The organism is Romboutsia sp. MSSM.1001216sp_RTP31141st1_G3_RTP31141_220114, from assembly GCF_039031195.1.
In the GTDB taxonomy this organism is placed as follows: Bacteria; Bacillota; Clostridia; order Peptostreptococcales; family Peptostreptococcaceae; genus Romboutsia_C; species Romboutsia_C hominis.
This window is the reverse complement of the sequence record NZ_JBCIUO010000012.1, coordinates 1-56,365: the sequence shown is the minus strand read 5'-3', so window position 1 is coordinate 56,365 and position 56,365 is coordinate 1. Positions and strand designations below refer to the sequence as shown.

Annotated in this window: 50 protein-coding genes and 1 rRNA gene; 6 read left to right on the top strand and 45 right to left on the bottom strand. The window is 29.0% G+C overall.

Annotation, left to right across the window (positions count from 1 at the left end; all coding sequences use genetic code 11):
- The 21 genes from ABCP60_RS13095 to yabG all read right to left on the bottom strand — a co-directional run.
- Nucleotides 1–155, bottom strand: a 16S ribosomal RNA gene (locus tag ABCP60_RS13095); the annotation flags it as partial.
- 220 nt (nucleotides 156–375) lie between these two features.
- Nucleotides 376–561 (bottom strand): hypothetical protein, encoded by a 186-nt coding sequence (locus tag ABCP60_RS13090; protein ID WP_092921510.1) that lies wholly within the window; start codon nucleotides 559–561, stop codon nucleotides 376–378.
- A gap of 356 nt (nucleotides 562–917) precedes the next feature.
- A complete protein-coding gene (gene lysS / locus ABCP60_RS13085; protein ID WP_343101858.1) occupies nucleotides 918–2,447 on the bottom strand; it encodes a lysine--tRNA ligase in 1,530 nt (509 codons plus the stop codon).
- 17 nt (nucleotides 2,448–2,464) lie between these two features.
- Entirely contained in the window at nucleotides 2,465–2,944 is a 480-nt protein-coding gene (greA, locus tag ABCP60_RS13080) for a transcription elongation factor GreA (protein ID WP_092921514.1), read from the bottom strand.
- A gap of 102 nt (nucleotides 2,945–3,046) precedes the next feature.
- The gene (gene dusB / locus ABCP60_RS13075; RefSeq protein WP_092921722.1) at nucleotides 3,047–4,021 is read right to left on the bottom strand and encodes a tRNA dihydrouridine synthase DusB; all 975 of its coding nucleotides are present in this window, start codon (nucleotides 4,019–4,021) and stop codon (nucleotides 3,047–3,049) included.
- Nucleotides 4,022–4,163: 142 nt separating this feature from the next.
- Nucleotides 4,164–4,934, bottom strand: coding sequence for a type III pantothenate kinase (locus ABCP60_RS13070; protein WP_092921516.1), 771 nt, complete (start codon nucleotides 4,932–4,934; stop codon nucleotides 4,164–4,166).
- An 18-nt stretch (nucleotides 4,935–4,952) separates the two neighbouring features.
- Nucleotides 4,953–5,552 (bottom strand): ECF transporter S component, encoded by a 600-nt coding sequence (locus ABCP60_RS13065; RefSeq protein WP_242977260.1) that lies wholly within the window; start codon nucleotides 5,550–5,552, stop codon nucleotides 4,953–4,955.
- Between the two features lie 156 nt (nucleotides 5,553–5,708).
- A complete protein-coding gene (locus tag ABCP60_RS13060) occupies nucleotides 5,709–6,668 on the bottom strand; it encodes a P1 family peptidase (RefSeq protein ID WP_195238348.1) in 960 nt (319 codons plus the stop codon).
- Complete coding sequence (locus ABCP60_RS13055) at nucleotides 6,661–7,638, bottom strand: biotin--[acetyl-CoA-carboxylase] ligase (RefSeq protein WP_195238350.1); 978 nt, start codon at nucleotides 7,636–7,638, stop codon at nucleotides 6,661–6,663. The genes ABCP60_RS13060 and ABCP60_RS13055 overlap by 8 nt, the downstream gene beginning before the upstream one ends.
- 336 nt (nucleotides 7,639–7,974) lie before the next feature.
- Nucleotides 7,975–9,921, bottom strand: coding sequence for an ATP-dependent zinc metalloprotease FtsH (gene ftsH, locus ABCP60_RS13050; protein ID WP_195238352.1), 1,947 nt, complete (start codon nucleotides 9,919–9,921; stop codon nucleotides 7,975–7,977).
- Nucleotides 9,922–9,952: 31 nt separating this feature from the next.
- Nucleotides 9,953–11,338 (bottom strand): tRNA lysidine(34) synthetase TilS, encoded by a 1,386-nt coding sequence (gene tilS / locus ABCP60_RS13045; RefSeq protein ID WP_195238355.1) that lies wholly within the window; start codon nucleotides 11,336–11,338, stop codon nucleotides 9,953–9,955.
- Nucleotides 11,339–11,518: 180 nt separating this feature from the next.
- Complete coding sequence (locus ABCP60_RS13040) at nucleotides 11,519–11,935, bottom strand: DUF1934 domain-containing protein (RefSeq protein ID WP_092921526.1); 417 nt, start codon at nucleotides 11,933–11,935, stop codon at nucleotides 11,519–11,521.
- A 61-nt stretch (nucleotides 11,936–11,996) separates the two neighbouring features.
- Nucleotides 11,997–12,806 carry a glutamate racemase gene (gene murI / locus ABCP60_RS13035; protein WP_195238427.1) on the bottom strand — a complete coding sequence of 270 codons (810 nt, stop codon included), beginning with the start codon at nucleotides 12,804–12,806 and terminating at the stop codon, nucleotides 11,997–11,999.
- Nucleotides 12,807–12,820: 14 nt separating this feature from the next.
- Nucleotides 12,821–13,888, bottom strand: a complete 1,068-nt coding sequence (locus ABCP60_RS13030) for a D-alanine--D-alanine ligase family protein (RefSeq protein WP_092921530.1) — start codon at nucleotides 13,886–13,888, stop codon at nucleotides 12,821–12,823.
- 140 nt (nucleotides 13,889–14,028) lie between these two features.
- Entirely contained in the window at nucleotides 14,029–14,544 is a 516-nt protein-coding gene (locus tag ABCP60_RS13025; protein WP_166506122.1) for a cell wall hydrolase, read from the bottom strand.
- A 15-nt stretch (nucleotides 14,545–14,559) separates the two neighbouring features.
- The gene (gene spoIIR / locus ABCP60_RS13020; protein WP_092921532.1) at nucleotides 14,560–15,216 is read right to left on the bottom strand and encodes a stage II sporulation protein R; all 657 of its coding nucleotides are present in this window, start codon (nucleotides 15,214–15,216) and stop codon (nucleotides 14,560–14,562) included.
- A gap of 179 nt (nucleotides 15,217–15,395) precedes the next feature.
- Nucleotides 15,396–16,076, bottom strand: coding sequence for a GntR family transcriptional regulator (locus ABCP60_RS13015; protein ID WP_092921534.1), 681 nt, complete (start codon nucleotides 16,074–16,076; stop codon nucleotides 15,396–15,398).
- Nucleotides 16,069–16,950, bottom strand: a complete 882-nt coding sequence (gene ispE / locus ABCP60_RS13010) for a 4-(cytidine 5'-diphospho)-2-C-methyl-D-erythritol kinase (protein ID WP_092921536.1) — start codon at nucleotides 16,948–16,950, stop codon at nucleotides 16,069–16,071. Before ispE ends, ABCP60_RS13015 begins: the two co-directional genes overlap by 8 nt.
- A 111-nt stretch (nucleotides 16,951–17,061) precedes the next feature.
- Nucleotides 17,062–18,612 carry an SPOCS domain-containing protein gene (locus tag ABCP60_RS13005; protein ID WP_092921538.1) on the bottom strand — a complete coding sequence of 517 codons (1,551 nt, stop codon included), beginning with the start codon at nucleotides 18,610–18,612 and terminating at the stop codon, nucleotides 17,062–17,064.
- Nucleotides 18,613–18,704: 92 nt separating this feature from the next.
- On the bottom strand, nucleotides 18,705–18,971 hold the full coding sequence (locus ABCP60_RS13000; protein WP_092921540.1) for a Veg family protein: 267 nt from the start codon (nucleotides 18,969–18,971) through the stop codon (nucleotides 18,705–18,707).
- 147 nt (nucleotides 18,972–19,118) lie between these two features.
- Nucleotides 19,119–19,979, bottom strand: coding sequence for a sporulation peptidase YabG (gene yabG, locus ABCP60_RS12995; RefSeq protein ID WP_166506123.1), 861 nt, complete (start codon nucleotides 19,977–19,979; stop codon nucleotides 19,119–19,121).
- 168 nt (nucleotides 19,980–20,147) lie between these two features.
- Here yabG and ABCP60_RS12990 point away from each other — a divergent pair, with 168 nt between their 5' ends.
- The gene (locus tag ABCP60_RS12990; protein WP_092921544.1) at nucleotides 20,148–21,242 is read left to right on the top strand and encodes a PfkB family carbohydrate kinase; all 1,095 of its coding nucleotides are present in this window, start codon (nucleotides 20,148–20,150) and stop codon (nucleotides 21,240–21,242) included.
- Complete coding sequence (locus ABCP60_RS12985; RefSeq protein ID WP_092921546.1) at nucleotides 21,236–22,156, top strand: pseudouridine-5'-phosphate glycosidase; 921 nt, start codon at nucleotides 21,236–21,238, stop codon at nucleotides 22,154–22,156. The genes ABCP60_RS12990 and ABCP60_RS12985 overlap by 7 nt, the downstream gene beginning before the upstream one ends.
- A gap of 172 nt (nucleotides 22,157–22,328) precedes the next feature.
- Here the strand turns inward: ABCP60_RS12985 and ABCP60_RS12980 are convergent, their stop codons facing one another.
- From ABCP60_RS12980 to ABCP60_RS12965, 4 genes are all read right to left on the bottom strand, one after another.
- Nucleotides 22,329–22,745, bottom strand: coding sequence for a YxeA family protein (locus ABCP60_RS12980; RefSeq protein ID WP_092921548.1), 417 nt, complete (start codon nucleotides 22,743–22,745; stop codon nucleotides 22,329–22,331).
- A gap of 242 nt (nucleotides 22,746–22,987) precedes the next feature.
- The gene (locus ABCP60_RS12975; protein WP_343101857.1) at nucleotides 22,988–23,149 is read right to left on the bottom strand and encodes a hypothetical protein; all 162 of its coding nucleotides are present in this window, start codon (nucleotides 23,147–23,149) and stop codon (nucleotides 22,988–22,990) included.
- Between the two features lie 9 nt (nucleotides 23,150–23,158).
- Nucleotides 23,159–23,656, bottom strand: coding sequence for an SEC-C metal-binding domain-containing protein (locus ABCP60_RS12970; protein WP_092921552.1), 498 nt, complete (start codon nucleotides 23,654–23,656; stop codon nucleotides 23,159–23,161).
- Between the two features lie 36 nt (nucleotides 23,657–23,692).
- Complete coding sequence (locus ABCP60_RS12965) at nucleotides 23,693–24,409, bottom strand: UPF0489 family protein (protein ID WP_343101856.1); 717 nt, start codon at nucleotides 24,407–24,409, stop codon at nucleotides 23,693–23,695.
- Nucleotides 24,410–24,646: 237 nt separating this feature from the next.
- Between ABCP60_RS12965 and ABCP60_RS12960 the strand changes: the two genes are divergently transcribed.
- Nucleotides 24,647–24,823: a hypothetical protein gene (locus ABCP60_RS12960; RefSeq protein ID WP_176698619.1), complete on the top strand. Its 177-nt coding sequence runs from the start codon at nucleotides 24,647–24,649 to the stop codon at nucleotides 24,821–24,823.
- 103 nt (nucleotides 24,824–24,926) lie between these two features.
- Here the strand turns inward: ABCP60_RS12960 and ABCP60_RS12955 are convergent, their stop codons facing one another.
- Together ABCP60_RS12955 and ABCP60_RS12950 are read right to left on the bottom strand one after the other, a co-directional pair.
- Nucleotides 24,927–25,598: an RluA family pseudouridine synthase gene (locus ABCP60_RS12955; RefSeq protein WP_092921556.1), complete on the bottom strand. Its 672-nt coding sequence runs from the start codon at nucleotides 25,596–25,598 to the stop codon at nucleotides 24,927–24,929.
- Complete coding sequence (locus tag ABCP60_RS12950; RefSeq protein ID WP_092921558.1) at nucleotides 25,598–26,470, bottom strand: class I SAM-dependent methyltransferase; 873 nt, start codon at nucleotides 26,468–26,470, stop codon at nucleotides 25,598–25,600. The genes ABCP60_RS12955 and ABCP60_RS12950 overlap by 1 nt, the downstream gene beginning before the upstream one ends.
- A gap of 184 nt (nucleotides 26,471–26,654) precedes the next feature.
- Between ABCP60_RS12950 and ABCP60_RS12945 the strand changes: the two genes are divergently transcribed.
- Complete coding sequence (locus tag ABCP60_RS12945) at nucleotides 26,655–27,380, top strand: DUF3298 domain-containing protein (RefSeq protein ID WP_343101855.1); 726 nt, start codon at nucleotides 26,655–26,657, stop codon at nucleotides 27,378–27,380.
- A gap of 53 nt (nucleotides 27,381–27,433) precedes the next feature.
- Here ABCP60_RS12945 and ABCP60_RS12940 read toward each other — a convergent pair whose 3' ends face one another.
- The 8 genes from ABCP60_RS12940 to ABCP60_RS12905 form a co-directional block, all read right to left on the bottom strand.
- Entirely contained in the window at nucleotides 27,434–28,837 is a 1,404-nt protein-coding gene (locus ABCP60_RS12940; RefSeq protein WP_092921562.1) for a glutamate decarboxylase, read from the bottom strand.
- Between the two features lie 331 nt (nucleotides 28,838–29,168).
- On the bottom strand, nucleotides 29,169–30,230 hold the full coding sequence (locus ABCP60_RS12935; protein WP_092921564.1) for a DUF2776 family protein: 1,062 nt from the start codon (nucleotides 30,228–30,230) through the stop codon (nucleotides 29,169–29,171).
- Nucleotides 30,231–30,435: 205 nt separating this feature from the next.
- Complete coding sequence (locus ABCP60_RS12930) at nucleotides 30,436–31,830, bottom strand: glutamate decarboxylase (protein WP_092921566.1); 1,395 nt, start codon at nucleotides 31,828–31,830, stop codon at nucleotides 30,436–30,438.
- 104 nt (nucleotides 31,831–31,934) lie between these two features.
- Nucleotides 31,935–33,356 carry a glutamate:gamma-aminobutyrate antiporter gene (gene gadC / locus ABCP60_RS12925; RefSeq protein WP_092921567.1) on the bottom strand — a complete coding sequence of 474 codons (1,422 nt, stop codon included), beginning with the start codon at nucleotides 33,354–33,356 and terminating at the stop codon, nucleotides 31,935–31,937.
- Nucleotides 33,357–33,585: 229 nt separating this feature from the next.
- Nucleotides 33,586–36,792 (bottom strand): carbamoyl-phosphate synthase large subunit, encoded by a 3,207-nt coding sequence (gene carB / locus ABCP60_RS12920; RefSeq protein WP_343101854.1) that lies wholly within the window; start codon nucleotides 36,790–36,792, stop codon nucleotides 33,586–33,588.
- Between the two features lie 34 nt (nucleotides 36,793–36,826).
- Nucleotides 36,827–37,873, bottom strand: a complete 1,047-nt coding sequence (gene carA / locus ABCP60_RS12915) for a glutamine-hydrolyzing carbamoyl-phosphate synthase small subunit (protein WP_166506131.1) — start codon at nucleotides 37,871–37,873, stop codon at nucleotides 36,827–36,829.
- A gap of 10 nt (nucleotides 37,874–37,883) precedes the next feature.
- On the bottom strand, nucleotides 37,884–38,600 hold the full coding sequence (pyrF, locus tag ABCP60_RS12910) for an orotidine-5'-phosphate decarboxylase (protein WP_343101853.1): 717 nt from the start codon (nucleotides 38,598–38,600) through the stop codon (nucleotides 37,884–37,886).
- A 468-nt stretch (nucleotides 38,601–39,068) separates the two neighbouring features.
- Nucleotides 39,069–39,911 carry a nitroreductase family protein gene (locus tag ABCP60_RS12905; protein ID WP_166506133.1) on the bottom strand — a complete coding sequence of 281 codons (843 nt, stop codon included), beginning with the start codon at nucleotides 39,909–39,911 and terminating at the stop codon, nucleotides 39,069–39,071.
- Nucleotides 39,912–40,340: 429 nt separating this feature from the next.
- Between ABCP60_RS12905 and ABCP60_RS12900 the strand changes: the two genes are divergently transcribed.
- Entirely contained in the window at nucleotides 40,341–41,570 is a 1,230-nt protein-coding gene (locus ABCP60_RS12900) for an aminopeptidase (RefSeq protein WP_343101852.1), read from the top strand.
- A 263-nt stretch (nucleotides 41,571–41,833) separates the two neighbouring features.
- Here the strand turns inward: ABCP60_RS12900 and ABCP60_RS12895 are convergent, their stop codons facing one another.
- The 7 genes from ABCP60_RS12895 to ABCP60_RS12865 all read right to left on the bottom strand — a co-directional run bounded on the left by ABCP60_RS12895 (nucleotide 41,834) and on the right by ABCP60_RS12865 (nucleotide 49,202).
- Nucleotides 41,834–42,793 carry a carbohydrate kinase family protein gene (locus ABCP60_RS12895; protein ID WP_092921581.1) on the bottom strand — a complete coding sequence of 320 codons (960 nt, stop codon included), beginning with the start codon at nucleotides 42,791–42,793 and terminating at the stop codon, nucleotides 41,834–41,836.
- Between the two features lie 154 nt (nucleotides 42,794–42,947).
- Entirely contained in the window at nucleotides 42,948–45,338 is a 2,391-nt protein-coding gene (locus tag ABCP60_RS12890) for a homocysteine S-methyltransferase family protein (RefSeq protein ID WP_343101851.1), read from the bottom strand.
- Nucleotides 45,310–46,035: a vitamin B12 dependent-methionine synthase activation domain-containing protein gene (locus tag ABCP60_RS12885; RefSeq protein WP_166506136.1), complete on the bottom strand. Its 726-nt coding sequence runs from the start codon at nucleotides 46,033–46,035 to the stop codon at nucleotides 45,310–45,312. The genes ABCP60_RS12890 and ABCP60_RS12885 overlap by 29 nt, the downstream gene beginning before the upstream one ends.
- Nucleotides 46,036–46,038: 3 nt before the next feature.
- Complete coding sequence (locus tag ABCP60_RS12880; RefSeq protein WP_092921587.1) at nucleotides 46,039–46,494, bottom strand: S-ribosylhomocysteine lyase; 456 nt, start codon at nucleotides 46,492–46,494, stop codon at nucleotides 46,039–46,041.
- 126 nt (nucleotides 46,495–46,620) lie between these two features.
- On the bottom strand, nucleotides 46,621–47,736 hold the full coding sequence (locus ABCP60_RS12875; RefSeq protein WP_343101850.1) for an ATP-binding protein: 1,116 nt from the start codon (nucleotides 47,734–47,736) through the stop codon (nucleotides 46,621–46,623).
- The gene (locus ABCP60_RS12870) at nucleotides 47,726–48,415 is read right to left on the bottom strand and encodes a response regulator transcription factor (RefSeq protein ID WP_343101849.1); all 690 of its coding nucleotides are present in this window, start codon (nucleotides 48,413–48,415) and stop codon (nucleotides 47,726–47,728) included. The genes ABCP60_RS12875 and ABCP60_RS12870 overlap by 11 nt, the downstream gene beginning before the upstream one ends.
- Nucleotides 48,416–48,518: 103 nt before the next feature.
- Nucleotides 48,519–49,202: a M15 family metallopeptidase gene (locus ABCP60_RS12865; protein WP_092921593.1), complete on the bottom strand. Its 684-nt coding sequence runs from the start codon at nucleotides 49,200–49,202 to the stop codon at nucleotides 48,519–48,521.
- A 152-nt stretch (nucleotides 49,203–49,354) separates the two neighbouring features.
- Here ABCP60_RS12865 and ABCP60_RS12860 point away from each other — a divergent pair, with 152 nt between their 5' ends.
- A complete protein-coding gene (locus ABCP60_RS12860; protein ID WP_330405538.1) occupies nucleotides 49,355–50,080 on the top strand; it encodes an ATP-binding protein in 726 nt (241 codons plus the stop codon).
- A gap of 408 nt (nucleotides 50,081–50,488) precedes the next feature.
- On the opposite strand, the gene ABCP60_RS12855 is transcribed toward ABCP60_RS12860, so the two are convergent.
- The 3 genes from ABCP60_RS12855 to mprF form a co-directional block, all read right to left on the bottom strand.
- Nucleotides 50,489–51,349: a C39 family peptidase gene (locus ABCP60_RS12855; RefSeq protein WP_195928799.1), complete on the bottom strand. Its 861-nt coding sequence runs from the start codon at nucleotides 51,347–51,349 to the stop codon at nucleotides 50,489–50,491.
- Nucleotides 51,350–52,853: 1,504 nt separating this feature from the next.
- The gene (locus ABCP60_RS12850; RefSeq protein ID WP_343101848.1) at nucleotides 52,854–53,471 is read right to left on the bottom strand and encodes a DUF488 domain-containing protein; all 618 of its coding nucleotides are present in this window, start codon (nucleotides 53,469–53,471) and stop codon (nucleotides 52,854–52,856) included.
- 207 nt (nucleotides 53,472–53,678) lie between these two features.
- The gene (gene mprF, locus ABCP60_RS12845; RefSeq protein ID WP_271933275.1) at nucleotides 53,679–56,210 is read right to left on the bottom strand and encodes a bifunctional lysylphosphatidylglycerol flippase/synthetase MprF; all 2,532 of its coding nucleotides are present in this window, start codon (nucleotides 56,208–56,210) and stop codon (nucleotides 53,679–53,681) included.
- Nucleotides 56,211–56,365: the final 155 nt, after the last annotated feature.

Sequence of the window (56,365 nt, the reverse complement as noted above, 5' to 3'; positions counted from 1 at the left end):
AGCATACCTTTCGGTATGTTATCCGTGTGTACAGGGCAGGTTACCCACGCGTTACTCACCCGTCCGCCGCTCTTTACCGAAGTAAATCGCTCGACTTGCATGTGTTAGGCACGCCGCCAGCGTTCATCCTGAGCCAGGATCAAACTCTCAAATAAAAGTTGTTACCTGCTCAGACTATCATTATCTGAATATCTGGCTTGGTTTGTTTTCGATTCTTTTAAGAATCAGTTATATAAATTAACCTACTGTTTAATTTTCAAAGTTCTTATTTACACTTTATTTTGTGTTTTTCGTTTTGCCTTTTTCTTAAGGACAAGTAATACTATACCACCTTATTTTTATAACGTCAACACTTTTTCAAAACTTTTTTTAATTTTATTTTGCTATCTTAGTTTCATATATATTTACTTGTTCTCTAGCTTTAGTAATTTCAACACTTCTAGCTTTTTTATTTTTACTTAAATCTAAAATTTTTATTACATCTTTGCAAAAATAAATCATAATTTCTCCAACTAATAAACTAACACATATTAAACATATCCAATTCATAACCCCAAACATACTATTTCCCCCTAAACTTAATTTTATGTATTTTTCTATATTTTTATTAAGCTTTCCTTTATAAAAATTAATCTATATATCTTCATTTTTTATTTTTTTAATATCCTTTCTCCTATTGGGATACTATATTCTTCACTATTTTGTATATTTTTTTAATGATTCTTGCTAAAAATTATATTTTATTATTTAATCTTTTATCAATTTTTTGCATAGTAAATAAGATTTTTAACGCTTAAAATACATTACTTCTAATTGTAAGCGCTATATTATATTTAAACCTTAATTATCATTAAATCAAAATAAAAACCCTATAAAATAGCTTTTAAAAGCTATTTTATAGGGTTTTTATTCATAATCTATTCTTCGTCTGCTTTGTTGCTTGTAGAGTTATCTATTGGTTTCATTGTTGGGAATAAAATTACGTCTCTTATAGATGGAGAATTTGTTAATAACATCATAACTCTATCTATACCTATTCCTAATCCACCAGTTGGAGGAAGACCTACTTCTAGAGCATTTACGAAATCTTCATCCATATCACAAGCTTCGTCATCTCCTAATTCTTTCTTTCTTAATTGGTCCATAAATCTTTCTTTTTGATCTATTGGATCATTTAACTCAGAGAATGCGTTAGCTAATTCCCACTTATTTGCAAATGCTTCGAATCTATCTGTTTTTCTTGGATCTTCTACATTTCTCTTAGCAAGTGGAGATACTTCAACTGGATGGTGAGTTATAAATGTAGGTTGGATTAACCTATCTTCTCCAAATTCTTCGAACATTGCATTTATAACTTCTCCTCTTCTCATTCCAGGAGTTATTTCTATTCCTTTTTCTTTAGCAACTGCTAAAGCTTCTTCATCTGTGTCTATTTTTGAGAAATCTACACCAGTATATTCTTTAACACAGTCTTCCATAGTCATTCTTCTCCATGGAGGAGTGAAGTCTATTTCAGTTCCTTGATAATTTACCTTCATACTTCCTGTAGCAGCTTCAGCCATATAAGCTATAACATTTTCAGTTATATCCATCATATCTGTGTAATCTGCATAAGCTTGGTATAATTCTATAGCAGTATACTCTGGGTTATGCTTTATAGACATACCTTCATTTCTAAACATTCTACCCATTTCGTATACTTTATCAAATCCACCAACTATAAGTCTCTTTAAGTATAACTCATTGGCAATTCTCATGTACATAGGTATATCTAGTGTATTATGATGAGTTATGAAAGGTCTAGCATTAGCCCCACCAGCTATAGTATTTAATATTGGTGTTTCAACTTCTAAGAATCCTCTTTCATCTAAGAAAGATCTTAAAGCTTTTAATGCTTTAGTTCTAGTTAAGAAAGCATCTTTAACTTCTGGGTTAACTATTAAGTCAACATATCTTTGTCTATATCTTAAATCTTGGTCTTTTAATCCATGATATTTTTCTGGTAATATTTGAAGTGATTTAGATAATAAAACAACTTCATTTGCTTTTACAGAGATTTCTTCTTTTTTAGTCTTGAATACTTCACCTTCAAGCCCTATTATATCTCCTATATCATATGTAGAGAATATAGCATACTCTTCTTCACCTATTCTATCAAGTCTAACGTAGCATTGTATTCTTCCGTCTTGATCTTGTATATCGATGAATCCTGCTTTACCTTGAAGTCTCTTACTCATTATACGTCCAGCTATTCTAACTACTTTTCCTTCAAATTCTTCAAAGTTATTTTTTATTTCCATAGAGTTAGTAGTTCTGTCATATCTACTTTGGTGGAAAGGATCTCTTCCCATTTCTTGTAGCTTAGCTAACTTATCTCTTCTTATTTGAAGAACTTCACTAAGTTCTTCTTGAGTTTGATCATTATTCATTTGTTGATCATTATTCATTTGTTTTACCTCCCATATTATCTTTTTATTTCTAATATTTCAAACTTAGCAACTCCGTCTGGTACTTGTACTTCTACAACATCTCCTATAGTTCTTCCTAAAAGAGCTTTTCCTACAGGAGATTCATTTGATATTCTTCCTTCATATGGGTCTGCTTCTGCTGAACCTACTATTGTATATTCAACTTCTTCATCAAATTCAACATCGTTTACTTTAACTATTGAACCTATAGTAACAACATTAACATCTATTTGACTTTCATCTATGATAACAGCTCTTCTTATCATACTTTCTAACTTCATTATTCTCTCTTCAACTTGAGCTTGCTCATTCTTAGCTTCATCATACTCAGAGTTTTCAGATATATCTCCAAAAGATATAGCTACCTTTATTCTATCAGCAACTTCTCTTCTTCTTACAGTTTTTAAAAACTCTACTTCTTCCTCTAACTTATCGAATCCTTCTTGAGTTAACAGTATTTCTTTCTTATCTTCCATGACCCCTACAACTCCTTCACTATGTATTTGGGCATAAGCCCAATTTTTAAATTTTGCTCAAAATATACATTTTTAATTTATGCGCTATATTATAAGTTACTCTTATTTCAATGTCAAGCAGTCTTCCATATACTCACGTAGCTTAGATACTACTTCTTCATGGCTTTCTATCTTATTTATTTCATCTCTAACTCTAGCAGAGTTTTTAAGTCCTTTTAGGTACCAACCTATATGCTTTCTCATTTCTCTTACAGCAACATATTCTCCATGCTCTTTTACCGCTAAATCTAAATGTTTAATAGAAGTGTTTATCTTTTCTTCTAATGTTGGTTCTGGTAATATCTCACCAGTTTGCATGTAATGATTTATTCTCTTGAATATCCATGGGTTACCTTGAGCCCCTCTACCTATCATTATAGCATCACAATTTGTTTTGTCTAATATATTTCTAGCATCTTCTACTGTAAATACATCTCCATTTCCTATGACAGGTATACTTATATTTTTCTTTATTTCACCTATTATATCCCAATCTGCTTTTCCAGAATAATATTGTTCTCTAGTTCTACCATGTATAGCTAAAGCACTTATACCACAAGCTTCTGCTATTTTAGCTATCTCCACTGCATTTATGCTATTATCATCCCAGCCTTTTCTTATTTTTAAAGTTACTGGCTTATCTGAATTTTTAACTACGGCCTTTAAAACTTCTTCAGCGAGCTTAGGATTTTTCATAAGAGCTGATCCATCACCATTTTTAACAACTTTAGGTGCTGGACATCCCATATTTATATCTAATACTTCATTTGGGTATTCATTCATTATTTGAGCAGCCCTTCCCATAAACTCTGGGTCTGAGCCAAATATTTGAACTGCTACTGGATGCTCTGCATCTTCTATTTTAAGCATTTTTTTAGTATTCTCATCATCATAACATAATGCCTTAGCATTTATCATTTCCGTATAAAGCATTCCACAGTTTTGTTCTTTACATATAAGCCTAAATGGTAAGTCTGTTACACCAGCCATTGGCGATAAAAAGACTTTATTTTCAAGCTCTAAATTTCCTATTTTTATCATTTGTCTCCTCCTATATGATGTATTTTTATTATTTATATATATCCATAAATTAATTCATTATCACAAAATTCATAATTTAGATACATATTTTGAAATTGATTTATTCAAAAAAAGAATTGGGCAAATAACCCAATTCCCTCTATTCTTTGTTCTTCTCGTATATTAATCTTAATCCTTCTAAAGTTAAGTATTTATCTACATAGTCTATAGAATCTGTTTCTGATGCTATAAGAGTTGATAATCCTCCTGTAGCAACAACTTTTATGTTTTCATAATCAAGTTCTTTTTTCATCATTTCTATTATCTTATCAACTAATCCCACATATCCATAAACTATTCCAGCTTGCATAGCTGATACAGTATTTTTGCATACTGTAGTTCCTGGTTTTATAAGTTCAACTCTAGGAAGTTTTGATGCTCTTTGGAATAAAGCTTCACTTGATATCTTTATCCCTGGAGCTATAGTACCTCCTAAGTATTCACCTTTATCAGATATAGCACAGAATGTTGTAGCTGTTCCAAAATCAACTATTATAAGTGGATATTTGTACTTTTCTATACCAGCAACAGCATTTACAATTCTATCTGCCCCTACTTGCTTAGGATTGTCGTATTTTATATTCAATCCTGTTTTTATCCCAGGACCAACTATCTTAGGATTTATGTTACAGTATTTTATACAAAAATTTTCAAGAGAATGCATTACATTTGGTACAACTGAAGATATTATTATATCCTCTATTTCATTTATATCTATATTATCAAATTTAAATAAGTTACTTATTAACATTCCATATTCATCAGACGTCTTTTCTTTGTCTGTGTTTATTCTCCAGTCTTTTATTAACTGTTTTTCTTTATATATACCTAAAACCATATTGGTATTTCCAACATCAAATACTAAAAGCATTTATTATTAACCTTCTTTCTACCTTTTGATGACTTTTTTTAGGGCCATTATAACAGGTGATACTACTAAAGCTCCAATTATCGCTTCAGGTATACCATTTGTTGCTGCAAGAGTAAATATAAATGTTCCTGCAGTAGAAGCACTTGCCCCACTTACTTCAGCAAACCTAGCTCCATATAAGATATAAATCATGCCTAAAACACCTGCTGTGTTTATTATAGAACCTAATCCTCCGGCTAATAATCCTGATATAGATGCTTTTTTAGTTAACTTCATGGCGAATTCATATATATAATACGCTAGTATTCCTATCAACACTCTTGGAAGTATAGACACTAGTGGATTAATAAATGCGAAAGATGTTATCGTAGGTTGAGTCAATGCCTTTATAAGGCTAGTCAGACCAAATATAAACCCTACTGTAGCTCCAACTATAGGACCTTCTATAATTGAACCTATGATAACAGGTACATGCATTATAGTTGCATTAGTGGGTCCTATAGGTATATACCCTATCCCTGGTATCATTGACATCATAATAGATACTGCGGAAAGCACACCTATTATAGCCATCTTTCTTACGTTCACATTTTTTGTAGCTTTTGTTTGCACGTTCATAAAATACACCTCCGTTCCAGCTCATAAAGATGCCGGACTTCTTAAATTATTTAGTTTTTTTAATTCCCTTGATATCAAGTCAGGCTCCTATATCTCAAGGATGCCAGCTGTAACAAGAATAATTGTATCAATAGGAAATAACATTGTCAACAATTCTTAGTTTCCTATTATTTCTTTATATGAAGGTATATTCTTTATAGAATTTGCATTTTTTATTGCATTTATTACACTTTTTTCTACAACCTCTGTAGCTATAGAACTAACTAAAGTTATATCTGACTCTATTTCCCCTGTAGCCATTGTGAAAATTGTATCTCCATCATGAGGTGTATGTATAGGGAATATAGATTTTGCATAACCATTATGTGCCACTTGAGATACTTTCTTGCACCCTGCTTTATCCAGCTTAGCATTAGTAACAACTACCCCTATAGTAGTGTTATCTATGCTAAATCCACCTTTTGAGAATCCTTCTTTCAAAATATCATAAGTGCTAAGATTTTTCTTTTTACTATCATCTAAAACCCCAGCTATTAATTTCCCATCTTCATACACATCTCCAAAAGCATTTACAGCAACTAATGCAGATACAACTAATCCATTTTCTAATTCTATAGAATAGCTTCCTATTCCACCTTTCATACAGTATTCTGGTCCTCTTATCTTTCCTACTGTAGCTCCACATCCTGCACCATAATTACCTTGTCTTAACTCTTTATCTGTGGCAACTTCACAAGCCTTATACCCCATATCTATATTTGGTCTACATTTTGGATCCCCTACTATTAAATCAAATAATACAGCTCCAACTACTATAGGTACTTTAGCTACTCCAACATCAAACCCTATATTATGTTCTTCCAAATATTTGCTTACTCCACATGTAGATTCTAATCCAAATGCAGAGCCACCAGACAGAACAACTGCATGTACTTTTTGTATCATATTTATAGGATCTAATAAATCAGTTTCTCTTGTACCCGGCGCTGAACCTCTAACATCTACTCCACATGTAGCACCTTCTTCACATATAACAACAGTACATCCTGTTAACCCTTCAGTATCTTGAACTTGACCTACTTTTATACCTTTTACATCTAAAATATTGTTATACATATCCTTTAATCCCCCTTATAGAAATCTCTCCTGATATAATCTCTTTAATAGAACCATCATTTCTCTTTATAATTAAATTTCCCTCTTCATTTATATCTAAACATCTAACTAATTCTTTTTCTTCGCCTCTTATGGTGTATATTTCCTTTCCAATTATAGCTGAATGTCTTCTACAAATATCTAAAACTTTTTCTTTTGAATTATTATTTATATACTCTAGATACAGACTTTCAAATTCTAATAATATATTCCTTACTATATCGACTCTAGATACAATATAATTTTCCTTATATAGAGATGTAGCTACATCACATATTTCCTGGGAAAACTCCATAGTTTTTACATTTATTCCAATACCTAAGACAATATGATTAATTCTTTCTATTTCTGCGGATAGTTCAGTTAATATTCCACATATTTTTTTTTCATTTAATATAATGTCGTTTGGCCATTTGATTTTAGCATTTACACCTAGCTTATTTAAAGCTTCCACTATACTTGCTCCTGCTATTAATGTTATGAATGGTGCCTTATATGGAACTATATTTGGTTTAAGTATTATACTCATCCATATTCCTTCATATGAATTAGAATGCCAATTCCTACCTAGCCTACCTCTACCTTTTGTTTGCTCTTCGCTTATAATAACTGCACCTTCAGACTCTTCATTACCTATCTTCTTAGCATAATCATTTGTAGAATCAATTGTGTCGAAATGAATAATTTTCTTACCTAAAATTTTAGTATGTAGATTATGGTATATATTATCATAAGTAAGTAAATCATCAGGCTTTTCTATCAATCTATATCCTTTCTTGTTTACCGATTCAATATTATACCCCTCTTCTCTAAGAGACTTTATATGTTTCCAAACAGCTGCTCTAGATATTCCTAATTTTTTAGATAATTCTTCCCCTGAAATAAATTTACTTTTATTATCTAATATTTCTTGTATTATCTTTTTTCTCATCCTTCACCTCTATCTATATAACATTTATACAACCATATTACTTTTTAATTTATAACTAATTATACATTATCTATTAATATTTTCACATTTCAAATAACTTATAATTTTAATTTATTTTTAATCAACACTACATTAATTAGTATTCTAATAAAATAACTATTTATTTAACACTCTAAAGCTTTATCTATTCAATAAGAATAAAAATATCACCATTCATTATAAAAAGATTTATAACCTATTACATTAGCTTTAATTTTATATTTTATTAATATACTAAATGCATTATAGATTTATAGTATAAAAAAGAACCTTGATTAATCAAGGTTCTTTCTTATACTACTTGTTATCTATATCATTTTGAGTAGTGTCTTCATTTGTAGTATTTTCTAGGTTATTATGTTTTACTTCAAACTCTTCTGTTGTTATAGCAGTTGTATCAACTTTAGATTCATTATTTTCTAAAGGCAATTCTTTATCAAAAGCTTTTATAAATTGCTCTGCATCTAAAGTTTCATGTACTAATAATGCTTGAGCTATATACTCTAAACTATCCATATTATCTTGTAGTAATTTTTTAGTTCTAGCATAAGCTTCATCAACTATTCTGCTTACTTCCTTATCTATTTCATAAGCTATTTCTTCTGAGTAATTCTTTTTAGAATTGAAGCTATTTCCTAGGAATACCTCATCCTCTTGATCACCAAATGCCATAGGTCCAAGCTTTGAACTCATTCCATATTTAGTAACCATACTTCTAGCTGTAGATGCTACTCTTTCTAAGTCATTTGATGCTCCTGTAGATATATCATCTAAAACTAATTCTTCAGCAACTCTACCACCTAGTAAGACAACTATATTTTCTTTCATTTCATTCTTTGTTGCGTAGAATTTATCTTCAACAGGAAGTTGCATAGTAAATCCTCCTGCTCTTCCTCTTGGTACTATTGTAACTTGATGAACTGGACTTACATGTTCAAGTACGTGCGCACAAACGGCATGACCTGCTTCATGATATGCTGTAAGTCTTCTTTCAGGTTCACTTATTACTCTAGATTTCTTAGCAACACCTGCTATAACTTTTGTTATAGCTTCTTCTATTGTTTCCATTTGGATTTTCTTTTCTCTTTTTCTAGCTGTTAATATAGCAGCCTCATTCATTAAGTTCTCTATATCTGCTGGAGTAAATCCAGGTGTTCTCTTAGCTAAAACTTCAATATTAACATCATCTGCTAATGGCTTATTCTTAGAATGAACCTTAAATATAGCTTCTCTACCTTTAACATCTGGTGCTCCTACAACTACCTGTCTATCAAATCTTCCTGGTCTAAGTAATGCTGGATCAAGTATATCTGGTCTATTAGTTGCAGCCATTATTATGATTCCTTGATTAACACCAAAACCATCCATTTCAACTAGAAGTTGGTTAAGTGTTTGTTCTCTCTCATCATGACCTCCACCAAGACCTGCTCCTCTTTTTCTACCAACAGCATCTATTTCGTCTATAAATATTATAGCTGGTGCATTCTTTTTAGCTTGTTCAAATAGGTCTCTAACTCTAGATGCCCCTACCCCAACAAACATTTCAACGAAGTCAGAACCACTTATACTAAAGAATGGAACTCCTGCTTCTCCTGCAACTGCTCTTGATAAGTAAGTCTTACCTGTACCCGGAGGACCTACCATAAGTATACCTTTTGGTATTCTTGCTCCTAAATCAATATACTTTTTAGGGTTTTTCAAGAAGTCTACAACTTCTTGTAAATCTTCTTTTTCTTCATTTAAACCTGCTACATCTTTAAATGTAACTCTAGTTTTTTCGTCATCTTTATGAACTTTGGCTTTTGACTTACCGAAGTTCATAACCTTTCCGCCTCCGCCTTGAGACTGATTCATGAAGACAAACCATATTATTACCATGAAGAATATTAATAATAATGTCGGTAACATTTCTACAAACCAAGGAGTTGATGGTCTTGGCTCTCCACCAAACACTAATTTACCTTCCATAGCTTGACTTAAGATTTCATCAGCTAATTTATCTCCCATTACTTCTTTTGGAACATATGACCTAAACTTTACGTTAGAGTTTTTTATAGTTCCTTCTACTGCAGTCCCATCAACAAAATGTATTCTTGATACATTTCCTTTTTCTAATTCTCTATATACCTTAGAGAACTGCATATTTTCTATCTTTTCAGTAGGTTTTCCTGAAAACTGTACTATTCCTACTATGATTATAAATATTAGTAGGTAGAAACCTATTCCCTTGAAAAATTTATTCAAAAGAAGTCCTCCTTTCCTATATCGTTTTATTCTATATTTTCTTAAAGGTAATCTTTAAGACTTCCTTTGTACTATTGTCTATTTTGTAATTTTCACTATTTTTATAATCACCTACACATAAGATACCTTGCTCATCTACTATTATAGGTACATTGCATCTTTCTTCTCTAGGTATTTTTAAATCTATAAATAAGTCTTTTATTTTTTTGCTTCCTGCTGAAAGCTTTATCTTATCGCCTTCTTTTCTACTTCTTACTACTATACCCCCTTTTACTTTATCAAAATCAAAACCTTTAGATTTCTTATCTAGTTTCATACTCTTATATCTATCTATATTCATTGTTTGAGTTTCTAAAACTAAATTAAGTTCTTTTACTTTAATAAAACCGTTACTAGGTAAATTATAACAAAACTCTATAGTTTCGTTAACTATTTCTTTATTAATTAATAGTATAGTATTTTTTCTTCTATATGCAAATATCCCCCTTGGAAGGGTTATCATTTTATCTATCTTTTTATTATCTTCTAATTGCATAATGTCTTCTATATGCTTTTGGTCTACAAAGTTAGTATCTCCAAGTATATGTTTTATACCTTTTCTTAATACCCTTACCTTGATAGCATCATGAAGTTCTGAATACTTTTGTATATCTATTTCGCAGGCATCTTCTTGTAAATTGGAAACTTCTTTAAATTTAATTTCTGATTCTTCTTGGATATAATCGCTGTCAGTTTTTAAACTATTACTCATTCTTACTATAGATTCTATTACATTTGGATTAAAATTATCCTTCATATATGGTATAAGTTCTAATCTTATTTTATTTCTGGTGTATATAGTTTCTAGATTTGTATGATCTATTCTTGGATTTAATTCGTATTCTTCACAATAAGCTTCTATATCTTTTCTATCTATATCTAATATAGGTCTTATTATATTGTTGTCTCTTATATATTCTATTCCTCTTAATCCTTGAAGTCCAGTCCCTCTCATTATTCTCATAAGTATAGTTTCTGCTTGATCATTTAAGTTATGACCTATAGCTATCTTATTAGATTTTGTCTTTTGCTTTATTTCTTCAAACATTTCATATCTAAGTTTTCTTGCACCTTCTTCTACAGATAAACCATTTTCTTTACAGTACTTAGGTACATCTATAGATTTAACAAAGGATGTTACTCCTAAATTTTCACAAAGTTGAGTTATATATAGTGCATCTTTTTGTGCTTCTATACCTCTTATTTGGTGATTTAAATGAGCTGCATATACTTCGATATCTAGTTTTTCTTTTAGTCTATAAAGTATATGTAATAGACAAACAGAGTCTGGTCCCCCAGAAAGTCCTAAAACTATTTTATCTCCATTTTCTATTAGCTTATATTTATTTATAGTACTTAGTACTTTTTCAAATATCATATATTAATACCTCTTACATCTAGTTTTTAGTAACTTTTTATGTATAAAGTTTCTATAAAAAAACTATAAACCCTTGTACGTTTTTTAAAACATTCAAAGTTTAGTATAGTTATTATAATACCAAATAAATTAAATAAAAGGTAGTACTTTAACTACCTTTATAAAATTTATATATTTCTATTATTCTTTAATTTCTAACAAAATATCTATTTTATTTCTACCGTTAAACAAATCCATTATATTTATGTCATAATCTATATTTAATTTTATGCAGTTTTCTGCTTTTTTATCTATTTTTAAATCTCTTGTTTTAGTCTCTATTATAAATAAACCTTGTGGAGTTCTATATTTACTTTCATTTACAACTCCCTTTTCAAAATTCATAGTAGAATTTACTTCACCGAACTTCTTTATACTAACCTTATTATCAGATATTTTAATAGTTGTTGTAGTTGGTTTATCCATTTCCACTTCCTTATAAACTACATATAAATCTTCATTTTTATAGTATATGTTTGCATCAGCCTGTTGTCTAATAGTATCTAGTACTCTTTTCTTTTCATATTGTGTTGTAACTATATTTATTTTAGCATTCACTTCTTTTTCCTCCTAAAACAAATATAAACTTTAGATAATATCTAAAGTTTATATTTGTTGATTAGTACTTTTGTATTTCAACATGATTTACATTATCTATATCTCTTTTTATAAACTCTGTGGCTATACTAGCGAATTTTTCAGGTATATCAGAGACATAGTATTCATAATATACTCTTTCATTACCATCTTTTCTTAATATATCTTCTTCTTCTAGTACTTTTTTCAAATCCATAGCAGTTTCTTTAGCTGGATTCACTAATTTAATATTTTCTCCAACATATTCTCCAATAGTTCTCTTTAATATTGGGTAGTGAGTGCATCCTAGCACTAAAGAGTCTATCCCTTCATTAACTAGCTCTTCTAAATATTTTTCAGCTGTTAGTCTAGCTATTTCTGTATTTGCCCAACCTTCCTCTACTATTGGCACAAATAAATTGCAAGCCTTATCTATTATCTTTATATCTTTATCTATTTTAGCTATTTCTGCATTATAAGCCTTAGAACGTACCGTACCTTCTGTTCCAATAACACCTACTATTTTATTTTTTGTAGAATATGCAGCTGTTCTAGCTCCTGCTTCTATAACACCTATTATAGGTATATCATATTTTTCATTAGCCTCTTTTAAGCATCTAGCAGTAGCTGTATTGCAAGCTATAACAATAGCTTTTACACCTTTAGATATTAAAAAGTTTATTGCTTGGAAGGTATATTTCATTACTGTATCCTTTGATCTAGGACCATAGGGAACCCTTGCTGTATCCCCAAAGTAGATTATATTTTCATTAGGTAAGATTTTCATTATTTCTTTTAAGACTGTTAATCCACCTAATCCAGAATCAAATACCCCTATAGGTCTATCACTCATCATAAACACCTGCTTTACTTCTTAGAGTCTATTGCTAACTCTATTAATTTATCTATTAGATTAGAATATTCTAATCCTGTTACTTCCCACATTTTAGGATACATACTTATATTAGTAAACCCTGGTAATGTGTTTATTTCATTTATGAATATTTCTCCTGACTTTCTGTCTATAAAGAAGTCTACTCTTGAAAGTCCTTTACCATCTATTCCTTTAAATGCATCTACTGCCATCTTTCTTATATTTTCCATATCTGCATCACTTATTTTAGCTGGTATTTCATAAGTAGATGCTCCGTTTATATATTTATCCTCATAATCATAGAAATCTTTAGCTGGCTTTATTTCTCCTGCTATAGAAGCCTTAACTTCTTCATTTCCTAAAACAGAAACTTCTATTTCTCTTGCATCTACACCTTGCTCTAAAACTATTCTTGAATCGAATTTTAAAGCTTCATTTATTCCATTTAAAAGTTCTTTTCTATTTGTTGCTTTAGATATACCAACACTTGAACCTAAATTAGCAGGTTTTACAAATACAGGATAATCTAGCTCTCTTTCTATTTTGTTTAGTTCTTCTTCTGTGTTATTGTTAAATACTATTTTAGTTGTATAAGTATAATTTACTTGGGGTAATCCCATTTGAGAGAATACTTTTTTACATACAAGTTTATCCATACCAACGCTTGAAGCTAAAACACCACAACCAACATATGGTATTTGGCTTATCTCAAATAATCCTTGTATTTTACCATCTTCTCCATATGGTCCATGTAAAACTGGGAATAATACGTCTATCTTTTCAAATCTTCCATCTTCAAATTTTATACCTACTTCTCTATTTCCAACAGGTATAAGGTTTATTTCAACATTTTTATTAGCCAAATTCTCCCATTGTCCATTTTTTATGTTTTCTTCACTACCTTCATAATACATCCATCTTCCATCTTTAGTTATCCCTATTGTGAATACATTGTATTTATTTTTATCTATATGTTTATATATTGAAGCAGTTGAAGATAAAGAAACTTCATGCTCTCCTGATTTTCCACCAAATATTAAAGCCACATTAAGTTTGCTCATTAACAATCTCACCTTTCTGGTTTATTTTCTAATTCAAATATTATATGCATTTTACTATCTAAATGATTATTATAGTCCATTATAACAAAAAAATAAAGGAGCCAAGCTCCTTTTTGCGCATTTTTCATCAATTTTCACTATTATTTTGCAAACACATGGTTCCCTATTCTCATATGAGGACTCAAAGTTTTTATCCACTTGCAAGTGGCTATATCTGGATTCCAAAAATATATAGATTCGTTAGTTGGATCGGTTCCATATAAAGCTTCTCTTGCTGCTTTATATGCACTTTCTGTTGGATCCATTTTTATTGAACCATCATTTACAACAGAAAAAGCATTTTTCTGATATATAACATCTCTTATTGTATTTGGAAATCTAGGATCTTTTACTCTATTTATAACAACTGCCGCTACTGCTACCTGGCCTTCATAAGATTCTCCTCTGGCTTCTCCTGAAACTAATCTAGATAACAATAAAAGCTCATCATTTGTTATATTTAAAACTTCCTTTTCTTGTTTTTTGGTAATACCTTCTTCTACAGTAGGTACTTCACTTGTTCCTAAATCTTTTCCTTCTGCTAGTACCACATTCGTACATAACAACATGTAGAATAAAATAATTAACGATACTATAGATTTATAGCACCTGCCCATTCTTATGTCACTCCTTTAGTTTTTTAATATTGAATCTATGATTTCTGCTATTTTAAATTTAACTTCTACTCTACTAACTTCTTCTTTAGTTTTATGAGTTATTAAATTGTATTCTTCTTCAGTTAATACTTCCTTTAACTTTTCATCTGTAGCCTTATCTATAACTCCATTTTCTTCATCTATAAAACATAAAGGTGGAAACATTACGCACCACCAATTTTTGCCTGTTCCCTCTCCGATAACTATCTTCAAAGCCTTATATTCCCCTGCTGGAAGAACTACACTTGAATATTGCTTAGTTGGAAAATTACTATATTCTATCCCTACCTTTATGTCATAAGTATATCCATTTTCTTTTATAATATTCTCACTTATTTTTTCTATTTGGTCATATTCATTCTTTATTATTTCTTCACTTTGGCTTATATTTTTTGATTTTGATAGTTTAGGTTGAAGATACTCAATAACCGCATCCCTTACTTTTAGCTTTAGTTCTTGATCTTCATCTGAATCACTATTTGCTATAACATGAAATCTAATTAACTTATCTTTATAATTTTCTGATAATGAATTTATATTTTTGACCTCTCCATTTATAGTTAGTGTCATTAGGCTTATAACGCCTATAAGACTTAATACTAATATTATCAATCTTATCCTTATCTTATTCATAATTATTTCCCCCTCAAAATATTTCTATTTTGAGTATATCCAATCTGCACTTTTTTATACTTTTGCATTTGAATTTTAAATTACTTTATATCATACATAAGAATTCTATTTTTAATTTGTTTATAAAAAATAGAAATTTTTTTATTTTGTTACAATAAAAAAGAAGGTTTTACCTTCTTTTAAATTTCTTTATTATTCACTGTTCTTTCTATCATAAAGTTTTCTGCTTTTTCAATATGCTCTTTAGCATATTTCTTAGCAAGTTCATTATCTCCCTTTTTTATTGCATCTACAATAGCTTTATGTTCATCTATTATATTTTTCACTGTTTCATAATCAGCTATGTATGTCTCTCTAAATCTGTATACTTGCTCCCATAAAGAATTTATCAACTGATGAAGTTTTTTATTGTTAGTTGATTTAAATATACACTCATGAAATTCTACATCTTTTTTAAGAAGGGCATCAACATCTGAGCTTTTAGCACTTTCTTCAAATTCTTTCGCTATTTTTTCAAGTTCTTTTATATTTTCTGGATTTATTCTTTCTGCTGCTAAAGATGATGCTAACCCTTCTAGTGTTGCTCTTATTTCTAATACGTCTATTATATCTTTTAATGACATATTAGCTACATAAGCACCTTTTCTAGGTAACATAACAACAAGCCCTTCTAACTCAAGTTTTCTTATAGCTTCTCTAACTGGAGTTCTACTTACGCCTAACTGTTCTGCTAGCTGAACCTCCATTAATCTTTGTCCTGGATTTAACTTTCCTTCTACTATTGCTTCTCTAAGATTTTCAAATACTACATCTCTTAGTGGCTTATAATCATCTAGATTTAATTTAGTTAAGTTATCCACAAATTTCAACTCCTTTTTCACTACTGCTTACAACATATACTTGAGAATATTGCTGTAATAGTATGTCTTTACACTTTAGTGCATTTTCAGATTTATCAAATAATCCAAATACTGTAGGTCCACTACCACTCATCATAGAACCTAAAGCACTATTAGCCATCATTATTTCTTCTATTTCATTTATTTCCTTATGAATTTTACTAGTTACATTTTCTAATACATTTGACATATTTTTTGATAAGGAATCTATATCCCCTTTTTCTAGACACTCAATTAAAAGTTTATTATTAGGTCTATTTTCTATATTATTTAAGTCTAAACCTTGATATACATCTTTTGTAGATACAAATAGGTTAGGCTTACATATAAGTATACTTATATTTTTAGGCAGCCCTTTTATGTAACTAAGTTTTTCTCCAATTCCTTCTGCTAATGCAGTTTTCCCAGAAATACAGTATGGAACATCTGCTCCTAACTTTAAACCTAGCTCCTGTAACTCTTGCTCTGTTAAATTTAATTTCCATAGTTTGTTAAGTCCAACTAATACTGCTGCTGCATTTGAACTCCCACCTGCCATACCTGCTGCTACAGGTATATTTTTCTCTATAAATACCTCAATCCCTTTATTTATATTGAATCTTTGCCTTAAAAGTTCAATAGCTTTGTATACTATATTGTCATTATCTAGTGGTATATGGCTACTATTACTCTTTATAACGACGTCATTTGTATCTAATTGCTTTATCTTTATAACATCATACAAGTCAATTGTCTGCATTATCATTTCTACTAGATGGTACCCGTCGTCTCTTTTTCCTAGCACATCTATAGATAGATTAATTTTTGCTCTACTTTTTAATTCTATAGAATTCATCATATCCTCCTTGTATATAGTATAATGTATTCTCAGCTATTAACATTATACTACAAAAAATAAAATAATAGGGGATTGTCCCCCCTATTATTTTATTTTTTACAATATATTTTAATCTGCTAAAACGACCTTCTTTTCTAATATTAAACATTTTCCTGGTCTTAATGGTTCATCAACTTTTATCTCATTAACCTCTGCTATCTCTTCCTCTGTAGTATTATATTTCTTAGCTATATTCCAAAGACTATCTCCTTCTTTGCATATATAAACTATTATACTTGGAGCCTTAGATAAATCATAAATTCCTAAATCATCACCTTTTATTATAAAACTTTCTGATTTCTTATCTATACCCTCTATAAATCTCTTTATTTTCATATTAATATCTATTTCATCTCTATTTAAGTCTACATCTATTTTTTCTATACTAACTGTATTAAATACCTTACAAGTATCTGTTAATCTATCTATCTCTATATCATGTTCAAAAGGAATTTCTTCACTTATTCTATAAACCATTTTTAGCCCTTCCACTGGAACATAAAGAATATCTACTCTTACTATACCTTGGATAACACTCTTGTTATCTTCTATATAAGCATTTTCTATTGATATTGATGGACAAACACTAACTATATCCTTTATTTGTATATCATCTTTATCATTCTTTATGCTTTCTTTTACAACAAAATTTTCTGTTCCACTGTATAATATTTTATTTACATCTATAGCTCTATGATCAAATTTTAGTATTTTTTGAGGAGAGTACGCATCTTGTAATACCTCTCTCGTAGTTTCATCTGTTACTTTAACTTTACTACTAACTGTGCAATCTATATCTAGTATACCCGTATTACTATCTCCATTTTGCTTAAATGTATGGTTAAAATCTCCCATAAATAACATAGCTTCTTCTTTCATACCATCACAAGCTCCAGGAACCTCTATAAATTGTGTAAAATCTATACCAATTCTATCTAACTCTACTAGTTCACCATCATATGTACAAGCCAACGGGTTTACTTCTAGTACCCCACCAACGATTACTTTATTGTCTGCTATCCTAGTTTCTTTTATCCTAGCATTTGGATTTAAACTTATTATAGATTGTATTTCTTCTGTATTAACATTTATAGTATCCCTTATTACACTTTCTGTTCTCTCTATACCTATAATGTCTTGATAACTTATCTCTTTTCTATGTTTTTGTATCCCTTCAACTTGAGATACATCTTTAACTATATCTAATCTCTTTTTGTCAAATAAGCTACCTCTTACATTCATAAGAGCACCAACTTTTATCTTTCTTTCATTCATAATAGTACAATCAACATGTTCAATTTCAGGATATAACATATATTCCATGTCTTGGACTATATTATCCTTTTCTATAACTTCATTTATATCAATTCTTCCATCTACACTAGAAACAGTATTTTTATCATCTGTTATATATATTACATTATAGTTGAAACTTCCTCTACAATGTATTTTGCCATCTGCCACCTCTATTTTTTTAATTGCTATGTAACCTTCTGTTTTTATAATGTCATATACATCTGCTTTTTTATCTGGTACAACTACCTCTGATTCTATAAACGTTTGAAATTTACCGAAGTCTATTCTATTATCTACTTTAATTACATCTTTAATTAATTCCATCTTCGTCCCCCCTGTATTAAATAAAACTATCACACTATATTTATATTTAAGGAACAAAAAAAAAATTACACCTATTTTTGATAGGTATAATTTTAACTTACACTTAATTTATCTTGATGTTTAAATACTTTCAACTTTACGTTAGATGTTAATAAATCAGAGTAACTGTAAGATACTCTTGAATAACCATTTGCTTCGTCATATATTTTTACGACAAATACACTTGGATAAACATTTTCTAGTATCCCCTTCTTAGTAACAATCTGTTTTCTTCCCTTATTTGCCTTAAGTAAAATCTTTTTACCTAAGTGCCTCTCTAAGCTAGTTCTTATATTATCTAGCGTTTGAACAGTGGCCATAATATCACCTTCTCTTAAACGATTATATGTTTACATAATATCACATTTAAGAGGTTTTGTCAAATGTTTAAACTAATTATTTTATATATTTTTGATAAAAAAGTCAATAGTATTTTTTAAAATATACAATATAATTTGATATTATTTTTAATAAATTATAGACTTAGGCATAGCCCATCTAAATTTACCTCTTGTTTCTGACCCGCCTATACCCTTCATACCTGTAACAGTTTGCTCTATTACCTCTTCTATTGGTACTATAGTATCTATTCTTGAGCAAGCTATTTTTTCTACCACAAAAACTGGATCTAGAGCATGTATCATTATTCTCCCTGGAGAGCTTGCATAATTTGCTCCTGCTTTGATTAACTGTTCATAATTTGACTGGCATGCTCCAGCAAATATAACTAAATTATCTAGATTAGGTTGCCACTTTCTAGCTTGTTTTACTGTTTTAATAAAATTCATAGAGTTTTTATAATTGCTTAAATCTGTAGTGTTACCTTTTTTAGAAGTTAAAGCATCATGACCAGTGATTACAAGTATATCTGGATTATGTTTTTCTAACAGTGCTCGTACTTCTTTATACTGATTAGGCTCTGGTATAGCAATTCCGACTGCCGGTATTCCTAACTCTGTATAAACATCTAAGCATAGTTTTAGATATTCTTTATCTCCATCAATTTGAAGGACCTTTCCTGGCATACCATAAACATTTGTATTCATTTGTAATTTCGGAACTGCCCTATTCATCTTTTTTTCTCTTTCCTTTGCTTTTCTCATTGATTGAGATATTAAGGACTCTACATTTTTATCTAATAAAACATCTCTTATATTTGGTAATCTTACTGCCTCTAAATCATCTATTGGTGCATCAGCTAATATTCTAAATGCTACTCCTTTTAATATTGCCACTTTTTCATTTTTTTCATCTATGCTAAAAGCTATTATTTTAAATACTATATCTTTCCCATATGATTTTCTTACTACTATATCTCCTATATTCATATTCGTCCTCCCTAATAACTGTTATCTTAATCTATATTATGTTCGATACTTTTTTTTGTTCCTTAAGAATAAAAACATTTTATTGTTGAAAAATTGGAAAGATAATGTTAATATAATATTAAACAAATGCTTATCGATATAAGCAAATATTTATTTCAGGAGATAAATATGACTGATAGAGAAAAAGAAATTTTAGATATTTTGAAAGAAAATCCTATGATTTCTCAACAAGAACTAGCGGATAGACTATCTATAACTCGTTCTTCCACTGCAGTACATATAACTAACCTAATGAAAAAAGGTTATATCAGGGGAAAAGGTTATATATTAAATAAAAGTAATTATGTAACTGTAATCGGCGGTTCTAATATGGATATTCAAGGGTCTACTAACTCACCTCTTGTTATGTTTGACTCTAATCCAGGTAAGGTTGATATATCTTTAGGTGGTGTCGGGAGAAATATAGCTGAAAATATGTGTAGATTAGGGGTAGATACTAAGCTTATTTCTGCCATTGGAAATGATTTATATGGAAATAAGATACTATCAGAATGTAAAGGACTTGGAATAGATGTTGAAGATTGCTTTGTTTCCAATGAAATGCCGACTTCAATATATGTTTCAATATTAAATGATTCTAATGATATGCAAGTAGCTATATCTCATATGGACATTTTAGAAAAAATAGATACTTCATATATAAACTCAAAACATCAGTTTATTAATGAGTCATTAGCAATTGTAATAGATACAAATTTATCTAAAGAGGCTATAGAATATATAACCTCTAAGTATTCTCATATTCCTATATTTGTTGATACTGTTTCAACAGCAAAGTGTATGAAGATAAAAGATATAATAGGACGATTCAACACTGTAAAGCTAAACAAACTTGAAGCCGAAGCTTTATCTGGAATAGAAATAAATAATTTAAAAGACTTAGAACTTTGTTCTAAAATCCTATTAGATCAAGGAGTAAATAAAGTATTTATTACACTTGGAAAAGATGGTGTATTTTCTGCAGCTAAAGAAAATTCCATTAAATTAGATGGAGTAAAGGTTGATATAGTTAATGCAACAGGGGCAGGAGATGCATTTACAGCAAGTTTAGTGTATTGTCATATGAATGATTTTGACCTAGAGTATACAACTAAATTCTCTGTAGCATCATCAATAATAGCGCTATCACATAAAAATACAATAAATCCAAATATGTCTGTAGACAATGTTGAAAAAATACTTAAGGAGATGATTTTATGTTAGAAAAATATTTACAAGTACATCCAGAAGTTAAAAAAGCTATAGAAGCAGGGGAACCAGTAGTTGCATTAGAGTCTACTATAATTTCTCATGGTATGCCATATCCTAAAAATGTAGAAATGGCAAAAAACGTAAGTAAAATAATAAGAGAAAATGGAGCAGTTCCAGCTACAATTGCTATCATAGATGGTGTGTTAAAAGTTGGCCTTACTGAAGAAGAAATAGAATTCTTAGGAACAAGCAAAGATGTTGTTAAAGCTAGTAGAAGAGATTTACCTTTTATTATATCTAAAAAATTAACTGGTGCTACTACAGTAGCTACTACTATGATATTAGCTGATCTGGCAGGAGTTAGAGTATTTGCCACTGGTGGAATTGGTGGAGTTCATAGAGGAGCAGAAAAAACTTTCGATATATCTGCTGATTTACAAGAATTAGCTAATACAAATGTTGCTGTTATATGTGCAGGAGCTAAATCTATATTAGATATAGGTTTAACATTAGAATACTTAGAAACTAACGGTGTACCCGTAGTAGGATTTGGTACAGATGAATTCCCTGCTTTCTACACAAGAAGAAGTGGATTTGGTGTTGACTATAGAGTAGATTCTTCTATGGAAGTTGCTACTGCTTTAAAAGCTAAATGGGACTTAAATTTAAAAGGTGGTATGGTTATAGGTAATCCAATACCTACAGAACACGAAATGGATTATGATACTATAACAAATGCTATAGAATCTGCTTTAAAAGAAGCTGAAGAGAAAAATATAGCAGGTAAAAAAGTTACTCCTTTCTTATTAGATAAGGTTAAGACAATAACTGCTGGTAAGAGTTTAGATTCTAACATAGAGTTAGTTTATAACAATGCAAGAGTTGCAGCTCAAATAGCGAAAGACTTAGCAGACATAAACAACTAATATAGTACCATTAGATTATTATTGACTTAGGTATTAAAACTATTAATTTTATAATAATATATCTAATAATTTATTATACTTAAAATGCACATTAGTAAATAATGTGCATTTTGTTATGTTATAGAATTAAAATTTTCTACATTATCAAACTTATTGTACTTGGAAAATCATATTACTTCATATCTAATTCTTCTTTAGCTAATTTAGGTACGTCGTTAATATTTACTTCCTCAAAACTATCAACCCCATAGATATCTTTTTTCTCTCCAGTGCCTCCAACATGTACACATATATATGCACCTTTCTTCAAGTTTTTATCTGCATAAAAACTTACCTTAATTGACTTACCTTTTGTGTTATAGGCTGTTGTTTCATATTTGTATATCCAAGGATTTTTTTCTTTGTTATTTTCAATCTCACCATCTTGTTCTATTTTTACAAAATACTTATCAGTTCTAATTGATGTTCTCATTTCATCTAAAAAAAAAGGATCTTTGTTTATCTTAACCCCCATATATATACCTAGTGTTAAGATACCTATAATAATTATACAAATCAAATTTTTAAAATAATTCTTTTCTTTTTTCAAAATTATTAACTCCTTTATTATCTATTTTTCCTTTATTTGATTAAAATATATTATTATTGTTAAATCAATATATTTTATTGTTTTTAAATAAATAATATATATTATCAACTAGATATAAAGTTACGAAAATAAAAAAGAACATATAAATATATCAATTATAAACAATCTTCTGCAAACATATTTAAAGCACTAACTAAAAAAGGTTACTCCAATAATTCAAAATCATCAGAGTAACCTACATATTAATCTTCTTTTAAGTTAGGTATTACTTTTTTTATTTCTTCTATTTGATGCCATGTTCTTTCTAGACTGTTTTCAGATATATAGCTTTTTACTTCACTTAAGTTTGTAAATTCCTTTACTGATAAGTCACCCTCTTCGTTCATGTATCTTAGAATAAACATAAATTTACCTTACTTTCCACAACACTTCTTATATTTCTTTCCACTTCCACATGGACAAGCGTCATTTCTTCCAACCTTTTCTTCTTTAACAACTGTCTTAGATGTCTTGTAAGCTTTTTGTAATTCTTTTCTCTTAGCTTCTGGTAATATTTCATTCCAGCCTGGTAAGTTATATAACCAATGAGCTTCTACAGCTACCATATTGTAGTATAACTTTTCCCAATCTATATCTAATTTTATAGTGCTATCTGCTTCTATAGTTTCTAATGTTATGTCTTCTTTTAAACTTTCACTTATTCCATCTATGAATCCCATGAAGTATTCAACTGATGTATTGTACTTAGCAGCTAACTCGCTAACTACACCTTCTACAACTTCTTGCTTATTGTTTAATAACTCGTTGTATATTGAAGCTTCTACCTTTAAATAATCTTCCCAGAACTTTACTTCTGCTTCTTGACTTTCATGGTTATCACTTAAGTTTCTCCATTCAGTATATAAACTCATACGTTTTTCCTCCTAAAACCTTCTATAATATAATTATTAGATTAACTCTTCTATTATATCACAATTAAATAATTCTTTTAATACTTTTATAGCATACTCTTGGTCTATAAAGAAAGGGCTACTTGCTATAGTTATAACTTTGGCACCTTTTATTAATTCCTTTATTTTGGATACTCTCTTATCATAAGAAATATACTCCATATCTTTAGAAAATATGTCTAAATCTATATCTAGCACATACTCTCCTTCTATATCCATTTCAAATCCATAAGAACTATCAATTATTATTACTTCTGAAAAAATATTGTGCTTTAATGCTGGCTGTATAAAGTTACCTACATTAAGTACTTCATTTGTATATATAAATACATCATCAAGACTATTCATATCTACATTGTAATTTTCAGGTTCCCTCATATCTTTATGTTGGTCTACATGCACTAATTTACAACCTTTTTTAAACTTATTTGATTTTAAGCTATTTATCCAAAAATAAAGAGCATGGTTGTGGTTATCGAAAATATAAATGTCCTTATCTTCTTTTTTATAAAAAACCATATTTTTAAGACCCTTAGCCTTTATCTCTTTATCTTCATCAATCTCATTAAACACTATTTCTTCACCAACAGCAACATCTTCTAAAGTACCTTCGATTAATGACGGTACAAATATACTTTTATTACTTCTTTCCTCATAAGAAAATATATTATTTCCCATTGGTCTATCTATATAAAATCCTTTGTATCTATCCATAATATCTCCTTTTATTTTAATTTATTGTCTAAATTATTATACTATATAGTTTACATTTTTTTATTTTCTAATTACCTACCTTTTATCTTACACTAATGTAATCAATCTGTTATCTGTACGTAAGGCTTTTTTTGTATATTTATCTTATAATATGTATATAGAAAGAACAACTTATTTAAATTTTAAAATATCAATTATTTAACATAGACTATTAAATATTTTAGGAGGAATTATAAAATGATAACATTAATATCAACAACAATATTTTTAATACCTTTAGCTTTAACATTTTTAGCTTACGCAACAACTAATGGTTTTTGTGTTAATCCTATGCAATATAATACTGAAGAAGATTCTATAGACTTAATAAATCTAAATAGTGTTTTATCACTAAGTTTTGATAATAACTTATAAATTAAAAAGTGAAGTACTTCAAGATTATTAAATAATTTTGAAGTACTTCACTTTTTTAGATTATATAAAAATATTTCATATAATTTATCAAATACAATATTTTTTATTTAACGAATAAATTCCAAGGATGTTCTTGTGGCGGTTCACAAACAAACTCCATTCTTTCCTTTGTCGTAGGATGGTCTATTTCTATTTTATGAGACCATAAAGCTATTTGTTGTCCAACTTTATTTACATCTTGTCCATATCTTTGGTCTCCAAATAGAGGGTGTTTTCTACTTGAAAATTGTACCCTTATTTGATGAGGTCTTCCTGTTTTTAAGTCTATTTCAACTAAACTAAATTTCCCCTTAGTACTTAAAGTTTTGTAACTTAATTCAGCATTCTTTGCTTCTTTATGGTCTTTTTTTACTACACTAACCATATTAGTTTTCTTATTCTTATAAAGATAATCTTTTAAAGTATCACTTTCTTTATTCATTGTTCCATGTATAACTGCCCTATATGTTTTTTTAAAAGTTTTAGTTCTTACTTGATCAGATAATCTTGAAGCAGCTTTTGATGTTTTGGCAAACACCATAACTCCACCGACTGGTCTATCTAATCTATGTACTAATCCTATATAAACATTCCCTGGCTTGTTATACTTTTCTTTTACATATTGCTTTAAAAGATTTACCATATCTTTATCATTTGTATCATCACCTTGAGATAGTATATTTACAGGTTTTTCTACTACTAGTAAATGGTTGTCTTCGTATATGACTTTAATCATTACTTAGACTCCCATCTTCCAAATATACCACATGGTAATACCTTCCCATCTTTAGATGCAGGTATACCTATTTCTCCACCATATATTTTTCCACCTTTAGCTTTCTTAGCTACTGTAGCATCTAATATATGTTCAAGTATTATTGGTGATAATCCTGTTGTGTATGAGTTTATTAAGAAGAATAAAGGTTTGTCTGATAATACTTTTGTACATAATTCAACTAAACCATATAACTTATCTTCTATTTGCCATACTTCTCCCTTTGGTCCTCTTCCGTATGAAGGTGGGTCCATTATTATAGCATCATATTTATTACCTCTTCTTATTTCTCTTTCTACGAATTTAACAACATCATCAACTATAAATCTTACTTTTCTATCCCCTAAGCCTGATGTATGTAAATTTTCTTTAGCCCAAGTTACCATACCTTTAGATGCATCTACATGGCATACTTCTGCTCCTGCTGCTGCACAAGCTACTGTTGCTCCACCAGTATATGCAAATAAGTTAAGTACTTTTATTGGTCTACCTGCATTTCTTATTTTATCCATTGACCAATCCCAGTTAGCTGCTTGTTCTGGGAATAATCCTGTATGCTTAAATCCTGTTGGACTTATATTAAACTTTAATTCTTTGTAGCTAACAGTCCATTTCTCTGGGTACTTTTTTTTATGCTCCCATTGTCCTCCACCTCTACTACTTCTGTGGTAGTGTCCATGAGGATTTTTCCATAATCCACTTTCATGTGGTATTGGCCACATAACTTGAGGGTCTGGTCTTCTTAAAACTATATCTCCCCAACGTTCTAATTTTTCTCCGTTACCCATATCTATAAGTTCATAGTCTTTCCATTTATCTGCTAATAATAACATTTATGTCCTCCTAAAATTTTTATTCTTAATCTATGTATTATATCATATATTTAACTAATATTTTCGGTATTTTCAATACTTTATATACTTATTCTTATGTATATATAATTTTATTTTTTATTAATTTTATTTAGTTTCCTAGCATATTCTATATAATAATTGATTTTTAATAGGGGGCGATTTTATGATGAGAAATTCTCAAGTTGGATACAACTGTATATATAATTTGTTGCATGTAAAATTTAATGAAGACTTTGGGATAGATGGAAAATTTTCATACGATTTACAGTATCCTTCTTTTTATGCTTTTAAAAATACATATTTTAAGGTTAACCCTTCTATACTTTCCCAATTAAATAGTACTATAAAGGCCAATATCAATGACTTTAAGGAAGGAACCTTAAAAGAAGAAGAAGAAATGGATAGAAAGTTTAATATTATGTCATGCTATGCTGTTACATTTAATAAAAACTATGTACTAAGCTCAATATTAACACTTAAAGGATTTGTAGAAAATGAAGGCCTACTTTATAACCAACTTAATAATTTTAATATTGACTTAAATAATGGAAAAACTATCTACCTTAGAGATATTTTTAAAGAAAATGTTGATTATATAACACTTATTACTAACTATGTTAATTATAAAATAAGTCAAAATAGAGATTTATATTATGAAAACTACGATTTATATATTCCAGAAGATCAGGCTTTTTATATAACAGATGACGGAATCGTTATATACTTTGAGTTAGATGAGATAGCACCTAAAGATATAGGAGTACCTAAGTTTAAAATGTCCTTTGAAAAATTTGCCCCTTACATTAATCCTAGGTTCTTTTGTTCTCCTCAAAATATTAACACTTTAAATAGTAGACACTTTAGATATTACCTTAGAAAAAATATGTAATTACAAAAAGAGTATGACGAAGTCATACTCTTTTTAAATAATTTTTGTGATTCTTAATGAGTAAATCCATATTTTTTATTTTCTTGTTTTTTACCATGAACTAATACATTGGCATTATTTAAATCATTTATAGCCATTTTTAAGTCTCTTATGAATAATTCAGCCATATCATGACTTAAGTCTGCTCTACATACTATACGTTGTATTATTGTATTTTGTAGATTAATTGGTAATGGATATGCTGGTATTTGCCATCCTTTCATAGCTAGTCTATCTGCTAAATCATATAATGTCCATTCTACATTTACATCATCTTTTAATCTATAACATACTATTGGTAAATTTTCTCCATCATTATAGATTTTGAATAAACCAGTAGCTTCTATTTCTCTACTTAAATACATTGCAACATCTTTTGTACGTTGATGTATTTGTCTATATCCTTCAAATCCAAGACGTAAGAAGTTATAATATTGTCCTATAACTTGACTTGCTGATCTTGAGAAGTTTATAGCCATAGTTGGCATTGATCCACCTAAGTAACTTACTTCAAATATTAATTCTTTTGGTAAGTATTCTTCATCTTTCCATATTACCCAACCTATACCTGGGTATACTAATCCATATTTATGACCTGATGTACTTATTGAAACTACATTTTTTAATCTAAAGTCCCATTCAAGCTCTGGATCTATAAATGGTACGAACATACCACCTGATGCACCATCTATATGTATAGGTACTGATATCTTAGCTGTTTTATTGTATTCTTCTAATAAAGCATCTAATGCTTTTATATCATCAAATTTACCTGTGTATGTTATACCTAGTAAACCTACTACACCTATTGTATAATCATCTACATAATCTAACACTTTGTCTACATCTAAACTCATGTGTTCTTCATCCATTGGTACTAAACGCATTTCTATATCCCAATATACACAGAATTTTTCCCAACAAACTTGATATCCTGAAGATATTACTAAGTTTGGTTTCTTAGCATTTACATCTATTCCCGCTTCTTTTGCTCTATTTCTCCATCTGAATTTCATAGCCATACCACCTAGCATACATGCTTCAGATGAACCTACTGTAGAAGTACCTATGTATTTCATATCTTCTGGTGCATTCCATAAATCTGCTAACATACTAACACATCTATTTTCCATTTCTGTTGTTTGTGGATATTCAGACTTATCTATAGCATTTTTTTCTAATGTTTCTGCCATAAGTTTAGTTGCTTCTGGTTCCATATAAGTTTGGCAGAATGTACATAAATTAAGTCTTGCATTACCTTCATTCATTAACTCATCTTTAATTAATTGATATGCTACATTTGGAGCAATAGAATCTTTCCCTAAAACATCTTTGGCTACCTCAGAGCCAGATTCTATTGTCCCAAATACTGGTGTATCATATTTATCGCCTAATCTGTCTTTTCTACTAAATAACATTTTTGATTCCTCCTAATAGTGTTTTTATAATTATTAATATTAATTTTAATTTTAATAATTATAAATTTAATTTTTTGTTCAAATTATTGAGCATTTTTCATTTTAGACTTTTTATATATTATTTTGTTTTTTGTTATACTATATATATACCTCTCTTTTTGTGTGTTAAACATATTTTTACAATTTTTTTATATATTTTTTCTTTTTTCTAAATTTTCTTTATAATAGAAAAGAGTATTTTTCAATGTATAAAACAAGTTCTATACATTTCAAAATACTCTTTTTTTGCAATTTAATTTTATATTAAAATCAATTTTCTTGTTTAAGTTAATTATTTTGAAGATGAAGTTCCACTTTCTAATATAGATACTATAGAGAATAATGTAAAACAAATGGCTCCAAGTCCAATCATTACACGCGCTGGTATAAAGTATGCTATATTAAATATTTCAGCTTCAAATAAAAATGCTCCCATAAATAAGCATATAAGTGCTGTCACTACTGGTATTAAAGGTACTCTCTTAGCTAATGGATTTGATTTTCTCCACACCATTCCTAATAAAAGTACTTTACTTAATATACTGTAACATACTATCCCTAATCCAATTAGAACAAATCCTGGAGCTATCCAAGCAGGATTTGTAGCTATTGAAAGTACTGCTATCCCCCATATTATATCTATGGTTCCTAATATAACAACTAATATTGACCATTTATAGCGCTCTTTCTCTGTAAACTTATTTTGTATTTGTCTTACAACACTAGCTACTAGTGCTACTAAGCTAGCACAAACTAATGAGATTCCTATTATTACATGCCCTGCTACAAAATTTTCAGTAGCCGAAGATGACATTAATAAATATATACCCCTAATAAAAGCAATTAACGCGCAAACAACAGGTACTGATATTAATATTTTAGCTGTAGATTCTTTAAAAGAATCTTCAGGTTCATCTCCTTCTTTTAAATTAGAACTATTTTTAGGTATTAAAAGAAATTTAGTTGATGAAGTTGCAACTGTTGAAACACAACAAGCTATTAATCCTAATCCAAATACTACGTTTCCTGAAACAACATATGCTGAATTTTGACCTGCTGTTTCAAATAACATTATTCCTGATACCATTGTAAATATTGATGCTAAATAACCTATACTTGGTAAAACCCACTTATCAAAATTATTGTACTTATTTATAAGCTGTCTTATTATAGTTGCTGCAGTGGTAAATAGTGCAATACATATAGCTGTTAAATATATCAGAACATGGCCTGCAACTACAAACTCAGATCCTATTAATTGCCCTAAATTTTTCACATAAAACCCATACCCTAGACATACCACTCCCATAAGTAATGGTATCGCCCTAAAAAATATACTAATATAATAATTCATCTTTCTTACCTCCAAAAAAATTTTGAAAGTAGATAAAAATCAAACCAATACCTACATATTAATTATTAGCTTGATTCATAGCTACTTATCTTATTGTAAAAAAGCAACTAGAATTATATTTAATTCCAATTGCTTTTTTATATATATTTTACCAAGTTAGATTAAAGGTTTGATTACTAAAATCTTATTATAATTTAATTTATTTTTAGTGAGTAAATCCATATTTTTTATTTTCTTGTTTTTTTCCATGAACTAATATCTTAGCATTATTTAAATCATTTATAGCCATTTTTAAATCTCTTATGAATAATTCAGCCATATCATAACTTAAGTCTGCTCTACATACTATACGTTGTATTATTGTATCTTGTAGGTTAACTGGTAATGGATATGCTGGTATTTGCCATCCTTTCATAGCTAGTCTATCTGCTAAATCATATAATGTCCATTGTACATCATCTTCATTTTTTAATCTGTAACATACTATTGGTAAATTTTCACCATCATTATAGATTTTAAATAAACCAGTAGCTTCTATTTCTCTACTTAAGTACATAGCTACTTCTTTTGTACGTTGATGTATTTGTCTATATCCTTCAAATCCAAGACGTAAGAAGTTATAATATTGTCCTATAACTTGACTTGCTGATCTTGAGAAGTTTATAGCCATAGTTGGCATTGATCCACCTAAGTAACTTACTTCAAATATTAATTCTTTTGGTAAATATTCTTCATCTTTCCATATTACCCATCCTATACCTGGGTATACTAATCCGTATTTATGTCCTGATGTACTTATTGAAACTACATTTTTTAATCTAAAGTCCCATTCAAGTTCTGGATTTATAAATGGAGTAAACATACCACCTGATGCAGCATCTACGTGTATAGGTAATGATACTTTAGCTGTTTTATTATACTCTTCTACTACTGCGTCTAATGCTTTTATATCATCAAACTTACCTGTATATGTTATCCCTAATAAAGCTGCTATACCTATTGTATAATCATCTACATAATCTAACACCTTATCAATGTCTAAACTCATATGTTCTTCATCCATTGGCACTGTACGCATTTCTATATCCCAATATACACAGAATTTTTCCCAGCAAACTTGATATCCTGAAGATACTACTAAGTTTGGTTTCTTAGCATTTACATCTATTCCTGCTTTTTCTGCTCTATTTCTCCATCTGAATTTCATAGCCATACCACCTAGCATACATGCTTCAGATGATCCTACTGTCGATGTACCTATATAGTTCATCTCTTTTGGCGCATTCCATAGGTTAGCTATCATATCAACACATCTATTTTCCATTTCTGTTGTTTGTGGATATTCAGATTTATCTATAGCATTTTTTTCTAATGTTTCTGCCATAAGTTTTGTTGCTTCTGGCTCCATATAAGTTTGACAGAATGTAGCTAAGTTAAGTCTTGCATTTCCTTCATTCATTAACTCATCTTTAATTAATTGATACGCCACGTTTGGAGCAATAGAATCTTTCCCTATTACGTCTTTTGGAATATTAGAGCCAGACTCTATTGTCCCAAACACTGGTGTGCTGTAAGTATCTTCTTTTTTACTACATAACATTTTAAAAATCCTCCTAGAACTTCATGCTTTGATTTAAATTTTTAATGATTTTTTCTAGTGTCTATTTTGCGACTTTTTTACACTTTCTTTAGAGTTAAGACTGTTTAATTAGCCTTTCTCTTTTTATCAGTTATTGCATAAATTACAAAAGGTATTAGAATAGTTATTACAAAACTAACACTTAATATTGTTAAATATTCTGTAACACTCTTACCACTTAATTGGCTAGGTGGAACAAATGATATTACTAGAGCAAATATAGATGTTATGAATCCACATGCTGCTACTATTAATTTAAATGTTTTTCCTCCTGGAACTTGGTAAGAACGTTTTAAATCTTTATGTTTAAGTACTAAAGTAAAGTATCCTATGAAGAATAGTAAGTATCCTACTAGATATATTACAACTGTTAGTGATATTGCTGTAAGGAAAGATACGTTATTTCCTCCTCCACCAAAAGTAAGAACAGCTGCCCATATTGTAACTACTATTCCTTGAATTAATACTAAACGTACTGGAACATCATGTTCATTTGTTTTTGTTAATGATTTAGGTAAAATTCCTTTTTGTGCTGCTGAATACATTCCTCTTGAAGGACCTACAACCCAAGCACTAACTTCTCCCATTACTCCTAAAGCTAATAATAAAGCTATTAATTTTACAAGCCATGTAGCATTAGCACTAAAATGAAGTATTAGAACTTTAAATGTTTCAACAACACCTGAACTTAAGCTTAATTGAGACTTAGGTATTACAGATGCTACTGTTAAACCACCTATAGTATTTAGTATTATAGCTAGTACTACTAATATTATCATTGCTAATGGGTAATTTTTCTTAGCATTTTCTAATTCATTTACATGAGATGCTGATGCTTCAACCCCCATATAAGCTAATATAAATGAAACGAATACAACTAATGTATTTACTTTTGTAAAATCAGGTACGAAATATTTCATTCCAATTTTTACATCTACTGGGTTACCTTGTACTAAGTATGCTATTGATAAACCAAATAAAATTATAGCGGGTATAACTATACCAAATATAAATCCAGCCTTAGCTATCTTAGCTGTGTTTTTTGTTCCGCCTAACTGAGAAAATGTTAATCCCCAGAATATAACTAAAACTCCTATAAATTTTATAGCTGGAACATTGTTTAACGCATTCCAGTTAAATATGTATGAAACACATCCTAAAATAAAATAAATCATAGTTACAAATCCAACTGTGATTTGGAACCATTGGAAGAATATAGCTGCAAAGCCGTATCTTTCACCTAGAGTATTACCTACCCAAGCGAATATCCCCCCTTCTTGCCATCCTTCTACAGTGGCCATTTCTGCTGCACATAAAGCAACTGGTAAAAACCATAAAATTCCTCCTAATAAAAGGAAAAATACTAGATTGAATCCTGATGTTGCGAATGTTGGATATTCATAAACAGTCATTACCATTGATGCTGTCATTGCAAAGAATGCAAACAATGTAAGTGTTCCCTTTTTACCTACTTGTGCATCTTTCATTTGAATCATCTCCTAGGTATTAATTTTTTCTAACATATACTAAATTATCTTAGGCCTAAAGTAACTTATTGTCGTTATATGACATAAATACCCACGCTTCAACATCCATAACCATTTGATTTAAAATTTATTTAGTTTTCTTATTTTATAATTTTCTAACTTTTTCCATGTGTTAAAATTAATAAACACCACTTTAGAGATATCTCTAAAGTGGTGTTTATTAATTTTATTATTCAGCTATATTGTATACTTCTAAACCTTCATTCATTATATGCTTCTTTTTCACTTCAACTAAAGCCTTTAATGTATCAAGTGATGTCATTACTTCCGTAGAGAACTCTGTTGCAGTTCTTCTTATTTTAAATCCATCTCTTGTTGAGTCATTCCCTTTAGTAGGGGTATTTATTACTATATCTACTTGCTTGTTTCTTATAACATCAAGTATGTTTGGTCTAGCTTCTTCTACTCTCTTAACTATATCAGCATCTATTCCATTTTCTTGTAATATCTTAGCTGTTCCTTCTGTAGCTACGAAAGTATAGCCTAATTCATTCATATCTTTTGCTATTTCTATAAACTCTTCTTTATCATGATTATTTATAGTTGCAAGTACTACACCTTTTTTGTCAGACATAGTTTTTCCTGCTCCTAAGAACCCTTTATATAAAGCTTCTTCTAAAGTCTCACCTACACCTAGTACTTCTCCTGTAGATTTCATCTCAGGCCCAAGACTTACATCAACACTAGCAAGTTTTGACATTGAGAATACTGGAACCTTTACAGATACTAGATTAGGCTCTTTATATACACCTGTTCCATATCCTAAGTCTACTAACTTCTCTCCCAGCATACATCTAGTAGCTAGGTCCACTATAGGTACATTACTTACCTTACTTATATAAGGTACAGTTCTACTTGCTCTTGGATTAACTTCTATTACATATAATTCATTTTTGAATTCTATAAATTGTATATTTACCATTCCAAGTACGTTTAGCTCTAAAGCAATTTTTTTCGTGTAATCTAATATTTTGGCTTTTATTTCATCATTTATATTTTGACTTGGATACATTGTTATACTATCCCCAGAATGAACCCCAGCTCTTTCTAAATGTTCCATTATTCCTGGTATTAGTATATTTTCTCCATCACATATAGCATCTACTTCTATTTCTCTACCTGTTAAGTACTTATCTATAAGTACTGGATTTTTCTTGTCTCTCTTGAAAGCATCTTCCAAGTATCTAGCTAACTTAGTTTCATCATAAGTTATTTCCATACCTTGACCACCAAGTACATAAGATGGTCTAACAAGTACTGGGTATTCTAATCTCTTAGCTTCTTCTATACCTTCTTCCACTGACCATATAGCTTTTCCTTTTGGTCTGTTTATATTTAATTTCTCTAGTAATTCTTCAAACTTTTCTCTGTCTTCTGCTGCATCTATGTCAGTAAAGTCAGTTCCTAATATTTTTATATTCTTTTCATGTAAGAATTTAGCTAATTTTATAGCTGTTTGCCCACCAAATTGAAGTATTACTCCATCTGGATTTTCTTTTTCTATTATATTTAATACTTCTTCTTCTGTTAATGGTTCGAAGTATAGTTTATCTGATGTATCAAAGTCTGTACTTACTGTTTCTGGGTTGTTGTTTACTATTATAGTTTCTATTCCCATTTTTCTTAATGATTTTACACAATGTACTGAGCAATAATCAAATTCTATCCCTTGACCTATTCTTATTGGTCCAGAACCTAATACTACAACTTTTTTCTTATTACTTACCTCTACTTCATCAAATTGCTCATAAGTTGAGTAGTAATATGGAGATAATGCATCAAACTCTCCTCCACAAGTATCAACCATCTTATATGCTGGTTGTATGTTGTATAGCTTTCTTAACTCACATAATCTTTCTGGACTTATCTTCATTAAGTCAGCTATACCTTTATCTGAGAATCCTTTTTTCTTTAGTTCTAATAGGTAATCTTTATTTAAGTCTTCTATTTTCATACCTCTTAATTTTTCTTCTTGCTCTACTATCCACTTAAACTTGTGTATAAACCACTTATCTACACCTGTTATTTGCTCTATCATGTCAACTTTATAGCCTCTTCTTATCATTTCAGCTAAGTCGAATAATCTTTCGTCATCTGGTACCACTATACTCTTCTTTAATTCTTCTAAGCTCTTTTCTTCTGAAGGAGCATGAACTAATGAATATTTTCCTATTTCAAGAGATCTTATACCTTTTAACATTGCAGCTTCAAAGTTACTTCCTATACTCATTATTTCTCCAGTTGCCATCATCTTTGTTCCTAACTTCCTATTAGCTTGCTTGAACTTATCAAATGGCCACTTTGGTATCTTAACTACTACATAATCAAGCGTTGGCTCAAAACATGCGTATGTTTTCTTTGTAACTGCATTTTCTATTTCGTCTAGAGTGTATCCTAAAGCTATTTTTGCAGCAACCTTAGCTATTGGGTATCCAGTAGCCTTAGATGCTAATGCCGAAGATCTACTAACTCTTGGGTTTATTTCTATAATTGCATATTCTAAACTGTGTGGGTTAAGTGCTATCTGTACATTACACCCACCTTTAACCTCTATTGCATTTATTATATCTATAGATGCTTTTCTAAGCATTTGGTATTCTCTATCACTTAAAGTTTGACTTGGAGCTACAACTATACTATCCCCTGTATGAACTCCAACAGGGTCTATATTTTCCATATTACATACAGTTATACAATTTCCATTGCCATCTCTTATTACTTCATATTCTATTTCTTTCCAACCCTTTATACTTTTTTCAAGCAATACTTGGTTAACCGGGCTTAATTGTAAACCTTTAGTAAGTATTTCTGTAAGTTCTTCAACATTTTCAGCTATACCTCCTCCAGTTCCACCTAGTGTATATGCAGGTCTAACAACTACTGGATATCCTATTTTTCCTGCAAACTCTAATCCACTTTCTAAGTCAGTTACTATATCACTAACTACAACTGGTTGATTTATTTCTCTCATTACTTCTCTGAAAGTATCTCTGTCTTCACCTTTTTTTATAGATTCAACAGATGTACCTATTATTTCAACATTATACTTTTCAAGTATTCCAGCTTCATGTAATTCAACTGCTAAATTAAGAGCTGTTTGACCACCCATTCCTGCTAATAAGCTATCTGGTCTTTCCTTTTCTATTATTTTTTCTATAAATTCTATTGTTAATGGTTCTATATATATTTTATCCGCTACTTCTTTGTCCGTCATTATAGTAGCTGGGTTACTGTTTATTAATACGACTTCTATTCCTTCTTCTTTTAATGCTTGGCAAGCTTGTGTTCCAGAATAATCAAACTCTGCTGCTTGCCCTATGATTATAGGTCCTGAACCTAATACTAATGTCTTTTTTATTCTATCTATTTTAGGCATAATTTTTTCTCCTTATCTAATTAAATTTAACAATCTATACTAATGCTAAGAATTTATCAAATATATAATCATTGTCTTTTGGCCCTGGGCAAGCCTCTGGATGATACTGGACACTGTATATAGGTAATTTTGTATGTCTCATCCCTTCTACAGTATTGTCGTTTAAGTTTATATGCGTTACTTCCATATCCTGTGGTAATTCACATACGTAATAACCGTGATTTTGAGATGTTATAAATACTTTGTTTTCCTCTAAATCTTTAACTGGATGATTTCCACCTCTGTGTCCAAACTTTAACTTTCCTGTTTTTCCACCTAAAGTTAATGCTAGTAATTGGTGTCCTAAGCATATTCCTGCTATTGGCTTTTTACCAATTAATTCTTTTATATTTTCTATAACATCTTCTAAATCTTCAGGATCTCCAGGTCCATTAGATAAGAATATTAAATCTGGGTTTATTCCTAATACATCTTCTGGCTTTGTTGTTGCAGGAAATACGGTTATATCACATCCACGATTTGCAAATGATCTTAGTATGTTTTCCTTAACTCCAAAGTCCATTACAGCAACTTTTGTTCCTCTTCCAGCTATATGCTCTACTTCTTTCCTAGTTACTGTTTTTACTGCTTGAGTATTTGAGAATGCATCTAATTTAGCTTGAACTTGCTCTAATGATGTACCTTCTAAAGTTATTATGCCTTTCATAGTTCCGTTGTTTCTTAATATTTTTGTAAGAGCTCTTGTATCTATTCCTTCAAGCCCTATAACTTTATTTTGCTTTAGGTATGTGTCTAAATCCATTTCACATCTAAAGTTATTTGGCATATCACTTTTTTCTCTTACTATAAATCCCTTTACATGAACTCCCTTAGATTCTACGTCTTCTAAGTTTATACCATAGTTTCCTACAAGAGGATATGTCATCGTTACTATCTGTCCATAGTACGAAGGATCTGTTAACACTTCTCCATATCCTGTCATAGAAGTATTGAATACTACTTCTCCTACACTGTCATTTAAATATCCAAAGGCTTTACCTTCGAATATAGTTCCATCTTGTAATATTAATTTCCCCTTCATATTAACCCTCCTAAGAATTCGCTATTTCATTTACTATATTTTTAGCTGACTGAGCTGGATTTTCAGCTTTAGTTATAGGTCTTCCAACTACTAAATAATGTGCTCCTTTGTTGATTGCATCAGCTGGAGTTACTACTCTCTTTTGATCTCCCTTGTCTGCACCTGCTGGTCTTACACCTGGGCATACTGTTACGAAATCTTTTCCGCAAGCCTCAACTATCTTATCTACTTCTTGTGCTGAACAAACTATTCCATCAATTCCTGCTTCCTTAGCTAGTTTGGCTCTTTTTATAGCTAATTCTTCTGTAGTCATATTGCATCCTATATCTTGTAAATCTTTATTGCTTAGCGATGTTAATACTGTAACACCTACTATTATAGGTTTTTCTATATTCAATTTCTCAGCCTCTTCCTTAGCAGCTAATGCACATTGTCTCATACCTTCTATATCAGAAACATGTATTGTCATTAACCAAACATTATCCCTAACTGCTGCTCTTACTGCACTTTGCATAGTATTTGGTATATCATGGAACTTAAGGTCTAAGAATATTTTTTTACCTTTTTCTTTTAAGTAATCTACTGTTTTACCTCTTGTTGCTACATATTGTTCTAACCCTACTTTAAATATATCCACTTCATTTTCTAGTGTATCTATTAATTCTTTAGCTTTATCAAATTCGTTAGTGTCTATCGCCACTATTAGTTTGTCTTTTCCATTTACCATAATTTTACTCCCCTTTTTAATAAAGCCTTAATAAAAAATCCTCATACCACAGGGTATAAGGATTCTATCTATACATAACATTACATTTATAAGCTATGAGATATCTTTCCCAGCCTCTCTGGACTAGTTTAAAAGACTTTATTATATTTTTGTTTTAAAAATTCACTTCGTTCATATCGCCAACGATATGGCTTCGTATTCACTCAGTCACATCCGTTGCTAAAAAAACCTCTAGCCAATCCAGCTAGAGGTTATATATACAAAATTAATTATTATAGTTAACCTTTTTAGCCTCTCTGGACTAGTTTCAAGGAATTTCTATTTTATTTTAATTACATACTACACTTCATATCCTCTCGGGATATTTTAAAGCTTTATCTTGTATACAATTATTACATCTTTTCCTTTTAATGTCAACTCTTCTTTTGTTCTTCTCTCTTTATAAATCGATATAATATATAATATTTTCTATTCTTCTATTATAGCACTTATATAATACTCTTTCCCTAATCTTTTTTTAGCCTTTGTTTTTTCATATTTTACTTTCATATCATATTTTTTACAAGCTATATCAAAATTTCTAAGACAAATTCCCATACTTATTTTACTCATTTTCTCTATAGACTTTTTTTGTTTTTCTTCATATATATCAATAGATGTTTTCGTATTGTAAAATCTCCAAGGTTGTACATTCTTTACAGATGATGACATTCTTACAGCACTTAATATTTTAGTCCACTTTCTATCCATTTTCTTTGATATTTCTTTTATTCTTTTTCTTCTTGGCTCTGCATTTACATTTCTAAAAATATGCTCTCCTTCTTTTGGGTATCCAAAAGCTATTACAATATATGGTTGCTCTTCACTTTCCTCTATACTTTCTTCTAGTTCTATATCTTCTTCCTTAACTTGTTCTTTTGAATATATTTCTATACTCTCTGTATCAATGTCTATAATCTCCTTTACATCTTCTTGAGATAAGTTACACTCTATCCAACAAGTACCTAAACCTAAAGTTGTTAATTGTAACACTACATTTTCTATTGCAAAACCAATATTTTGTAAATAGTCTTCCCCTTTATTCGATGTTACTAATATATAGTGAGGTGCCTTTATATTACAGTCCTTTTTCATTAAAAACTGTATCAAGTGACCTCTATCTATTAAATGTGCTTTTATATCCAATTCTTCATTTAAATAATCAATACTCTTACATATTTCTTTAATTTCTTTCATTAATTCTGGTTTTACAGCTCTATTTGAATATTCTTTTATCGTTCTTCTATAAAATATAGCATCATATAAGTCCATTTATTTCCTCCTAAAATATTTCCAATATCTATATAAATCAAATTGATATATTATATATCTTTTATTAATAGTTATATTTTTCTAGTCATTTCTACAAATTCATATATTATATTATAAATTTTTTTATTCTTTTTGTACATTTAAATACATATTATTTATAATTTATAGTTAAATATTTTATATATATTTACTTATATTTTTTGGGGTATAAAATATAGTATTATAGTTTATCTAGTGCTTATTTTTGCCGATAATTTATTTTATAAGAAAACTGTTTCCAATTTTCTGTTTTTGTAAATATATTATAAATATTTTTTTATAGTAAAATTATGTAATTCCCTTATTTTTTTAGTATTATTAAGTTAGCAGTGAATAAACTATAATTATCTTAATAAGATAATTTTATTAAAATTTTAGGAGGTTCAAATTATGGAATTTGAAAGAAATTTAGATAAGTATGCTGAGTTAGCTGTTAAAGTTGGAGTTAATATACAAGCTGACCAAACTTTACTTGTTAGATCGCCTATCGAATGTGCTCCTTTTGTTAGAAAAGTTGTTGAGCATGCTTATAAGGCTGGAGCTAAAAATGTACATATAGAATGGTCTGATGAAGAATGTACTTTAATAAAATACTTAAATGCACCTGAAGAAGCATTTAACGAATTCCCTAAGTGGACTTCAGAACAATATGTTGATATAGCAAAAGAAGGGGGAGCTTTCTTAACTATATATGCTCAAAACCCTGATTTATTAAAAAATGTAGATCCTCAAAGAGTCGCTAACTTCCAAAAAGCATCTGCACAAGCTTTAAAGGAATGGAGATCTTACACTCTATCTGACAAATGTAAATGGAGTATAGTATCTGTACCAACTGAATCTTGGGCAGCTAAGATATTCCCTGATGTTTCTAAAGAAGAAGCTGTTGAAAAATTATGGGAAGCAATATTTAAGTGTTCAAGAGTTTCTGGTCAAGACCCAATAGAAGCTTGGAATAATCACAACAATGACTTAAAAACAAGAATGAATTTCTTAAATGATAAAAACTTCAAAACATTAAAATTTAAATCAGCAAAAACTGATTTAACTATGGAATTACCTGAGGGGCATATTTGGTTAAGCGGTGCATCTCAAGACCCTAATGGTGTTAACTTCAACCCAAATATACCAACAGAAGAGGTTTTCTCTATGCCTCACAAATTTAAAGTTAATGGTGTAGTTCATAGCACGAAACCACTTGTTTATGGTGGAAATGTTGTAGATAACTTCTCTTTAACATTTAAGGATGGAAAAATAATAGATTTCACAGCTGAAAAAGGTGCTGAGACACTAGGTAAATTAATAGACACTGATGAAGGTTCTCATTACTTAGGAGAAGTTGCATTAGTTCCTTTTAAATCTCCTATATCAGACACTAATATAGTATTCTTCAACACTTTATACGATGAAAATGCATCTTGTCACTTTGCATTAGGATCTGCATACAAGACTTGTATAAAAGATGGAGATTCTATAAAAGAAGAGGAAATGGATAAATATGGTGTTAACACAAGTTTAACTCATGTTGACTTCATGATAGGTTCAGCTGATATGGATATCGTTGGTATAACTAACGATGGTGAAGAAATTCAAGTATTCAAAGATGGAAACTGGGCTTTCTAATTTAATACCTATTAAATAAAAGAGATGCTAGTTAGGCTTAGCATCTCTTTTTAAGGTTATATAAAAATAATAGTAAATATTATAATAAGTTTACTGTCTTATCTATTTATTATCTATAGATAATAAAAAACATCTAGGATTACAAAATATAACCCTAGATGTTTTTTGGTTGTCGACGATAAATATTTTATATCAATTAATCTTACATTTTGCAGATTAACTTATAACTTAATTATACATAATTTTTTTAATATAGTAAATTTCTATTTACTATATTTTACTTCTGTCCACTCTATATTGTTAATATATTTTTCAACTAACTCGTGGCTCATATCTGGATGAATAGTTTCTTCTGTTGCTATAGTTATAGATGACATAGCTATTGCATATTTTACAGTATCAACTATATTAATATTATTCATATAACCATTAGCTATACCTGCTACAAAAGAATCTCCTGCACCAGTAACGTTGATTACTTTTACATCATTAGCCTTAATTTTACCTTCTTCTTGCCCATTGTTGTAGTATATACCATCTTCATCTAATGTTATAAATACGTTTTGGATACCTAAGTCTGTAAAATATTTACCAGCTTTTCTTAAATCTTCATCATTGTGTATTTTAAATCCACACATTATTTCAGCCTCATATCTATTTGGCTTTATAGTATGGAACCCTTTTATTAAGTGTTTAACTGTTTTGGCCTTTGCTGCTGAAACTGGATCTAATATAAGTTTAGTATCTTTACTAAAGTTTTGTATTATATATTCTACTATATCAGGTCTATCTGAGTCTAGTATCATATACTCGGCATTTCTTATTATTTCCGCTTTTGAGTCTATAAATTCTGTAGTAAACATGTCTATTATGTTCATATCAACTACAGCAGAAACCATCTCACCTTGTTCATCTAAGATAGCCATATATGTAGGAGTGTGCCCTCCTTTTATTATTAGAGACTCGCTCATATCATAGTTCATCTTTTTAGAATGATCTAACATTCTTTTTCCTGTCTCATCATCTCCTAATATAGAGATAAATCTTGTATTTACACCTACTCTAGCCATACATTCAGCTATATTTCTACAAACTCCTCCGAAAGAAGTCTTAACTTTACCTGGATTAGAATCATTACATCTATAATTATTGTTTGTAAACCCGCAGATATCAAAAACTGATACTCCGAAAACTAACGCATAAGGTTGCCTATTGTCTATCATTTTTGTTTAAACCTCCCTAAGAATCACCTTCCTATTTTATCACATTCTTATGAGTTTTTTCTATAGATTTTACGTTTTAATGTCAATTATGCAAATTTTTACACTTTTTTTGTCATATTTTAATAAAATAGGAGGTTAAAATACCCCCTATATTTTATCTTAAATTTGTCTTTGCTATTTCTATAGATGATTTCGCATCTTTAGAATAATAGTCTGCCCCAATCTCTTTTGCATACTCACTAGTAAGTACTGCACCACCAACAAATACTTTCGCATCTAGTCCTTCTTTTCTTATTGCTTCTATTGTTTCTTTCATGCTTTTAACTGTAGTTGTCATTAAAGCACTTAATCCTATAAGTTTTATATTTCTATTTTTAGCCTCTTCAACAATTACATCAATATCAACATCTTTCCCTAAATCTAGGACATCATACCCATAATTTTCAAGCATTATCTTTACAATATTTTTACCTATATCGTGTATATCTCCTTTAACAGTTGCTACTATGATTTTTCCTTTTTGCTCTATACTTTCACTTTTACTTTGTAAACTTACTTTTAGAATATCCAGTGCTACTTTCACAGTCTCTGCCGATTGTATTAATTGCGGTAAGAATATTTCACCATTTTCATATTTTTTACCTATTTTATCTAGTGTAGGTATAAGTATTTCTTCTATTACTTCATTTTCTAATTGACTTTTTAAAATATTTGGTATTACTTCTTTTATTTCTTCTTTAAGTCCTCTTTCTATTATTTGTTCTACTGATAATTTTTCTTTATTATTTTGTCTTGTATTGATATCTTTATTATTTACAACATTTGCATATTTACTTATGTAATTTATACAATTTTTATCTATATTTTTTATTACTTTAAAAGAGTTTATAACTTCTATCATGCTATCTTCATTTGGATTTATAATTGGTAAGTCTAGTCCATTTGCTAATGCCATAGTTAAGTAAGTACTATTTAAAGCTTTTCTATTTGGTACACCAAAAGATACATTTGATACCCCTAATATAGTTTTAACTCCCAATTCCTCTTTTATCATTTTTATACATTCTATAGTTGCCATGGCCTCTGATTGCTGCGCTGAAACTGTAAGTGATAAGCAATCTATAAATATATCTTCTTTATTTATTCCATAAGATATTGCTTTATCTACTATTTTTTTAGCAATATTAAATCTTCCTCTTGCCGTTTTTGGTATTCCATTTTCGTCTAAAGTAAGTCCAACCACACATGCTCCGTATTTTTTTACTATCGGAAGTATTTTACTTAATGATTCTTCTTTTCCATTCACAGAATTTACTATAGTTTTACCGTTATAATATCTAAGACCTTGTTCTAAGGCATCTATATTTGATGAATCCACTTGAAGAGGAGTATCTATAACAGATTGAATTTCTTTTATAACCATAGGCATAAAATTTTCTTCTTCTATATTAGGTATTCCTACATTTACATTTAATATTTCAGCTCCACCATTTATTTGTTCTAAACCTAAGTTTATAATGTAATCAAAGTTTCTATTTTTTATTGCATCTTGAAGACTTTTTCTCCCTGTTGGATTTAATCTTTCTCCCATAACAGTCGGAGCTTTTATTTCTACAGCCTTTGATGGTGAGCATACAAAACATTTATTTACTTTCTCTACATTTACCTTTTTTAATTCATCTAGATTATTAGATATTTTATTTATAAAAGATGGATCTGTTCCACAACATCCTCCTATTATTGATGCACCTACTTTTACAAAATTTTTAACACCTTTATAAAATTCCTCTGCATCTACATCATATGTAGCTTGTCCATCCACTATATTTGGTAGTCCTGCATTAGCTTGAACCACTACCGGCACCTTTGTCATCTTAGCTATTCTCTCTACTATTGGTAAAAGCTGCTTTGGCCCTAAAGAGCAATTTACACCTACAGCATCTACTCCTAATCCTTCTATAGTTAAAACCATACTTTCTGGAAGGCACCCAGTAAAACTTCTCCCATTTTCATCAAAGGTCATAGTACAAAATACAGGTAAGTTAGTATTTTCCTTAGCTGCTAATACTGCTGCCTTAGCCTCATATAAATCCATCATAGTTTCTATTATTATTAAATCTGCACCAGACTTTTTACCTTGTATTGCTTGTCTTTTAAATATTTCATATGCCCTATCAAAACTTAGTGTTCCCATAGGTTCTAACATTTCTCCTATCGGTCCCATATCTAGTGCTACAAATTTATTATTAATATTTTGTGATTCATTAATAGCTTTTTTAGCAACTTTTACTGCATTATCTACTATTTTTTCTACAGTATACCCTAGTTTTTCTAATTTTAGCTCGTTAGCACCAAAAGTATTTGTAGTTATTACATTTGACCCTGCATCTAGGTATGATTTATGTATTTCTAAAAGTTTATCTGGATTTTCAAATCCAAATATTTCTGGATTTTCCCCTATTTTTAAACCTTTTTGTTGAAGCATTGTTCCCATAGCTCCATCAAATATTAATATATTATCTTTTATAAAATCTCTTACATTCATCTCTGTCATCCCCTTTTTTATATTTACAATTTTTGTTATTTTGGCATTTTGAACATGATTTAAAGCTTTGAATTGTTTTATCTTCTGATATTCCTATTATTGCTATAACAGACTTCCTTGGAATCATTATTCCACTTTCAGTTATAGTCAAACCGATTTCTTTTTGACAATTTAATAGATTTATTATTTCTCTATTTTTTTCTATTGGTAAGTCCCCATATCCTGGGCTATATCTTGATGTTATGAATTTATTAGTATTAATTAATTTTTCTTGTATTTCCAATTGTAGTCTATCGCACAGTTCTTCTATAGCTGTAGTAGCACAAGCATCTAATATTATACTTTTGCTTAACTCATTATAAGAGCGCTTTTTTATTTCTTTTTCTATTTCTATCCCTAGTGTTGTAGCCATGATTATGCATTCACTGCAACTATCTAATAAATTATACAAATCTCTACTTTTTAATGTTAAATTACTTCCCTTTATATATACCTTATCTCCATATGGTCTGTTATCTTCTCTTAATATAGGATAAACCCTCAAAATATATCGAGGGTTTATTGTTGATTTAGTTATTTTTATGCATTCATCAATTATATTATGAAGATTTTCATTTATTTCTTGACCTTTATACTCTAGATATCTTAATACTTCGTTTTTATCTATATCTATAGATTGTGAAAAGTCAATTCTCATTTATTATTCTCCGTATATATTTAGTGAGAATCCTTTTTCTAAAGCTTCTCTAGCATATTCTTGTGCTCCAAATAGAGATAAATCTTTGTAATTTCCACACTCTACAGCAGTAGCTGCTGGTATTTCTTTAGCATCTAAAACCATTTTTAATGCTTTTTCTAACCCTTCTTTTATAACTGCTGGTTCTACATCTCCCCATACTATTAAGTAGAATCCTGTTCTACATCCCATTGGAGATAAGTCTATTATGTTATCTATTGTTTCTCTTAAATAAGTAGCTAATAAATGCTCTAAACCATGCATAGCAGCTGTTCCAAATGTTTCTGCATTTGGTTGTAAGAATCTTATATCAAACTTACTTACCATATCTCCTTTTTCTCCATTTAATAAACAACACTTTCTAACATAAGGTGCTTTTACTTTTGTATGATCTAGTTTAAAACTTTCTACTTTTTGCATTTTAATTCCCTCCGATACTTAAATTTTTTATATGATAATATTATACTTCATAATAAGGATATATTATCAAGTTTTACATGATATTTTTATTTATTAAATTAATTTTTTATTAAATTTCTAAATATTTTATATTAATTTAAGCTTTACTTCAAAAATAGTTCTGCTACTATTACTTTCAACTTTGATGTTTCCCCCATGTAACTCTACTATATTTTTAGCTATAGCTAGTCCTAGTCCTGATCCACCATCATTTCTATTTCTAGATTTTTCTACTCTATAAAATTGTTCGAATATATGAGGTAAGTCTAAAGAAGGTATTTGTTCTCCATAATTTATAATTTGGACTATAGCCATATTATCTTGTTTTCTTGTTACTATATCTATATATCCCCCATCTTTACCATATTTTATCCCATTGCTTATTAAATTTTCAAATACCCTTACTAACTTATTAGCATCTGCATTTATTATTAATTTATCTTCAGAAAAATCAGTTCTTCCTTTTATATTATTTTGCTTAAATTCATACTTAAATTGTTCTGCTATTTGTCCTAATAATTCTACCAAATTTATATTGATTTTATCTAAACTTATAGTATTATTTTGCATCTTTGTAAGTTCAAATAAATCATTTATAAGAATGCTCAAGCTTTTAGATTTTTCGTATGCAATCGTCGTATAGTATCTAAGCTCAACTTCATCTTTATATCTATCATCTTCTATTAAACCTAAATATCCTATTATAGATGTTAAAGGCGTCCTTAAGTCATGCGAGACATTTGTTATTAAATCTGTCTTAGTTTGTTGTGCTCTTCTCTCTTCTATTGTTATATTTCTCAACTGTGAAACTATACTGTTAATATTATTACCTAATTGCCCAACTTCATCTTTTGATACAACTTGTATAGTTTGATTTAAGTCACCATTAGCCATGATATTAGTTGTATTTATAATTTCACTTATACTATCAATTTTTTTCTTCATAAATATAATATATATAGGTATGGATATTAGGAGAATTAGTATTATATAAATTAAATCTCCTATATAATTATTCTTTGCATATAAAAATTCGTTTACTACATTTATAATTACTTGGGGAATCTTTGCATAACTATTTATATACATATCTACTAATATAAAATAAGTAACACCTATTATACTGCCACCTATTACTATGCTGATTATAAAATATATTACAGGCTTAAATGCGTATTCAAATAAAATTTTTTTATTTTTCAATTTTGTAACCTACTCCCCATACAGTGTGTATTATTTTATTATCTACATACTTTTCTATTTTTTCCCTTATTCTACTTATATGAACCATCACAGTATTATTAGATTGGTAGTATTGTTCTTTCCATACTTTTTCAAAGATTTCTTCTGTGCTAAATACACGCCCTTTATTACTAGCTAATAGATATAAGATATCAAATTCTCTATATGTTAAAGATATTTCACTTTCTCCAACAGTAACCTTATGCTTACTTTTATCTATATTTAAATTTTCTATTGTTATTATATCCTTACTATATTTTGATTTATTATTAAAATAATACGCCCTTCTAAGTAATGATTTCACTCTAACTGCAAGCTCTAATGGATTAAATGGCTTTGTCATATAATCATCTGCCCCCGTCATTATACCTTGAATTTTATCCATATCTTCAGATTTAGCACTTAGCATTAATATAGGAATATCTAGTTTTTCTCTTATCCTTCTACAAACTTCTATTCCGTCTATACCAGGCATCATTATATCTAGTATCATCAATTGTATATCTTCTTTTTCTACTATATTTAAAGCTTCTATTCCATTTTCAGCTTTTATTACATCATATCCTTCATTTAATAAATATATTTCAATAAGATTTCTAATTTCTTTTTCATCATCTACTACAAGTACTTTATTTTTCAAATTTCATCATTCCCATCTGTATAATTTGTTTTTATATAATACTTCTACGTTATTCGTTAATGTTTCACATAAAACAATTATAATATACTTTTATCGATTTAATTTAATTAATTTTGCTAGCTGTGTACTCTTCTAATGTAGAATTATTTTCATATATTTCTTTAGCTACTTCTTTCCCTACATATCTTATATGCCATGGTTCATATGACTTACCTGTTATATCTTCTTTTCCTAATGGGTATCTTAATATAAACCCGAATTTATGAGCATTCTCTGCTAACCATATAGCTTCTTTCGTACTACCTACAAACCATCTATCTTCATTAGTCACGTCTATACATAATCCAGTTTGATGTTCACTACTACCTGGCTTAGCCACATATTCATTAGCCTTTGTTAATCCATCCGAAATAACCTTTTTAGTATATATATCTTTTTGAGTTGCATAAGATCTATACGCTGATGTACCTAAAAAATTAATTCCTTCTTCTTTTGCTTGCTTAAATAACTCCTCTACTGCTTTTGACGCAACCTCTTCCATTTGTTTTTCTTCATTAGTTGCATTATCGATAAAAGGAATGTTTGGCACATCACTTTTATATGGTTTATAGTTTTCATCTAACTTATTATCATTGTTTACTAATAGCGTGTTTGTTATAATATTTGAGTTACTTTTATTTAATATTTTTTCTTGTGTTGATGTTTTTCCTGGCATTAATATTTTTACTAAAATAATTGTAACTGCTACTATTATTATAATGGGTACTATAACCCTAAATTGTTTCATAATCTATCTTCTCCTTTTAACCTTAACTACTACATTTTCAATGAAATTGTAGTGAATTTTCATAGGTTTATTTTAAAAGATAGATTTTAAGTAACTTATAAGTAATTCTTAAGAAATCTTAAATTTATTAAATTTTGATGGAGGACACAAATATGACTATGCAAAAACTTCTTAGTAAAGCTCGTCAGGCTATACAAGATTTTGATATGATACAAGATAACGATAAAATAGCAGTAGGACTTTCTGGAGGAAAAGATAGTTTAACATTACTTCACATACTGAAAAACTATCAAAGATTCTCACCTCAAAAGTTTGAATTGATTGCAATAACGCTAAACCCTGGTGGTGTAGACAATTCACCATTATACAAACTTTGTGAAGATTTAGATGTAGAATTTCATGAAGTTCAAACTAATATAAAAGAAATTGTATTTGATATAAGAAAAGAGAAAAATCCATGTTCATTATGTGCCAACTTAAGACGTGGTGCGCTAAATGGTACTGCTAAAGAACTAGGATGTACTAAGGTTGCGCTTGGGCACCATAAAGATGATGCAATAGAGACATTTTTAATGTCTATGCTATATGAAGGAAGAGTTAACTGTTTTTCTCCAAAGACGGTTATGGATAAACAAGATTTAACAATAATAAGACCTATGATTTATATAGAAGAATATATGACAAAAAAGGCCACAAGAGAATATAACTATCCAGTTATAGAGAATCCTTGCCCTGCCGATGGTCATACTAATAGACAAAATATAAAAGAACTTGTCCAAAGATTAAATAAAGAAATGCCAGGTTCAAAAAAGAACATATTTGGAGCTTTAAATAATCCTGATAAATTATTTATATGGGATAAAGAAAAAATAAAATAAATATAAAATCTTAAAAATATTATATATCTTAGGTATCAATCTATGAATTAATATTATATTATTCAATTCATAGATAATACGTCAAAATGACTTAAATTTTATTTTGGCGTATTTTTTTATCTATAATAATTGTAATATTATCTCATTGAAGTTTTTTATAGTACCTGAATCGTATAATTAAATCAGATAAATATATAAATAAAAAAGACACTTATGATACGCTTAGGTAACCGACTAAGATCAACAAAAGGATGGTCAAAAATGTATTTTAATTATATTAACATAAATTAGCTATAGTAACTCTAGTAGAAAAACACCCAATGAAGTTATGAAAAAATGAACTGTTTTGAAAATAATTAACTCATCATCCAAAACAATTCATTTATATTTTATAAATTTTTATTAGTTTTAAGCTACACTAAACTTCCATAAATCCTTAGTTTCCTTCATGAAAATATCTATATCCCAAGTTTTATTGCTTTTTTCTTTACTATCAGGATCATTCACTATTATATTTCCATCTTTATCTACGCCAGTTAAGACTATATAATGTCCTTGAGTTGTAAATGTTCCTGGACCCATAGTTGCTATTATTGGCTCTCCTTTTTTAAGAGTAGATATAATTACTTCTTTGCTTAAAGGTATTTCTTTGCCCTTTAGTCCAAAGTTGCTTACTCCATCAGTCATTAAACTCCACTTAGAGCCTATACCCTCTACATAGTACCCTCTATCATAAGCAAAATCTGAAACTACCTTTGGATTTATGTTTGTATTTCCTGTAAGACCTACCGCAACCATCGCTAAAGAAGTTGGTCCACATCCATCAATTGCAATAAAGTTAGAACCATATTTATCGTATCCCCATCTTTCGTCCCATTGAAGGAAAAGTGGTATTTCACCTTTTTTGTAATCATCTTTTACAGATATTTTTTTATTTATTTTTGAATCATTGTAGATATAATCTGAAACAAAATCTATCGTTTCAGGCTTTTTAGCTGCTAAATCTAATAAATCTTTAGGATACAAATCTATATTATTTAATATCTTTTTTACTTTTGGGTATTCATTTGATTCTTCTTCTAAAGTAATTATAGTTGGATCATTTGAGTTTAAAATTTCTTTAGATATTAATTCATCACCTTTATTTCCAGACATTGTATGCTTCCCCAATATGGCTACTAAACCTATACCTAATATAGCCGCTACGCCTATAATAGAATATTTAACATTCTTCTTCATCACTCTTTTTTTCTTCTTTTTATAGACCATTATGTCATTCTCCTTTTGATGCATATAAAAAACATCTAAAAGCTACCCTATATAGGTTTATTCTATACTTCATAGCTTCCAGGTGTTTTATTTTTACTATAATCTTAAGTCATTCAGCTATTTTCTAGTTGTATCAAACAACTTTGAGCATAATCACCTTCTAACATATTAACTAACTTGTCCATGTTCTTTAATTGAGCTTTATCAATTAATTCTGTAGTAATCTTAGATATTAAGTTTACAGTAGATTATATAAACTAATATCCTTTAGCTTAAGGTTCATCTCTTATTCTATATAACTAAATTACAATATATATTATAATCTATATTTTATAAAAATTTTATTAAGTAATTATCTGCATTATCATATTCCACAATGCTTATAAAGTAGTTTATTATTCAAAGTTACAACACCATCATTTTTGATATATCCATTAACGAAATTATATGTTAATATAATACCTTAATACAATTCTATAACATATTAATAATCAAAAAAGACGCTTATGATAAGCTTAGTTAATCAATTAAAATCAACAAAAGGAATATCAAAAATGCATTTTAACCATACTAACATAAACTAGCTAGCAAATCTAGAGGCAAGTTATTACTTAGGTGTAAAAGATAGAGGCTTACTTCCAGTTACTTAGTGAACCATAGGTAATTTTCCTTATGTAAATTAACAATTTAGGATATAAAAATCTCTTTATCAATTAAACTTATATCTTAAGAAAATATAATTTTTATAACAAAAAAAGACTGTTTCCGTTACAGTCTTTTTAAAGGGCTATTAAAATTTTTATCAAATACTATTTAAGGGGGGTTAGTATTTTTATAGTTATAATTCTATATTTAGAAGGAGCATTAAGTATAGCTCCTCCTTTTATGTCAAATTCTTAAATGTCAATTTTTTATGTCCGTTCCTAATGCATATATCATCTTATGTCATTTCTTGTTGCCTATGTATACAATGTACTATATTTTTGTATAGCTGTCCATAATACAAAATATTTTTTATAAAAAATTTACCTTTTATAACAAATTTAGTTTTTCTATAAATATTTTATAAATTTATATTTTAAAAATTCTTATAATGAATAAGTTCATAGAAATGCATTTAATATAACCGCTATGAACTTTGCTCCTTAAGAAGTCGGATCTGAAATTCAGAAACATATACCAGAATTTGAGCTTAGCTATAATGTAGACCCTATACGTCAATCTATTGCAGAATCTTGGCCTAATTCTATAGATTCATCTTGTGCAGTAGCAGAATGGGGATTTAAGTTCGAACATAATTTAAGTAAGATGACATCAGATATGCTTAGTAAATTATCATCAAAATAATATATAATACGTTTATATAAAATATATGTAATTATTTACATTCCATAGATTCTATCAATAGGAATTTAAGGTGTTTAAAGATTATTCCTATTGATAAAATCTATTTTTTTACTTTTTTAAAAAAACAATTCTATATACATTATTATGGTTTTATTGTTTATTTAGATATACATTCCGTTCTATATCCAATTTCTTTATTTGCTAGCCTATATGCTTCATTTATCATGTCCTCTTTAGACATGCTATTACCAATTAAACTATCTATGGTTATTTGATTTCTTTCACTAAAATATTTATCTAAAAGTTGATTTTCTATATCCTCTTGTTCGGCCACATCTCCTTCGTGTAGTATATACTTCACATTTATTCCATTTTCATTTAATCTTCTTCCAACTAATATACTCCTATGACATCTGATTGGATCTTGCATTGCCCCTAAAAGAGCAATTTTATATCCTTTTTTACACCCATCTTTTATTCTCTCTATCCCCTTTTTAAATATATCTTCTTTGCTTACTTTCTCAAAATCAGCAAATCCTTCTCTATTATAAGATTCTTTTGATCCTCTCCTAGCTCCAAATTCTTTTCCCATGTATATATATATAAATCCTTCTTTTCTTAAAGTTTTACAAAAATCTTCTCTATTGTATTGAATATTATACCTAGAATATGGAGTTTCTCTAATATCTACAACACAATTTATATTGTATTGATTTAACATATCTATAAGCTTTTCAATTGGATAATTAGAGTGACCTATCGCAAATACTTGCATAACTTCACCACCTTTTTTAATGCACTTTTACTTATATTTATATCCAAAATGAATTTATATAAATTCTATTATTTTAAATTAACTATTTAAATAATTAGTGTTTTTTATTATTATATCTCATAAACAAAAAATGATAGTCTATTGATGATTGATTTAATCTCATAGACTATCATTTTATTATTATATTTACTTTATATCTTTATAAGTTTAATCTACCTTCTCTATAGGTTTCGAAACTAACAAAATAACTTGAATCATTGTAGTTATTAATGATGTTTTTCTTTTATAAGCCATATATCTTCCATCCCAAGAATCACAGTATTTTTCTTTGAACTTCTTTAGACCTTGGAATGAATAGAATTTATGTCCATGTGAATATACCTTGGCAGCTATCTTCTCACCTAGAAATGCATACTTTGATATACCTACATTTGATAATGGAGCCATACCCATATTAAATCTTGAGTATCCATTTTCTTTTCCCCACTCAAATAGATTAACGAACATGAAGTCCATTATTCCATTACAAGTTTCATGTGAAAAACGCATTAAGTCTATCGATAAAGTTTTATGACCATCATACATCGGCATAAAGTTAGCAAATCCCTTTATTTCACCATCTTTATTTTTAACTATAGATATTGGATTTCTACTTAAATACTCTACATCGAAAAATCCTATTGAGAATCCTTTTTCTTGTCTTCCACATAGCCATTCATCAGATACAGCTTTTATACTATCCATAAATTCATCACTGAAAGGAGGCTTTACAACTTCAAATGTATATTCTTCTTTGCTAACTCTTGATATAGCATTTCTTACACTCTTCATTTTTCTTCCTTCTAATGTAAATTTATTTAAATCTACAGCTGCCTCTTCTCCTAATTTAAAGAACTCATATCCTGTTTCATGAAGGTATGGAATTAATTTATCATCTATAGCACAGAATGTTGGTATATATCCATATTTATCAGCTAACTCATAGAATTCCTGAATAGTATTAAATATATTTTCATCATTCCCTACTGGATTTCCTAATATAAATATCTTATTAGCATAAGTTTGATATTGTATTAAAACATCCTTATCTTTATTTATATAAACATACTTATCATTTAAATATATAAAGTGTATTATAGATGTCCCGCCAAATTTATTTAGTATATTTTCTACATCATCTTTACATTCTTCTAATTTCATCTTAGGGAATTCATTTTTACCATTCTTATAATATATAATACATAAGAATAATATGGCTATTATAAATCCAGCTATACTTAAAAACATTACATTTGATGATGCATTTGAAAATTGTATTTGATATTGAGTAAAAGGTATCTTTCCTACTTTTCCATGAACGCTTGCGTAGAAAGTATATAGATATAGTATTAAGAAAGATAGCAATATTATTACATCTTGTATAAATATTCCCCAACGCATTACAAAACTTTCTCTATAAAATTGTTTTTTACCAAGCCAAATTATAAGACCTACTATTACTAAATACAATGCTCTACCATAGTCCGTTCCTTGTGCGAAAGTCACCCCAATACATAAGGCAACTATTATTAAAGTTAATTTATAAATATTTTTTGATTTATAAATTAATAATCTAGACATAGCTATAAGTAAAAATCCTAATACTATGGCAAATTTATCTGGTATATATATTATTGATAGATGTGAGACTCTACTTATTATATTTATTTTATTTATAACTTCAGGAATAGCTTCTGATATTAACAGAATACTTCCTGTTAATAGTACAATAAGTACTATACCTATATGAGCCATTTTTGATAGTATAGTCATTACTATATCTCTTATATCATCATCTACAGTCTTCCACATTACATTTCCATATAAAATTAATCCTATAATTAATGGAACTATATAATAAGAAATTCTATATAGGAATATAGCTAATAAAACTTTCTCTGATGGAACATTTAAAGCTTGTAATCCTAGTATCATTGTCAAATCAAAAGAACCAAGTCCTCCTGGTGATAAACTAACAATAGCCACTATAATTGCTAGTACAAATACCGGGAATAATTTCATAAATGATATATTTGCATCTAGTACTAACATGATAGAGTATATTAAAACTATAGTTGTTAACCATTCTAATGCTGATATTCCCATTATAGTTACCGCATCTTTAATATCTTTTCTATCTTCATCATTTCCCTTAATAAACTTATATATGAAGTATATTGATATTGCCGGGAAATAAATACTTATTATTAAAGTTAATATGCTTGTCCAATCATTTAACTTTAATGACTCAAAATTAGTGATGGCATATATGAAACTCACCATAGAAAAACCAGTTAAATTTAAAGCTACTATTTTTGATATCTCTTTTACAAGTAACTTTTTGTCCTTCACATAATTACCATAAAAATTACTCTTTAATGCTATGGCTGTACTTCCTCCAAATCCAGCTATACTAGCAATTGAACTAGCTATCCATGAGAATTTATATAACTCCCTGTTATCTAAGTTGATATTCACTCTTCTTTTTAGTACAAAATCGTAAAGACTTAAAGGAAGATATGAAATAATTCCTAAAAGTATTATTGTTATTGAGTTTATAAGCGTTAACTTATCTGCATATAGTTTAAATGTATTCATATTAAATGAAGAAACTACACTGATAAACTCTTTCATAACTATAACAAATATTACTAATGCTATTAAATACTTTAATGTATTTTTTAATTTTACTTTATTTATAATTATAATCTCCTCCTTTTATATTTCTGATAATAAGGCTATTTTACCATACTTTGACACAATATATCCTTACATTCTTCTTTATCTTATATAACAGATTTGTAAGAATTTAAATTTATTGTAAAAGTTTTGCCTGACAATATATATTATTCTAC

Bases quoted from the DNA above. Each gene is read 5' to 3' on its own strand.
- carA (WP_166506131.1), bottom strand. From the start codon at position 37,873: ATGAAGGGGAAATTAATATTACAAGATGGAACTATATTCGAAGGTAAA.
- ABCP60_RS12885 (WP_166506136.1), bottom strand. From the start codon at position 46,035: ATGAGAATTGACTTTTCACAATCTATAGATATAGATAAAAACGAAGTA.
- lysS (WP_343101858.1), bottom strand. From the start codon at position 2,447: ATGAATAATGATCAACAAATGAATAATGATCAAACTCAAGAAGAACTT.
- ABCP60_RS13025 (WP_166506122.1), bottom strand. From the start codon at position 14,544: ATGGGCAGGTGCTATAAATCTATAGTATCGTTAATTATTTTATTCTAC.
- pyrF (WP_343101853.1), bottom strand. From the start codon at position 38,600: ATGGTAAATGGAAAAGACAAACTAATAGTGGCGATAGACACTAACGAA.
- ABCP60_RS13065 (WP_242977260.1), bottom strand. From the start codon at position 5,552: ATGAACGTGCAAACAAAAGCTACAAAAAATGTGAACGTAAGAAAGATG.
- ABCP60_RS12955 (WP_092921556.1), bottom strand. From the start codon at position 25,598: ATGATTAAAGTCATATACGAAGACAACCATTTACTAGTAGTAGAAAAA.
- ABCP60_RS12970 (WP_092921552.1), bottom strand. From the start codon at position 23,656: ATGAGTTTATATACTGAATGGAGAAACTTAAGTGATAACCATGAAAGT.
- spoIIR (WP_092921532.1), bottom strand. From the start codon at position 15,216: ATGAATAAGATAAGGATAAGATTGATAATATTAGTATTAAGTCTTATA.
- ABCP60_RS12905 (WP_166506133.1), bottom strand. From the start codon at position 39,911: ATGGACTTATATGATGCTATATTTTATAGAAGAACGATAAAAGAATAT.
- ABCP60_RS13070 (WP_092921516.1), bottom strand. From the start codon at position 4,934: ATGCTTTTAGTATTTGATGTTGGAAATACCAATATGGTTTTAGGTATA.
- yabG (WP_166506123.1), bottom strand. From the start codon at position 19,979: ATGAATATAGGAGATATAGTAGTAAGAAAATCATATGGGAAAGATATA.
- ABCP60_RS12850 (WP_343101848.1), bottom strand. From the start codon at position 53,471: ATGCAAGTATTTGCGATAGGTCACTCTAATTATCCAATTGAAAAGCTT.
- ABCP60_RS12890 (WP_343101851.1), bottom strand. From the start codon at position 45,338: ATGAATGTAAGAGATTTTATAAAAGATAATATATTAATATTTGATGGA.
- ispE (WP_092921536.1), bottom strand. From the start codon at position 16,950: ATGAATTCTATAGAATTAAAAAGTAGAGCAAAAATTAATCTATCTATA.
- ABCP60_RS13090 (WP_092921510.1), bottom strand. From the start codon at position 561: ATGTTTGGGGTTATGAATTGGATATGTTTAATATGTGTTAGTTTATTA.
- ABCP60_RS12975 (WP_343101857.1), bottom strand. From the start codon at position 23,149: ATGTTTATTCTAAGATACATGAACGAAGAGGGTGACTTATCAGTAAAG.
- ABCP60_RS12855 (WP_195928799.1), bottom strand. From the start codon at position 51,349: ATGGTCTATAAAAAGAAGAAAAAAAGAGTGATGAAGAAGAATGTTAAA.
- ABCP60_RS12880 (WP_092921587.1), bottom strand. From the start codon at position 46,494: ATGCAAAAAGTAGAAAGTTTTAAACTAGATCATACAAAAGTAAAAGCA.
- ABCP60_RS12965 (WP_343101856.1), bottom strand. From the start codon at position 24,409: ATGGATAGATACAAAGGATTTTATATAGATAGACCAATGGGAAATAAT.
- ABCP60_RS13000 (WP_092921540.1), bottom strand. From the start codon at position 18,971: ATGGCCACTGTTCAAACGCTAGATAATATAAGAACTAGCTTAGAGAGG.
- ABCP60_RS13055 (WP_195238350.1), bottom strand. From the start codon at position 7,638: ATGAGAAAAAAGATAATACAAGAAATATTAGATAATAAAAGTAAATTT.
- gadC (WP_092921567.1), bottom strand. From the start codon at position 33,356: ATGAAAGATGCACAAGTAGGTAAAAAGGGAACACTTACATTGTTTGCA.
- greA (WP_092921514.1), bottom strand. From the start codon at position 2,944: ATGGAAGATAAGAAAGAAATACTGTTAACTCAAGAAGGATTCGATAAG.
- ABCP60_RS12895 (WP_092921581.1), bottom strand. From the start codon at position 42,793: ATGATAGACAATAGGCAACCTTATGCGTTAGTTTTCGGAGTATCAGTT.
- ABCP60_RS12935 (WP_092921564.1), bottom strand. From the start codon at position 30,230: ATGAATTATTATATTAGTATATTTTTTAGGGCGATACCATTACTTATG.
- tilS (WP_195238355.1), bottom strand. From the start codon at position 11,338: ATGATATTTGAAAAAGTACTAAGTACTATAAATAAATATAAGCTAATA.
- ABCP60_RS12860 (WP_330405538.1), top strand. From the start codon at position 49,355: ATGACTATGCAAAAACTTCTTAGTAAAGCTCGTCAGGCTATACAAGAT.
- ABCP60_RS12865 (WP_092921593.1), bottom strand. From the start codon at position 49,202: ATGAAACAATTTAGGGTTATAGTACCCATTATAATAATAGTAGCAGTT.
- ABCP60_RS12990 (WP_092921544.1), top strand. From the start codon at position 20,148: ATGACTGATAGAGAAAAAGAAATTTTAGATATTTTGAAAGAAAATCCT.
- ABCP60_RS12960 (WP_176698619.1), top strand. From the start codon at position 24,647: ATGATAACATTAATATCAACAACAATATTTTTAATACCTTTAGCTTTA.
- murI (WP_195238427.1), bottom strand. From the start codon at position 12,806: ATGAGTGATAGACCTATAGGGGTATTTGATTCTGGATTAGGTGGATTA.
- ABCP60_RS12930 (WP_092921566.1), bottom strand. From the start codon at position 31,830: ATGTTATGTAGTAAAAAAGAAGATACTTACAGCACACCAGTGTTTGGG.
- ABCP60_RS12985 (WP_092921546.1), top strand. From the start codon at position 21,236: ATGTTAGAAAAATATTTACAAGTACATCCAGAAGTTAAAAAAGCTATA.
- ABCP60_RS12950 (WP_092921558.1), bottom strand. From the start codon at position 26,470: ATGTTATTATTAGCAGATAAATGGAAAGACTATGAACTTATAGATATG.
- ABCP60_RS13060 (WP_195238348.1), bottom strand. From the start codon at position 6,668: ATGTATAACAATATTTTAGATGTAAAAGGTATAAAAGTAGGTCAAGTT.
- ABCP60_RS13005 (WP_092921538.1), bottom strand. From the start codon at position 18,612: ATGGAATTAATTAAAGATGTAATTAAAGTAGATAATAGAATAGACTTC.
- carB (WP_343101854.1), bottom strand. From the start codon at position 36,792: ATGCCTAAAATAGATAGAATAAAAAAGACATTAGTATTAGGTTCAGGA.
- ABCP60_RS12940 (WP_092921562.1), bottom strand. From the start codon at position 28,837: ATGTTATTTAGTAGAAAAGACAGATTAGGCGATAAATATGATACACCA.
- ABCP60_RS13030 (WP_092921530.1), bottom strand. From the start codon at position 13,888: ATGAGCAAACTTAATGTGGCTTTAATATTTGGTGGAAAATCAGGAGAG.
- ABCP60_RS12945 (WP_343101855.1), top strand. From the start codon at position 26,655: ATGATGAGAAATTCTCAAGTTGGATACAACTGTATATATAATTTGTTG.
- ABCP60_RS12900 (WP_343101852.1), top strand. From the start codon at position 40,341: ATGGAATTTGAAAGAAATTTAGATAAGTATGCTGAGTTAGCTGTTAAA.